The sequence below is a fragment of the Acidaminococcus sp. genome, assembly GCF_050873445.1.
In the GTDB taxonomy this organism is placed as follows: Bacteria; Bacillota; Negativicutes; order Acidaminococcales; family Acidaminococcaceae; genus Acidaminococcus.
In genome coordinates, this window is record NZ_JBNMIU010000001.1 from 1 (window position 1) to 57,671 (window position 57,671).

Consider the following 57,671-nt stretch of genomic DNA (forward strand, 5'->3'; position numbering starts at 1 on the left):
AAATAAAGCTGTTATCCAAAAGTATATTCAGCAGCAACTGCAGGAAGATATGATTGAAGACCAAATGACGCTTTTCGAACCTGTGGATCCCTTCACAGGTGAAAAGAATAAAAAATAAGCCCCTCGAGTGAGGGGCTGCCTGGAAATGTAGTGGGGTTGGTAGCCTGTAACTCTAGGGCCTTAAGGCCGAGGCAGGTAACGCGGCTTATAGCCGCAGAGCAAACTACCCGTTATACGGGTAGTTTTGATTATGCCTGCATACGCTTGCCTTTTATGATATTATAGATGGGCAATAGGATTACATGACAGCAATCGAAAGAAGGTCATTTTTGTGGAAAACCTGTTCCATCGCACCAGTGTGCGGAAATATCTTGCCAAACCTGTGGAAAAGGAGAAACTGCTGCAGATCCTGCGGGCGGCCATGGCAGCCCCATCGGCCTGCAACCAGCAGCCCTGGCGGTTCACCGTGGTGACGGATCAGGGACTCATCGCCAAACTGGCCGGCGTTAGCCGGTTTTCCACTTTTGCAGCGGAGGCGCCGGTGCTGCTGGTAATCAGCTGCTGGAAGGACTGCCAGCTGCCGGAATTCGCCCCGGTGGATACCAGCGCGGCCCTGGAGAACCTGTGGGTGGAAACAGATGCCCTGGGCCTGGGCGGCGTCTGGATGGGGGTCTATCCCCGGCCGGAGCGGATGGCCAAAGTGGCCGAAATCGCGGGTCTGCCGGAAGATGAGGAAGCTTTTGCCATGTTCGCCCTGGGCTACCCGGCTCAGGAAATCCGGCAGCACGACCGGTTCCATGAAGAGTGGATCCGGTGGAAATGATGGGAAAGGAGCAAGGAATATGGAATTACGTTATGCAAAACCCCAGGATGTGAAAGCCATTGCCGATCTGGAGACCGCCTGCTTTCCTCAGGCAGAAGCGGCTACGCCGGAATCCATCCGGGACCGGGTAGCGGCTTATCCCAACCATTTCCTCCTGCTGTGGGACGGAGACAAGCTGGCCTCCTTCGTGAATGGCCTTGTGACCGACACTTCGGACCTGACTGACGAGATGTATGAACGTGCGGATATGCACAACGAGAAAGGAAAATGGCAGATGATCTTCGGGGTGGACACGGATCCTGCCCGCCGGAAACAGGGTTTGGCTGGAACTGTACTGGAACATTTCATCGATGCGGCCCGGAAAGAAGGACGCAGGGGAGTGGTCCTGACCTGCAAGGACCATCTGGTCCATTATTATGCGAAATTCGGATTCGTGGATGAGGGCATCTCTGATTCCACTCACGGCGACGTGGTGTGGCATCAGATGCGGCTGACGTTTAACCGGAAATAAGGAAATGATCAAGGTCATGCTGGCACTGCAGCCGGAAGTGAAAGAATCATTTTCGATATTCCTGGCCGCTGGCCAAAGGAAAAGGACCGTCCTGGATTTCAGAACGGTCCTTCTTATATTGCAGTGGAATCATTCCACGATGATCTGACAGCTGCGCATGGTTTCCAGAGCAGCCCGGTGCTTTTCCGGGGTCACGCCGGCACAGCAGTGACTGTCCACTTTGATGGGTACTTCCGGCAGGGCGGCTTTCAGCAGCAGGGCGTTGCTCACTACGCAGATATCGGTACACAGGCCTATGAGTTCGATACTGGTAATGGCCTGTACCTTGTGGGCTGCAGCAAGCTCCCGGGCCAGTTTCATGGAGCCGAAGCTGGGTTTCTGGATCACCGGCCAGTGGTGTTCCTGCTGCAGTTTTTCCAGGCCGGGAATCAGACGCCAGCCCGGAGTTCCCTTGATGCAGTGCTTCACAGGCAGCAGTTTGCCTTCCTGGGTATCCAGGTAGTCGCTGCCGTGGGTATCCTGGGTGAAGATCACCTTGCCCGGGAAATGGGCGACTTTCTTCATCACGTCCAGGGTGATGGCCTGGGCCGCATCGGATCCCAGGCTGCCGCCTACAAAATCATTCTGCATATCTACGACGATTAAAAACTGGTTGCTCATGGGGAGCACCTTCCTTTCGTTTGTTTTTCTTCATCCAAAAATTTGCCGGACCAATTTTATCCATCAGTCTCTTTTTTATCCTGGGCTGATGGGCGTACTTCCACTATGATTTCCTGTACCCGGTGTTCATTGGCTTTTGTAACGGTCACGTGCAGGTTCTTGCAGTCGAAACTGTCGCCCTTTTGGGGGATGGTCTCCAGGGTATCTACCACCCAGCCGCTGATGGAGTTGTTTTCCAGGCCGTAGTCATCGATATCCAGATCCAGTACTTTGAACAGGTCGAACAGGTTGGCGTTCTGGGAGTTGGAGGAGCAGGACACCAGGTAGCGGTTTTTGCCCAAGCGGCGGAAGGAGGAGACAGCCTTGTCGTGCTCGTCCCAGATTTCGCCTACCAGTTCTTCCACAATATCCTCGGTGGTTACCAGGCCCCGTACGGTGCCGTAACTGTCCATGACCATGGCCATCTCTACCTTGGCTTCCTGCAGGGTCTTCAGTACCCGGGAAATCTTGGTGGACTGGTGGACAAAGGCAGCTTTTTTGATGACTTTCTTCAGGTCGAACCGGGAATCCTGCAGGTACGCCGTGAAGAAATCCTTGGCGTGGAGGATGCCGATGATTTCTCCGTAGTCATCCTTGAATACGGGAAGCCGGGAGAATCCATGGCTGTGGAACAGCTTCAGGGCTTCCTTCGCACCTTCGGAGATATCCATGGCCACCATATCCACCCGTGGGGTCATGATCTCCCGTACCCGGATGTCACTGAATTCGATGGCACTCTTGATCAGCAGGCTGTCCTGCTTGTTGATGCCGCCTCCGCTTTCCACTTCATCCACCATGAGCAGCAGCTCATCTTCTGTGGCGGGCTTGCGGCTGTTCTTTTTGCCCAGCAGGTGGGCGGCCAGCTGCTTCAGCTTCCGGAACAGGAAATTCAGGGGTGTGAACAGAAATACCAGGATCCGCAGCAGACTGGAGGTCTGCATGGAGTAGTATTCCGGAGCATCGCTGGCGGCGCTCTTGGGCAATACTTCACCGAAAATCAGGATGATGATGGTGGTAAATACTGTGGCCAGAGCCAGGCCGGAGGGACCGAAGGCGGCTGTAGAGACGGCGGCTGCCAGGGAGGCAGTGGCAATGTTCACCACGTTGTTCCCGATCAGGATGGTGGACAGGGCATCATCGAAATGGTTCAGCAGCTGCAGGGCTTTTCGGGCCCTGGGATTGCCGCTTTTGGCCAGGTTCTTCAGCCGCAGTTTGTTGGCTCCGGTGAGAGCCGTTTCCGCAGCGGAGAAGAAACCGGAAAAGAAGATGAAAACCACCAGGATCAGTGTCAGGACTGCCGTGGGGATTTCAAAAGTATCCATATTTTACACTTCCTTCATAGTCATGGCTTCATTATAAGAGAAAGTATGACAGTGGTCAATGTTCTATGTTCTATGCTATAATAGGAACGCTATGGGTATTGAAGAAATCATGGAAAACGCCCAGATTGTCCAGTCGGCCCGCCGGACCATCGGGTTTGAAGTCCGCGAAAGCGGGACTCTGCTCCTTCGGGTCCCTTATGGCTGTCCCAAAAGCCTTTGGGAGCAGGCAGTGTACAAAAAAGAACAATGGATCTGTCGGGCTGTGGAACGAGTCCGCACAGAGAATCGGGAGTATCATACCCTGGAGTTGCGGGAGGGAGAGACCTTCCTGCTTTTTGGTGTGCCCTGCATCCTGCACCGGGTCCCTGGGAAGGGATTCCGGCAGGAACCGGGGAATCTCTACATGGGAACGGAAGAGCAGCGAGCTACCCTGATACGGTATCTGTCCGCCCGGCTGGGAGAGGTGCTCTGGGATCTGGTGCGGGCCTATGCTCTGGTGCTGGGGCTCCCCATGCCCCGGGTGAAATGGAGCCGGGCCCATTCCCGCTGGGGTTACTGCAACTACAAGGGAGAGATCGGGTTTTCCTGGCCCCTGGTATTCTGCCCCCGGGAAGTCATTGCCTACGTGGTGGTCCACGAACTCTGCCACATCCGCAACATGTCCCACAACAAAGCGTTCTGGCAGGCAGTGGCCCAGGTACTGCCGGATTACAGGGAACAGGAAAACTGGCTGAAAGTCCATAGAAAGGTCATGTTTACATTATGAGTATCAATAAGAAAATCCTGCTTTGCTTCATCGCTCTGGTGGTGGTGAGCATCATTTCCATCACCCTGCTGCACCGCAGCCCCAAATACCTGGAGCAGCAGCAGACTGCCCAGAATGCCCAGCTGGTCCATTCTCAGGACACCAAGCTGCCCTATGCCTATCTGAACAATGTCATCGCCCAGAGCGGGGCCGCCTGTTCGGTGTACTATCATTCCCTGGATACAGGGGAAGTGTTCTACAACTATTCCGGCAAGATGCCTGCCGGGGATCTGATCCGTCCTTATGTGGCGGCTGCGGTGCTGCGGCAGGTGGAAGACAGGGAACTTTCTCTGGATGAGGTCTATACCCTGGAGGAGAAGGATATCCGGCCGGACAGCCCGGCACTGGGCAGCCTGCCCGCCGGCAGCAGGCTCACGGTGCAGAATCTGCTGGAAGCCATGCTGCTGCAGAATGATACCACTGCTCTGTACAAACTGATCTGGATTGCCGGCCGGGAGGACATGAACGAATGGCTGGCCAAACAGGGGTATGCGGATACGGTAATCGGCAGCCAGAACCTGCCCATCCAGGAAAATGCCCAGGATGCCCTGGATCCCAAAGAGAAACGGGAATTGAGCTATACTTCCGTGAACGACATGGTGAACCTGCTGACCAGTCTGTACCAGGGCAAATGCATCAACAGGGAAAAAGATGCCTATCTGTTGGAGCTCCTGCAGCAGCCAGGAAAAGACATGCTTGGGGCCCTGCTGCCTGAAAAAGTGAAGATTGCCGGGTATCAGGCAGATCATGGACAGGTGCTGGGCACCGCCGGCATCGTCTATGCCAGGGAAAAATATGTCCTGGTCATCATGATGGATAAGGCTGTGCGCCCGGCGGAGACCCGCAAGACCATCAACCAGATTTCTTCCATTATCTTCAATACAGTCAATGACAAAGAGGTGTTCAAAAAATGACGAAAAAAGTAGACGTAGCCATCATCGGCGGCGGTCCTGCTGCTATCTATGCGGCTTATGAATTTGTACTGAAATATCCCAAGGTAAGTGTCCTGATCATCGAGGAAGGGCATGCCATCGATTTCCGGAACTGCCCCATCATCGCGGGCAAGGTGGAAAGCTGCATCCGGTGCACACCCTGCAGCATCATGCGGGGCTTTGGCGGTGCCGGGGCTTTCTCCGACGGCAAGTATAACTTCACCACCGAGTTCGGCGGCTGGCTCAGCGATTACATCCCCAAGAAGACGGTCATGGACCTGATCGACTATGTGGATGAAATCAATCTGAAGCACGGCGCCCCGGGGGAAGTATATTCCACCAAGAACTGCGAAATCGGCCGGAAGGCTCTGGGATATGACCTGCATCTTTTGAATGCCAAAGTGCGGCACCTGGGCACGGACAACAACCGGAAACTCATGGCCAGCATCTACCGGTTCCTGCTCGAACACGGCATCCAGATCCAGTGCGATACCCAGGTGGAGACCTTCAAACCCTGCGACGGGGGATATGAAGTGTTCCTGAAGGACAGCGACGAAACCGTGAAATGTACCTACCTGATCGGGGCGCCGGGACGGGCCGGGGCCGAATGGTTCTCGGACCAGTGCGAGGCCTTGGGGCTGGAACTGACCAACAACCAGGTGGATGTGGGCGTACGGGTGGAAGTACCGGCGGCTGTGTTCCAGCACATCACCAACGAAGTATACGAAGCCAAGCTGGTATACCGGACCAAACAGTATGGTGACCGGGTGCGGACCTTCTGCATGAACCCCAACGGGTATGTGGTGGCGGAAAACACCGACGGCATCGTTACGGTAAACGGCCACAGTTTCAGTGATCCCCGGAAGAACAGCGGCAACACCAACTTTGCTCTGCTGGTAAGCAATCGGTTCACGGAACCCTTCAAGGAGCCTCATCGGTACGGCAAGCACATCGCCTCCCTGTCCAATATGCTGGGCGGCGGCGTACTGGTACAGCGGTTCGGCGACCTGATCAAAGGACGGCGGACCAACGCCCACCGGCTGAGCCAGAGCTTCCTGCGGCCCACTTTAAATGCGGTGCCCGGGGATCTGAGCCTGGTTCTGCCCAAACGGCATCTGGACAACATCATCGAAATGATTTACGCTTTGGATAAGGTGGCGCCGGGAACTGCCAATGATGACACCCTGCTGTACGGGGTGGAAGTGAAGTTCTACAGCTCCCGGCTGGAACTGGATGACCAGCTGGAGACCCAACTGCCCAACTTCTTTGCCATCGGCGACGGAGCCGGCATCACCCGGGGCCTGAGCCAGGCCAGTGCCAGCGGCGTGTACGTTGCACGGATCATCGGGGAGAGAATGAAAAAATAAAAAATACAGGAGTTGTGGAAGATGATTCCACAACTCCTGTATTTTTATTTGCTGTCAGTTATTCAAAAATACTGTTTTCAACGCATTGCACAGTTCCATGCCCAGGGTGTCGGGACTCAGGGGGTACCAGGAGGTGTCAGGGAATTTTTTACCTTCTGTCTGCTGGCCCAGACCGTTGTATTTGTACTGCACCAGGTCAGAAACCACTCGAAGCCGCACGTCATACCGGGATTGCAGGAACAGGGTCCTGGAGGCAGGTCCCACCGCCTTTTTGTTCACCCATTTGTTCCACACAGTGATGATCCCGCTTTTGGGGTCAGCCTTCAGGGTACGGGTGTCGTAATACACGTCATAGGTGCTGTTGCTGCCCACCAGGGTCCAGGCAGCTTCTTCCTCCGCTGGAGGCACCGGAAGCTTTTCCGGTACGGCTGTTTCTTTCGTCCCTGCAGCGGCAGTGTCTGGCCCTTGGGCAGCGGAAACCGCGGCTTTTGGACTGGCTGTCCTGACGGGAACATTGGGGACAGCTGCCGGTTCATCTAATGGGACGGAGATCACTTTTTGTGCGTCATTTGTTACAGAAATCGCTTCTTTTTTCGCCCCGGAAGCCATCCTGCCACCAAAAAGCAGGAATGGAACGGTGAAGAGCGAAACAAAGCATATAGGAAGGAAACAGTGTTTTTTCATCATAGACATCCTTTCATAAAGAAAACCATGGGACTATTGTACCACATCAGAGAAAGATATGGTGTACTGAACTGTGGAAAAGTCCGGAACAAAGGAGGCATGCTCCATGAAAATCCGTTTTTTGGGTGCTGATAAAATTGTTACCGGTTCCTGTCATCTGCTGGAAGTCAACGGCAAGAAAATCCTGCTGGACTGCGGCATGTTCCAGGGAGCAAAAGTCATCAGGGAACTGAATCACCGGCCTTTTGCTTTCAATCCCGGGGAAATCGACGCAGTGATCCTGAGCCATGCACACATCGACCACAGCGGACTGCTGCCCAAACTGGTAAAAGAAGGGTTCAAGGGGTTCATCCACTGCACCCACGTCACCGAGGAACTGTGCGAGATCCTTCTGCCCGACTGCGGGCACATCCAGGAATCCGATGCGGAGGTGGCCACCCGGAAGGGACTGCGGGCCGGCAAGAGCAGGGTAGAACCTTTGTATACGGCGGATGACGCCTATCTGTGCCTGAAGCATTTCGTGACCCATGATTATGATGAGAACATCGATCTGTATCCGGGCATTACTTTCCGGTTCCGGGTGGCCGGCCATATCCTGGGCAGCGCTCTGGTGACCCTGGAACTGGAGGAGAACGGCAAGAAGACGAAGCTGATCTTCACCGGGGATATCGGCCAGCCCAATGTACCCATCCTGGACGATCCCTACCAGATTTCCGGGGCGGATTTCATCATCACCGAGTCCACGTACGGAGATCGGGTCCACGAAAAAATCGACCGGCAGCAGGAACTGTGCGACATAATGAAGGATGCCCTGAGCCGGGGCGGCAACGTGATCATCCCGTCCTTTGCCGTAGGCCGTACCCAGGTGCTGCTGTACTATTTCCAGAAACTCATGGCAAGCGGGCAGCTGCCCCGCATCCCCATCTTTGTGGACAGTCCCATGGCCATCAAGGCCACCCAGGTGATGCAGTTCAATCCGGAAGAGTACGATGAGGAAGCGACTACCATTTTCCGTCAGCAAAGAGGCAAGCTCATCGATATGCCCAATGTGAAGTATACGGAAACTCCGGCGGAATCCAGGGCCATCAACGATATGCCCAGCCCTATGATCATCCTGTCGGCCAGCGGGATGGCAGATGCCGGACGGGTACTCCACCATCTGAAACACAACTTGTGGCGGAAGGACAGCTCAGTGATCTTTGCCGGGTACCAGGCAGAGAGCAGTCTGGGCCGACGCCTGCTGGACGGGGCCAAAAAGGTGAAAATCATGGGCGAAGACATCGTGGTGGGGGCCAGAATCTACAACATGAGCGGTTTCTCCGCCCATGCGGACAAGGAACAGATGCTGGCCTTGTACAAAGGAATGGAACACAAGCCCAAATGCTTCTTCGTGGTCCATGGGGAATACGATTCAGCCAGTCATTTTGCCCATCTGCTGAATACGGAACTGGGTACAGCCACCTATATCCCCAACTACGGGGATACGGCGGTGATCGATGGCACCGACTGGCACATCGAGGAAAGCCAGATTGTAGTAGCGGCACCGGCCATCCAGTCGCTGCGTGATTATCTGCGGAGCTTTGAAAAAGATTACCTGGCCTATAAGGGCCGTTTGGAACAGATTGTCACCCACGATCCCAAACGGATACCCGATGTACGGGGGAAACTGGATAAAATCCGCAAATACGTTGACAATGTGATGAAGACATTGTAAAAAGTTTGACATACGCAGACGAAAAATATATAATAGGAAAGTCGAAATCATGTAGTTTACTTTGAGGATGCTTCTTGACGAGCATCCTCTTGATTTATCTGGAAATAAGAGGGGATTGGGCTTTTATGATTAGAAATGATTTGCGTAACATTGCCATCATCGCTCACGTTGACCATGGTAAGACGACCCTGGTCGATGCCATGCTGAAACAGAGCGGTGTATTCCGGGCCAACCAGCAGGTACAGGAACGGGTCATGGACTCCAACGATCAGGAAAGAGAACGTGGCATCACCATCCTGGCTAAAAATACGTCCGTAATGCATGATGGCTGCAAGATCAACATCCTGGATACTCCGGGCCATGCCGACTTCGGCGGCGAAGTGGAACGGGTGCTGAACATGGTTGACGGCGTACTGCTGCTGGTAGACGCCTACGAAGGCCCCATGCCCCAGACCAAATATGTGCTGCGGAAAGCACTGGAACATCATCTGAAACCTGTTGTGGTCATCAACAAGATCGACCGTCCGGATCAGCGGGTGGAAGAAGTGGTGGACGAAGTCCTGGATCTGTTCATCGAACTGAACGCCAACGACGATCAGCTGGACTTCCCTGTGGTCTACTGCTCTGCCAAGAAGGGTATCGCCAAGCTGTCCATGGATGACGAAAGCGATAATCTGGAACCCCTGTTCCGTACCATCATCAAGAGCATCCCTGCTCCTGACGTGGATGTGGACGCTCCTCTGCAGATGCTGGTCAACACCCTGGATCACGACAACTTCGTGGGCCGGATCGTGGTGGGCCGTGTGGTCCGCGGGACCATCCATAACGGCCAGCCTGTCTGCCTGATGCACGATGACAAACGGACCAATGAAAAGATCGGCCGTCTGTACACCTATGAAGGCCTGAAACGAGTGGAAGTGCCCGAAGCCCAGGCTGGTGACATCATCGCTCTGATTGGTCTGTCCGATGCGGAAATCGGTGATACCATCGCTGACGTGGACAATCCGGAACAGCTGCAGGGAATCAAAGTGGACGAACCTACCCTGTCCATGACCTTCTCTGTCAATGACAGTCCGTTCGCCGGCCAGGAAGGTGACTTTATTACCAGCCGTCACCTGCGTGACCGCCTGTACAAAGAAGTGGAAACCAACGTTTCCATGAAAGTGGAAGATACCGACAGCGCCGATACCTTCAAGGTATCCGGCCGTGGTGAACTGCATCTGTCCGTACTGATCGAAGCCATGCGCCGTGAAGGCTTTGAACTGCAGGTTGGGAAACCGACCGTAATTATGCACCGGGATGAAAACGGCAAGCTGCTGGAACCCATGGAAGCACTGACCATCGAAGTCCCTCAGGACTTCATGGGTCCTGTGATGGAAGGCCTGGGCATCCGCAAGGCGGAACTGCAGAATATGACCGAAGTGGCCGGCTACCTGCGCATGGACTTCATCATCCCTGCCCGTGGCCTGATCGGTTTCCGGAACCAGTTCCTGACCGATACCAAAGGGAACGGCATCATGAACCACGTATTTGCCGGCTGGGGCGCTTACAAGGGTGATATCCCCGGCCGTACCCGCGGCAGTCTGGTGGCTTTCGAAGCCGGTACCACCACTGCCTATGGCATCGATAAATGCCAGGCCAGAGGTACCATGTACGTAAACCCGGGCGAAGAAGTCTACGAAGGTGAAATCGTGGGCGAAAACAGCCGGGAAGACGATATGGACGTGAACCCCTGCAAGAAGAAGCACGTATCCAACATGCGTGCTGCCGGGTCCGATGATGCGGTCCGTCTGGTACCGCCGCAGACCTTCTCCCTGGAAGGGGCCCTGGAACACATCAATGATGATGAAACCGTGGAAGTCACTCCCAAGAGCATCCGCATGAGAAAGAAAGTCCTGTCCCGTCTGGAACGGGCCCGCAACCGGGCTCGCAACGCACGGGCATAATGCAGAAGGCTGCCGTTTTTGCGGCGGCCTTTTTTGTCATATGTCACAGATCGTATATCATGGACCGAAGGAGAAATTTGCCAAGGAAAAATTTCTGATGTACAATAAGATGATATCAGGAAGGGAGGAGGTCACCTATGTTTGCCCGCTTTCAATCTCATAAGAACGTGCCGGAAAAGCCGGAGGAAACCCGGGATAACGGCCTGACCCTGCTCACCACGCCCAATCTGGATCTCTGTCTGCGGACGCCGGCCAGTCTGGAGGATATCGTTCCCTACGGCAGGCTGATTATGGAGGGAAAGGGCCTGCTGCTCTGTCTCAACGACCTGACGGAACCGGATAAGGTACGGGCTCAGGATTACCTGGCCGGGGTGGCCTACACCATGGGAGCCACCGAAACAGAAGTTTCCCCGGAAGTGACCATGTACCTGCCGGGAGAAGTAAATACGATCCACGAATGAGGCCATAAGGCCAATGGAACGGGGCTGCCCTGTACGGCAGCCCTTTTTTAACGAAGGAGTCATCATGCCGTCCCAATTTGTCCATTTACATACCCATACCCAATATTCCCTGCTGGATGGGGCCTGCCGGATCCCGGAGCTGGTGGCCTATGCCAAGGAACTGGGCATGCCGGCTCTGGCCATTACCGACCATGGGGTCATGTACGGGGTCATCGAATTCTATCAGGAATGCAGGAAAGCAGGCATCAAGCCCATCATCGGCTGCGAGGTGTACATCACCTCCGGATCCCGCCTGGACAAGAGCCTGGAGACACGGAACAAACTGTACCATCTGATCCTGCTGGTGGAGAACAAGACGGGCTACCAGAACTTGATGAAAATCGTGTCCATCGGCGAAGTGGAGGGCTTCTATTATAAGCCCCGGATCGACATGGACGTGCTGCGGCAGTATCATGAGGGACTGCTCTGCCTGTCTGCCTGTGTGGCCGGCGAAGTGCCCCGGCACATCATCCGGGGCGAGCTGGAGACGGCGGAAAAGGTCATGCTGGAATACCTGGATATCTTTGGCCGTGATCATTATTACCTGGAAATCCAGAACCATGGCCTGCCGGAAGAAGCTGTCGTACGCCGGGAACTCCATGCCCTGGCGAAGAAGTACCAGATCAAACTGGTAGCCACCAACGACCTGCATTACATCCACAAGGAGGATGCCGCCGGCCAGGACATCCTGCTGTGCATCCAGACCAACGCCAGGTACCTGGATCCCCAGCGCATGCGGTTCAACAACGATTCCTACTACCTGAAGAGCCGGGAAGAGATGGAAGAACTGTTCCCGGATGACCAGGAAGCCCTGGACAACACTCTGGAGATCGCTGACAAATGCAATCTGGAGCTGGAATTCGGACACCTGCTGCTGCCGGAATTCCCTTTGCCCGACGGGGAGACCATGGACGGCTTCCTGCGGAAACTGTGCGAAAAGGGTTTTTCCTCCCGGTACCCCGATGATGACGGTACTGCCCGGAAACGGATGGAATACGAGCTGGGCATTATCAGGCAGATGGGGTATTCGGGGTATTTCCTGATCGTGTGGGACTTCATCAACTATGCCCATACGCACGATATCCCCGTGGGCCCCGGCAGAGGCAGTGCCGCTGGCAGCATCGTGGCCTATCTGACGGGCATTACCAGTATCGATCCCCTGAAGTACAATCTGATCTTTGAACGTTTCCTGAACCCGGAACGGGTGAGCATGCCCGATATCGATACGGATATCTGTTACGTAAAGCGGCATCTGGTGGTGGATTACCTGGCACGGAAATATGGGGAGAGCCATGTGGCCCAGATCATCACCTTCGGGACCCTGGCGGCCAAGGCGGCCATCAAGGATGTGGGACGGGCCATGGATATCCCTCTGAACGTGGTGAACCAGGTGAACAAGCTGATTCCCAATACCCTGGGCACCACGCTGAAGGGGGCGCTGGAGAGCAGCCGGGAACTGCGGCAGCTGCGGGACCAGGATCCCAATATCGCCCAACTGCTGGAATTTGCACAGAAGGTGGAGGGCATGCCGCGGCATACGTCCACCCATGCGGCGGGCGTGGTTATCACCCCCGGCGAACTGACGGACTATGTGCCGCTGCAGATTACCAGCAGCAGTGATGACGAGCATGAATACATCTGTACCCAGTACGACAAGGACCGGTCGGAAAGCCTGGGGCTTCTGAAGATGGACCTTCTGGGCCTGCGGACCCTGACGGTCATCGACGATGCCCTGAAGATGATCAAAAAGAACAAGGGCGTGGATGTGGACATCAGCAAGATCGACCTTCATGATCCCAGGACCTGCAAAATGCTCTGCGACGGGGATACGGCAGCCGTGTTCCAGATGGAAAGCGATGGCATGACCCGGCTCATGAAGCAGCTGGCTCCCGAGGGATTCGAGGATCTGATTCCCCTGGTTGCCCTGTACCGGCCCGGCCCTCTGGGCAGCGGCATGGCCGAAGACTTCATTGCCGGCCGTCACGGCAAACGTACGGCCCAGGTGCTGCACCCTTTGATGGAACCCATCGTGGCTGATACCTACGGAGTGATCCTGTACCAGGAGCAGGTCATGCAGATCGTATCTGCGCTGGGGGGATTCACCCTGGGCGAAGCAGACATCCTGCGCCGGGCCATGGGTAAGAAGAAGGCCAAACTGCTGGATTCCATGAAGGAAAAATTCCTGGACGGGGCCCAGAAACTCCATGGTATCAGTCGGGAGCTGGGCGAGAAGATCTTTGCTCTGCTGCAGCATTTTGCCGGCTATGGGTTCAACAAATCCCATTCGGCAGCCTATGCCCTGGTGGCCTACGATACGGCCTGGCTGAAGGCCAATTATCCGGTGGAATATATGGCAGCTTTCCTGAACAGCATCATCACTGTAGCGGGCAAGGTCAGCTGGTACATCGGCATCTGCCGGGATATGGGCATCCAGGTATTGCCTCCGGATATCAACACCAGTGAAGCAGGCTTTTCCGTGGACGGGCACACCATCCGTTTCGGCCTGGGCGCCATCAAGAGCGTGGGGGATGCGGCGGTGTCCGTAATCCTGGAGGAAAGAAAGAAACACGGGCCTTTTCAGGATTTCTTCGATTTTACCCGCCGGGTGGACCTGAGCAAGGTGAACAAAAGGGTGGTGGAAGCCCTGATTAAGAGCGGCTCCCTGTATGGCTTCGGCCTGAAGCGCAGCCAGCTGCTGGCTATCATGGACCCGGCCCTGGAGGCGGCGGCCAGCGAGCAGCGGGACAGGATCACCGGGCAGCTGGGGCTGTTCGGTGACGAGGAAATCGCCAGTGCCAATACCATCCCCATACCGGATCTGCCGGAGATCCCCCAGGAGGAGATCCTGCGGCTGGAGCGGGAGCTGATCGGGTTCTATGTGACGGGGCATCCCCTGGACAAATACAAAAACGCCCTGAAGCGGCTGACACCTCTCATCAAATGCAATGAGGAGAACTTCAGAGATGGGGAACGACTGATAGTGGGCGGCATCATCTCCGACCTGAAGCTGCGGTCTACCAAGAACGGGGACAGGATGGCCACCTTCGTGCTGGAGGACCTGTCCGGCAGCCTGACGGTAATCACTTTTCCACGGGCTTATGGGGCTAGCCGGGACCAGATCGATAAGGACAGGATCGTCATGGTGTCCGGGGTACTGAAGCTGGATGAGGAACAGGCCCGGATCTTCGCCAACAAGGTGGAACCGCTGCAGGAGGCGGCGAAGGAAGTACACCTTACAATCGCCCGCGGGCGGAATACTCCGGCAGTGCAACGGCAGCTGGGCGGCATATTCGCGGCGTTCCACGGCCGAAACCCTGTATACCTCCATGTGGAGGATACCCAGCAGGTGATCCGTACCCTGCCAAAATTCTGGGTGGATCTGGAAGCACCGGGTTTCACCGAGGCCATCGAGAGAGTGCTGGGAGCCGGAAGCCTGAAGATGTAACAGAATGGACAAAGAAGGAAGGTTATGTGGTCTGCACATAACCTTCTTCTTATATTTTAAAGAAAAAGAAGTTTATTTGTCTTGCAATTCTGTAGAAATTTCTGTTACAGAAGGCAAATTGAATTATTCGAAAACTACGAATTAAGGAGAAACAAGAAGAAAACCACATAAAAACAATTGTATACATGATGTCTGGAATCGGCCCTGCCTGTCTGACAAATCTGTGCAATCCCTTGCATAGGTTGAAAACACGTGTTACAATTGGATTGTGTGGTTTTGAACTATATGATTTTTAGGAGGTCGCTTTGTAATGAACATCATTGTATGTGTAAAACAGGTACCGGATACCGCTGAAATGAAAATCGATCCGGTTACCAACAACCTCGTCAGAGATGGTGTAACCAATATCATGAACCCGTATGACCAGTATGCTCTGGAAACTGCTCTGGAACTGAAAGATCAGCTGGGTGCACATGTAACCGTTATCACCATGGGACCGCCCCATGCAGAATCTGTCCTGAGAGACTGCCTGGCCGTTGGCGCTGATGAAGCCAAACTGGTCAGCGACAGAGCTTTTGGTGGCGCCGATACTCTGGCAACCTCCGCTGCTCTGGCTAATACCATCAAACACTTCGGTATTCCTGATCTGATTCTGTGCGGCCGTCAGGCTATCGATGGTGATACTGCCCAAGTAGGGCCGGAAATCGCTGAACATCTGGATCTGCCCCAGGTGACCGCTGCTCTGAAAGTCAAAGTAGACGGTGACAAGGTAGTCGTTGACAGAGACAACGAAAAGATGTCCATGACCTTCACCATGAAGATGCCCTGCGTTGTGACCGTAATGCGCAGCACTGACCTGCGTTTCGCCAGCATCAGAGGCAAACTGAAAGCCAGAAAGGCTGAAATCCCTGTGTACTCTGCTGCTGATCTGGAAATCCCCCTGGATGTCATCGGGAAGAAAGGGTCTCCGACTCAGGTTATGAAGAGCTTCACTCCGAAAGTTACGCAAGTCCACGGCGAAATCTTCAATGATGAAGATCTGGAAGTTGCAGTGGATAAGTTAGTGAACAAACTGATCGAAGACAAGATTATTACGAAGTGAGGTAGGGTATAAATGGCTAACACGAAAGGTTTAAAGACCGGTAACGAAAAAGATTTATGGGTCTATGTTGAACATTACAAAGGCGAACCTGTCCATGTAGTATATGAACTGTTGGGCGAATGCCGGAACCTGGCTGACAAATGCAACCAGAAACTGGCTGCTGTGCTGATGACCGATGATGCCAAGGACGTTCCGCAAGATCTGATCGCTCATGGTGCTGATCTGGTTTATGTCTGCACTGATCCTTCTTTCAAATATTATTCCACGGATGGATACACCAATGCCTTCTGCGAAATGATCGATGAATATCATCCTTCCGCTGTGTTCATCGGCGCTACCAACGATGGCCGTGATCTGGGGCCCCGTATCGCTGCCCGGATGAACACCGGTCTGTGCGCAGACTGCACCATCCTGGACGCTGAAGAAGACGGCCTGATTGAATGGACCCGTCCTGCTGCCGGTGGTAACATCATGGCTACCATCCTGTGCAAAGAACATCGTCCTCAGATGGGTACCGTTCGTCCCAAGACCTTCAAGGCTATGGAACCCGATGCTTCCCGTACTGGTGAAGTTATCAACTACACGCTGAAGAACCATGTAGATGACCGTGTAACCTGCATCCGCAGAGAAGAAGTGGAAGCTGAAGGCGAAATGGCCATCGATGATGCTCCGTTCGTATGCTCCGGCGGTCGTGGCATGAAAGCCAAGGAAAACTTCGGCCTGCTGTATGACCTGGCCCACGTTCTGGGCGGTGCTGTAGGCGGCAGCCGTGCAGCCGTTGATGAAGGGTTCGTAGAACATCCTCGTCAGGTTGGCCAGTCCGGTAAGACTGTAACCCCGAAGATTTACTTCGCCTGCGGTATTTCCGGTTCCGTTCAGCACAAAGCTGGTATGAGCAAATCCGATACCATCGTTTGCATCAACAAGGATGCGGATGCTCCTATGTTCGAAATCTCCAAGTATGGTATCGTTGGCGATGCCCTGAAGATCCTGCCTCTGCTGACTGCAAAGATCAAGGCCTTCAAGGAATCCTAATTTCATAGACGAACTGAAAAGTCCGGGCTGTTAAAGTCCGGACTTTTTTTCAAGAGGGTAAATTACAAGGGTAAGAATATTTCAGAGGGGGATATTCTCATGAAAAAGACGAAAATCATCTGCACCCTGGGGCCTGCCACCGACAAAAAGGAACTGTTGGTCAATATGATCAATGCCGGCATGGACCTGGCACGGTTCAACTTTTCCCATGGTTCCCATGAGGAATGTGAAGCCCGCCTGAACCTGCTGAAAGAAGCTGTAAAGGAAACCGGCAAGGTGGTTGGCTATGTAGCTGATACCAAGGGACCGGAAATGCGTCTGGGCCTGTTCAAGGGGGACAAGACCACACTGGTACCCGGCCATGAATTCATCCTGACCACGGATGACGTGGAAGGGACGGCGGAAAAAGCTCATGTAAACTACAAGGGCCTGCCGGAAGAAGTGAAGAAGGGCGACACCATTCTGCTGAACGATGGGAAGCTGTCCCTGGAAGTGAAATCCACCACGGACAAGGAAATCCGTACGATAGTGGTAAACGGTGGGGAAATCTCCTCCCGGAAACGGGTGGCCGTGCCCGGTGCGTTCCTGAAGCTGCCGTTCCTGTCCGATGCAGACCGTTCGGACATTACCTTTGCGGCCCGGCATGGCATGGACTATGTGGCGGCCTCCTTTGTCCGCAATGCCCATGATGCTATGGAGATCCGCCGGCTGCTGGAGAGCCTGGGGTCCCATATGGGCATCATTGCCAAGATCGAAAACCAGGAAGGCGTGGACAACATCGATGAAATCCTGAAAGTGGTGGATGGCATCATGGTGGCCCGTGGAGACCTGGGCGTGGAAATCCCCATGGAAGATGTACCCGTCGTGCAGAAACAGATCATTGCCAAATGCAATGCCCTGGGCAAGCCGGTGGTCACAGCCACCCAGATGCTGGAAAGCATGATCACCAACTACCGGGCTACCCGGGCAGAAGCCAACGATATTGCCAACTCCATTTTCGATGGTACGGATGCCATCATGCTGAGCGGCGAAACGGCTTCCGGGGCCTACCCTCTGGAAGCCGTGCAGACCATGGCCCGGATTGCCAAGCGGACGGAACAGGCCATCGACTATGTGCATGTGTTCCAGCATAAGGGCATCGGGGCTCAGGTCCAGATGACGGATGCCATCAGCCATGCTACGGTGCAGATTGCCCAGGAACTGGAGGCCAATGCCATCATGTCCATTACGGAAAGCGGCTATACCGCCCGGATGGTGGCCAAGTACCGGCCCAAGGCTACGGTGATCGGGGTTTCCCCGGTGGATGAAAGCCTGCGGCGCATGACCCTGTACTGGGGCGTGGTGCCGCTGAAGGGTGAGAACAAGCCCAGCACTGATGCGCTGATCGATGCTTCCCTGAAGGACGCACTGGCAGCCGAGCTGATCAAGAAGGGTGATTCCCTGGTGGTCACTGCTGGTATGCACGTGGGCAAGGTGGGCAGTACCAACCTGATCCAGGTGGTCAATGTAGGCGAAAAAATCGTGGCCGGGCAGGGTATCGGAAAGAAAGCCGCCAGCGGCATCGTACTGCGGGTAGAAAAGAAGTCCGATTTGGATGGGTTCAAGCCGGGGATGATCCTGGCTGTGGCTTCCCTGGAAAATGAAATGGGTACGGAAGCTGCCCAGGCCGGCGGCATCATCGCTGAAGAAGGGGGCTTTACCTCTCCGGCGGCCATCATCGGCATCAATTACGGCATCCCCGTGATCATCGGCGCCAAAGGGGCTATGGATGCCCTGGAAACCGGCGATCTGGTAACCCTGGACGTGGCAACGGGATCGGTGTATGCCGGGAAGATCAATGTCAAATAAAGGGCTGTGAAACCATAGCCTCATCAAAACAGGAAAGAGCTGTGAAAATACCGGAAGGAAATACGGTATTTTTCACAGCTCTTTTTATCCATGCAACCAATTTATCCTATTGGTTCCAGGCTTTCTTCCGCTTGTTCCAGAGTTCCGCAACGCCCCAGGAGATACCCAGTACCAGCAAATAAAACAGTTCCAGCGGGAAATGGGAAAGTCCGCCGCACCATTTGGTTACAGCGTATTCCAACTGGTCGATGAAGACGGGATGAATCAGGTAAATGACAAAGGAACGGTCGCTCATCCGTCTCAGGGCACCTTTCAGGGGATGGCTGCCGCTTTGCAGGATCATGCTGAAGAACAGCACCGAGGCGATGGTGTATACCAGCCCTGGCAGGCTCAGCTGCTGCAGGGCGTTGATGGTGTCCTCATAGGGCATGCCGTACCGGAAGGTCCAGCGGCAGAACATCCAGGTATTGAAGCCGGCGCTCAGGGCGAAGAATGCGGTGAGCAGTGCCTTTTTCCCGGTGATCAGTGCCTTGAAGTCCTGGTAATGCCGGGCAATCACACCGCCCAGCATGAAGATGAACAGGTAGAAGAAGGGGAAGTAGTTCAGCCGGAAGTTCATCAGGTTGGTCAAAAGCCAGTTCTGGGCAATCCAGCCGGGGTAGGACCAGAAATGGAAGCTTCCCTCGTACAGCAACACCTGCAGTACGAACAGCACTGCCAGGGAAAGCTTCAGCCCTGCTTTTTCCATGGCCTGCATGAGCCTGCGCCACAGGGGGAACAGCAGGTAGAACCAGATCAGGATCACCAAAAAGTAGATGTGGTACTGGGAGGTTCCAAAAAACAGGGAAAACAGGATGTTGGAGGGGTCCAGTACGGAAAGCTCACGGTTCAGGATGGTATAATAGATGAGGTAGAGCAGAGAAGCAATCAGGTAGGGCTTCCCGATGCTGTGGAGCCGCTTCTTCAGGAACTGTCCATAGGAAAAATCCTCTTCCAGCGGTTTGCTGTAGAACAGGCCGTAGCCGGAGATGAAGAAGAATGCCGGCACGCTGTAGCGGCTCAGGATATTGGTGATGAGGGCCGCAAAAGGTGTAGCGGTCCCTGCACTGATGGCCATACTGCCCACATGGATGGCGATGACTCCCAGCATACAGATGCCTCGCAGATTATCAAAAACAAGATTCCGTTGTTTCACTGTTGTCTCCTTTCACAAGTAACTTTCATTATAAAATGAACAGGAGGCAATCACAAGTCTTTTCGCTTGCCTTTTTTCGATTCCTTCATTACAATGAAGAATAGCAATCCAAAAGGAGAATTCTGTCTTGAATCTGAAAACCTGTCAACTGGCCCGGGGTGCCCTGCTGCTGGCCCTGGGCGTTTTCATTCAGCAGCTGCGGCTTCTGCTTCCCCTGCCTACGCCGGTGATGACCCTCATCATCGGCAGTCTGGTCAATACCTGCCTGGCCCTGGCCAGCGTCTATACCTCCCGGCTCCTGGCCTGGATGGTGTGCGTGGCCCTGGCCTGTATTGCCTTTTTGCAGGGACATATCATGGGGGCCCTGATCCCTGTGATCGCCCTGGGCAACGGCATGTTCGTGGAGATGCTGCTGATCCCCGGCGAAAAGAAAGTTCGCTATGTGGGTGCACCCTGCGCCAAGACCCTGGTCATGCTCATCGGGCTGTGCGGCGTATTCTACATGCTCAAACTTCCCATGCATCTGGTGTGGAAGATGCTTTCCGTGTTCATTCCCACCCAGTTCTTTACCGGGCTCATGGGGGTACTGCTGGCGGACGTCATCCAGAATCGGCTGAAAAAATAAATCTGACAGCAGAATGTCGCTTTTGTAACAAAAATGTATGGCTTTTTCCTGCCGGGTAGTGTATAGTTATCTTATTGACTTTTTTGACCTTTGTGATACAGGAGTCTTGTAATGCAAATTATCGTTGTAGGATGCGGGAAGGTGGGACGCAGCATTGTGGCACAGCTTTCCAAGGAAGATAATAATGTGACGGTGATCGATACCAATGCCCGGATCATCCGCCATATTTCCACCAATTACGATGTGATGGGCATCGTAGGCAACGGTTCCAGCTTTACCATCCTGGACCAGGCTGATCTGGCCCATACGGACATGATCATCGCCGTGACGGAGCGGGATGAAGTGAATCTGCTTACCTGCGTCATCGCCAAACTGAACAACAGCAAAATCCATACAGTGGCCCGGGTGCGGAGCCCTCAGTATGCCAGCGAACTGAACAAGCTGCAGAAGGGGCTGGACCTTACCATGACCATCAATCCGGAAATGGAAGCGGCCAAGGAAATTTCCCGGCTGCTGAATTTTCCTTCCGCGATTGAGATCTTCAGTTTTGCCCGGAACCGGATTGATCTGCTGCGTTTCCGTGTGCCGCCGGTTTCCGTACTGGTGGGGCGCAGCCTGAAGGACATTGCTGATCTGACCACCAATCTGCTGGTGTGCATCATTGAACGGAACAGCAACATCATGGTCCCCAACGGGGATACGGTGATCCAGCAGGGGGATGTGCTCACTATTATCGCAATGCCCCGGGATGCCCAGATTTTCTTCAAGAAGATCGGTGTGCGCACCAACAAATGCAGGGACGTGATGATTGTGGGCGGCGGCCAGCTGAGTTTCTACCTGAGCAAGATCCTCTTGAACAACCACGTCAACGTGACCATTGTGGAACGGGATATGAAACGGTGCGAGGAACTGGTGGATGCTCTGCCCGGGGTCACCGTGGACTGTGGGGACGGCACGGAAAAGGAACTGCTGAAGGAAGAACACATGGAAAACATGGATGGCTTCGTGGCCTGTACCGGTCTGGACGAAGTGAACACCATCCTGTCCCTGTATGCCATGAAGCATGTGGGCCGGAAGGTGGTCACCAAGGTGAACCATGTGGATTTTGGTGACATAATCGAAGGGCTGCAGCTGGACAGCATTGTCAATCCCAAGGAGCTTACTGCCCAGAAAATCGTCCATTATGTGCGGGCTGCCGGCAACAGCCTGGAATCCAACGTGGAGACCCTGTACAAGCTCATGAACGGCCGGGTGGAAGCCCTGGAATTCCTGCTGGAGAAAAAATCCTCCATCATCGGTGTGAAACTGGCCGATATGAAAATGAAAACCAATGTGCTGATTGCTGGTATCGTCCGGGATGGCCGGCTGATCATTCCCGGCGGCCAGGATGCCTTCCAGGTGGGGGATACGGTCATTGTGGTGACCACCCATCTGGGCTTCCATGAAATCTTCAATATTCTGGCGTAGAAGGAGTCTTATCCATGAATTATCCTGTCATTGCACGGGTACTTTCCTGGCTCCTGTGTACAGAAGGCGTGCTGCTGCTCCTGCCCTGTATCATTTCCCTGATTTACGGGGAAGACCAGGGGATGGTGTACTTTGCCCTGGCCGTCCTGGCCATTGCGGGAGGGCTCCTGGCCTTTCGTCGGAAGCTGTCCAATGAGGCCATCTACCAGCGGGAAGGGTTCGTAGCTGTGGGGCTTTCCTGGGTGCTTCTCTCTCTGTACGGAGCTTTGCCTTTCGTACTTACCGGGGAAATCCCCAGTTATGTGGATGCCCTGTTTGAAATCGTGTCCGGATTCACGACGACCGGGTCTTCCATTCTGAACAATGTGGAGGCCATGTCCCATACCAGCCTGTTCTGGCGGAGTTTCTCCCACTGGATCGGGGGCATGGGGGTTTTGGTGTTCATCCTGATGCTGATCCCTGCCAACGGCGGTACCCAGATGAACCTGATGCGGGCCGAGAGCCCCGGACCGGATGTATCCAAATTCGTACCCCGGGTGCGGAATACGGCTATTGTGCTGTACAAAATTTACCTGGGCATGACCCTGGTGCAGATCGCCCTGCTGGCCTGCACCGGCATGAACTGGTTCCACAACCTGTGCATTACCTTCGGCACAGCAGGGACAGGGGGCTTTGGCGTCTTGAACGACAGCTGCGCCAGCTATACCCCGGTGCAGCAGTGGATTATCACCGTATTTATGATTGCCTTCGGGGTGAATTTCTCGTTCTATTACCTGTTCCTGCTGAAGAGGGTAAGAGATGCCTTCCATATGGAAGAGGTACGGGTATATATCGGCATCATCCTGACGGCCGGGACGGCTATCGCTCTCCAGATCCACGGCCAGTTCGCCACCTGGGAGCAGACCTTCCGGGCAGCGTTCTTCCAGGTGGGCAGCATCATCACCACCACCGGGTACGGTACCGTGGATTTTGACCAGTGGCCCAGCTTTTCCAAGGCCATCCTGATTATGCTCATGATCATCGGGGCCTGCGCCGGCAGTACCGGCGGCGGGGTCAAAGTCAGCCGGGTGATCCTGGTATGCAAATCTGTGAAGCTGGAACTGGAGCAGCTGCTCCATCCCCATGGGGTGCAGCGGGTACGGATGGACGGCAAACTGGTGGACCGGCAGATGCTGAATTCTGTTTTCATCTTTATGATTACTTATTTTCTGATCTTTGCTCTGTCGGTGCTGGCCATCAGCCTGGATGACTTCAGCTTCGAGACGAACTTTTCGGCCGTGGCGGCCACACTGAACAACATCGGGCCGGGAATGGCCGATGTAGGGCCTGCCCGGAACTTCAGTGCCTACAGCAGCCCGGCCAAGCTGATCCTGACTTTCGATATGCTGGCTGGCCGGCTGGAACTGCTGCCCATGCTGATCCTGTTCTATCCGAAGACGTGGAGAAAAAATTAGGCAGCAATGGAATAAAAAATGCAGGAACTGCGAAGGATCCTTTCGCAGTTCCTGCATTTTTTGCCAGCATCAGCGGGTGAACTTTTTTTATACATTCCTTTTCGCCAGCTGTTCCACTGGCTCTGGATTGGGGGTGAACTTCGGGTCGAAGTTCGTATTCAGGAAGGCCAGGGCATAGGCTGCACCCATGGCGGCTCCGTAGGTAAGTCCCCGTTCGTCCATATCGAATTCCGGAGTGTGGTGGTTGGCTCCGCTGCCCAGTTCCGGATTGGCGATTCCCGTAAAAGCCAGGACTCCCGGGTATTCCTGCAGGAACAGAGCGAAGGATTCCGAGGCCATCCAGGGCTGGGGATCCTGCAGGGCATCCGGTCCCAGGGCTTTCACAACGGCTCTCCGCCCCAGCTCGGCACAGGCAGTATTGTTCCGGGCCTCGAACAGGGCTTCGGGCATGTGTTCGATGGTGGCTTTGCAGTGGTACAGGGCCGCGGTGTGATCCAAGGCTTCCTTCAGGAACCGGACGAATGGCTCTCCGGCTTTTTCATAGCTGAAGAACCGGGCTGTACCTCCGAATTCCAGGCTGTCGGGAATCACGTTGTATTTTTCGCCGCTGTGCACGAAGCCCAGGGAAAAGGTCAGGCACTCGAAGGGATCCACTTTCCGCATGCGGAAAGCATTCAGCTGCTGGTACAGATCACAGAAGCAGTCCATGGGGTTGTTTGCCAGGTCGGGCCGGGCCCCGTGGCCGAAGGTGCCCTCCAGTTTCACTACGAACGAGCAGCCGCCGCCCATGACCGCTCCCGGAGTGATGGAAACGGTGCCGGCAGGCATATCCCACCGCACATGGGTGGCGTAGCAGCCATCGATCTGCAGGCCCGATTCCTTCACAATGTAGGGCAGAAGGTTCTGGATGTCTCCGCTTTCTTCTTCGCCCCGTTCAAAGCACAGCACCACTTTGCCTGTGAAGGCTTCTTTGTGAGCCGCCAGAATCCGGGCGGCAGTGAGCAGCATGGCCATGTGGCCGTCGTGACCGCAGGCGTGGGACACCCCGGGTACCTGCGACACGCACAGTTTGGCCTCTTTCAGGTTCCTCACATTTTCCTGGATGGGCAGAGCATCCACGTCCGCCCGCATGAGCAGGGTCTTGCCGGGTTTTCCGCTGTCGATGATCCCCAGCAGGCCTCCGTCGGGGACGGTAATGGTGGGGATCTCCAGGCCTTTCAGATAATCTTCCAGAAAGGCGATGGTCTTCACTTCTTTGCAGCTCAGTTCGGGCTGCTGGTGGAAATGGCGGCGCAGGTGCACGGTTTCCGGTGCTTCGGCGCGGGCCAGAGAGAGTATATCCATAGGGCAGGTTCCTTTCTTTTCACAGATTTGTCGGTTTTAAGTATACCACGGTTTTCCCCGGATGATTGCATCCCTCCGGGAAAATAGCATATAATGATAGGAGTCAAAAAACAGGAGGTACCTTATTCATATGGGAGGACATATCTTTGGCTTGATCCACACCATCACCTTCCTGGATGTGATCGACATCCTGGTGGTGGCGTTTTTCCTGAATAAAATTTATCAGATGCTGAAAAATACCCGGGCTGCATCCCTGGTAAAAGGGTTGCTGATGCTGCTGGTGGTCATGCTGGTCAGCAAATGGCTGAACTTGTACGTGATCAACTGGCTGCTGGAAAAATTCATGACCATCGTCATGTTCGCTCTGCCCGTAGTGTTCCAGCCCGAACTGCGCCGGGCCCTGGAACAGATCGGCCGGGGCAAACTGTTCCGCCGCAGCACCGTGCTCAACGAACTGCAGGTGGAAAACATGCTGGAAGCCGTGGCCACCACCGCCGACGACCTGAGCCGGAACAAGGTGGGAGCCCTGATGGTGTTCGAGCGGGAAACCGGCCTGGATGACTACATCGAAACCGGCATTCCCATTGACGGGCTGATCAGTACGGCCCTGTTCGAAAACATCTTCATTCCCAACACGCCCCTCCACGATGGGGCTGTGATCATCCGGGGTGACCGTGTCGCGGCAGCCAGCTGTCTGCTGCCGCTGACCGAAGCCCGGAACCTGAGCCAGGAACTGGGGACCCGGCACCGGGCGGCCATCGGCCTTTCGGAACAGACCGACGCACTGATCCTGGTGATCAGTGAAGAGACCGGTACCATTTCCCTGGCCAGGGGCGGTGCCCTGCAGCGCTATCTGACCCACCAGGACGTAAAGGATCTGCTGCGGCCGGTGATGAAGCAGCCTGCGCTGAACTGGAAAGATGCTTTCCTGGCCAGACTCAGAGGCCAGAAGCCTGCTGGCAGCAATACGAAAGGGGGCCAGGACCATGCTGAAAAATAACGGGGCTCCCAGCCGCAATTCCTGGTTCGTACGGATCATGTCCGTGGTCTGCGCCTGCATCCTGTGGGTGTATGTCATGAACGAACAGAACCCCATCACCACGAAGGTCTACCAGGTGCCTCTGGTGGCCCAGAACCTGGCCGATGATATGGTGGTGAAAGACCTGCCCGATACGGTAAGCGTGAGGGTCAGCGGTACCCGCTCCCAGATTGCCCAGCTGGGGGATGGGGACGTGAAGGCTTTCATCGACTTTACGGACGCTCCCAAGGGCCGGAATTCCTATAATGTGCAGGCTGTGGCACGCCTGGGTGAGGTGACGGAGATTGCACCCAGCCTGATCCAGCTGGAAACCGATACAGTGGCGGAAAAGACCATGGGTGTGGAACCCCGGATCGGATCGTAGGGGTCCCCAACAGCGGCGTTACCGTCAGCCAGATGGATCTGTCACCCACCCAGGTGACCATTCGGGGGGCCAGCGGCCGGATTTCCCAGGTGGACAAGGTGATGGTGATGGTGGATATCAGCCACCATGATCAGAACTTCACCGCCGATGCCACTGCCGTGGCTGTGGATAAAGCCGGACGGGAAATGTACGATGTGAAGGTGGTGCCTGCCAAGATCAAGGCCGTGGTGACCATCGTGCGTCAGCTGGGGACCAACGACTTCCCGGTGAAAGCCAACCTGAGCGGAAAACTGCCCGATGGAGTGAGCCTGAAGGGCGTGAAGATCACTCCCACCAGCGTGCGCCTTACCGCCGAGCCCAAGGTGCTGGGCGGTATCAAGGAAATCCTGACGGCGCCCATCGTATTGAACAACGTTACCAGTGATGTGGAACTGAAGATGCCGCTGCAGATCCCGGACCAGGTGCTGGCCGATCAGCACAGCGTCCTGGTGGAGATCACCCTGCAGAAGGGCAGCGGTTCCACCGACCAGCAGGAGAATCAAAATGACAATACAGCTCAGAATCAATAATATCCGGGTGGGGCTGGACAGCCATCACAGCCTGGAACAGATCGTGGCCAAAAAGTACCAGCTGCCCGCCCGTCTGCTAAAACGGGTGCAGGTGCTGCGCAAGGCCGTGGACGCCCGGCGGAAGCACAACATCTGTTTCGTGTACCATGTGAAGGTGTGGCTGGAGGGTCCGGCGGGCCTTGCCAGAAAACTGCTGCGGGATCCTCAGGTGAGCCTGTGGGAAGAAAAACCGGTACCGCCTGTGGTGACGGGCTCTGCACCTATCAGCGGGCGCCCCGTGGTCATCGGCCTGGGGCCGGCAGGCCTTGTGGCCGCCTTGGAACTGGCCCGCAGCGGGTATGCGCCTCTGGTGGTGGAAAGGGGCAGGGACCTGCAGCATCGGGTGAAGGATGTGGAGAATTTCTGGAAGACCGGCAGACTGGATCCGGTGAGCAATGTGCAGTTCGGGGCCGGGGGCGCCGGGACTTTCTCTGACGGAAAACTGACCACCCGGGTCAACGACCCCATCATGGGGCACATCCTCCGGGCATTCGTGGACGCCGGGGCGCCCAAAGAGATCCTGACGGAACAGAAACCCCATGTGGGCACGGACAAACTGCGGCTCATGGTCACCGGGCTCATCAGCCAGATCAAACAGGCTGGCGGCGAAATCCGGTACGAAACCCAGGTAACGGACTTCCGCGTCGATTCCCAGAAGGGGCTGACGGCGGTGCAGCTGAACGGTGATGGATGGCTGGATACCAATGCGGTGATCCTGGCCTGCGGACACAGCGCCCGGGATACGTACAAAACCCTGCTGCAGCGGGCCGTACACCTGGAAGCCAAGGCCTTTGCCGTCGGGGTGCGGATCGAACATCCCCAGGCTTTGATCAACAGAGCCCAGTATGGGCCCTTCGCCAATCATCCCAAACTGGGAGCGGCGGATTATGCCCTGATCTACCACGACAAGGAAACCGGCCGGGCCGTGTATTCCTTCTGTATGTGCCCCGGGGGCCAGGTAGTGGCCTCTGCCTCCGAACCCGAAGGCCTGGTGGTGAATGGCATGAGTCCTTTCAAGCGGGATACGGGCCTGGCCAACAGCGCTCTGGTAGTCAGTGTGGATCCGTCAGATTTCCCGGAAGGGCCGTTGGGAGGCATGGAGTTCCAGCGGAAGTATGAACACCTGGCCTGGAGCGTCAGCCGGGATTACCGGGCTCCGGCCCAGACCAGCCGCAGCTTCCTGGAACATACTGCACCGGACTTGCAGGTGGATTTCAGACCCAGCTACCGGCCGGGGCTGGTGGCAGCGGATCTGCGGAAGGTGCTGCCAGGGTTCGTGGCCGACAGCCTGGAGCATGGGCTGCGGGTGTTCGACCACCGGCTGCCCGGCTTCGGCCAGAAGGGGCTGATGATCGGGGTGGAGACCCGTACGTCGGCGCCGGTGCGCATCAACCGGGGAGAGGACGGACAGAGCGTGAATTGTCCGGGTCTGTACCCCACCGGCGAAGGGGCCGGGTACGCTGGCGGCATCATGAGTGCCGCCATGGACGGATACCACCAGAGCCATCGGCTGATGGCGCGGTTTGCGCAACCTGTGGTATAATAAATCAGTTCAAGTAAAATCGAAGGAGATGCCTTTCATGGAAAACATCATCATCACCGGGCACAAGAACCCGGATACTGACTCCATCTGTTCTGCACTGAGCTATGCCTATATCAAGACCCAGCTGGGCGCCAAAGTCACTGCCTGCCGGGCCGGCAAAGTAAATCCGGAAACCCAGTTCGTGCTGGATTACTGGAAAGTTTCCGCTCCGCAGCTGGTGGAAAAGGTGGACGAAGGCCAGGACATCATCCTGGTGGACCACAATGAAATGGCCCAGGCTGTGGACGGCCTGGACAAAGCCAACCTGCTGGAAATCGTCGACCACCATCGGCTGGGCGGCATCGTTACGGCCAACCCGCTGTTTGTATGCATGCAGCCGGTAGGGTGCACTGCCACCATCCTGTACAATATAGCTGTGGAAAACAAGGTGGACCTGCCCAAAGAAATCGCCGGTCTGCTGTTCTCCGCCATCAGCTCCGACACCCTGTACTTCAAATCTCCGACCACCACGGAAAAGGATAAGGAAGCCGCCGGTGCTCTGGCCAAAATCGCCGGCATCACTGATCCCCAGGGGTATGCCCTGGATATGCTCCAGGCCGGCAGCGCCATCAACTCCATGACCGCTGACGAAATCACCCACGGGGATATGAAGGAATTCGACTTCTCCCAGGGCAAAGTGACTGTGGCCCAGGTGAACGTCATGGACGGCGAAAAAGCCAAAGCCAAATGGCCGGAACTGCAGAAATCCCTGCAGGCCATGGTAGATAAGGGCGAAGCCGATACTACCCTGCTGATGGTCACCGACATCATGGACGAAGTGACCGAACTGCTGTGGGCAGGCAAGAACAAGGACATTCTGGACAAAGCCTTTGGCAAAGCCGAAGCCGATGGCCATTACCATCTGCCCAAAGTCCTGAGCCGGAAGAAACAGATCGTGCCGCCGCTGACGGATGCGTTCAAAGGATAATGAGCAGTGACTGGTAACTGGTAACCAGTGACGGGGGAGTGAAAAAATATTTTTTCACTCCCTCTTTTGATATAACAAAAATTGATTGCTGTCCTCGATTTTTTACGATTTTTCTTTCTGTTTTCTCTGTGCTATGATGGATTTATTGAAAAAGGGCTGCTTTGCTGGCGCTGGCCCTGTGGGAAAAGATCTGTTTGCGAGAGGAGACTGTACCATGGCTGATAAAATCCAGATGAAAACCCCGCTGGTAGAAATGGACGGGGATGAAATGACCCGTGTCCTGTGGAAGATGATCAAGGACATCCTGATCCTTCCCTATGTGGACCTGAAGACCGAATACTATGACCTGGGCATGAAACACCGGGATGACACGGATGACCAGGTGACCGTGGATTCCGCACTGGCTACCAAAAAATACGGTGTGGCCGTGAAATGCGCCACCATTACCGCCAATGCGGCCCGTGTGAAAGAATACAACCTGAAGAAGATGTGGCCCAGCCCCAATGGCACCATCCGTGCCATCCTGGACGGCACCGTGTTCCGGAAGCCCATTATGGTAAAGGGTATCCATCCTCTGATCCCCACCTGGGAGAAACCCATCACCATTGCCCGCCATGCCTATGGTGATATTTACAAGAACACCGAAATCCGGGTACCTGGCGCCGGCAAGGCCGAACTGCTCTTTACGGATGATCAGGGCAACGAAACCCGCAAGACTGTGATGGACTTTACGGGTGCCGGCATCCTGCAGGGGGTGTACAACACCGATGAGTCCATCAGGAACTTCGCCCATTCCTGCTTCAACTACGCCCTGGAACAAAAAGAAGACCTGTGGTTCGCCACCAAGGATACGGTTTCCAAGATTTATGACCACCGGTTCAAGGACATTTTCCAGGAAATCTATGACACCGAATACAAGGAAAAATTCGAAGCCGTCGGCATCGAATACTTCTACACCCTGATCGATGATGTGGTGGCCCGTGTGGTCCGCTCCAAAGGCGGTATGATCTGGGCCTGCAAGAACTATGACGGGGATGTGATGAGCGACATGATGGCCACCGCCTTCGGCAGCCTGGCCATGATGACCTCCGTACTGGTGAGCCCGGACGGCTGCTACGAATACGAAGCTGCGCACGGCACCGTACAGCGCCATTACTATCGGTATCTGAAGGGTGAAAAGACTTCCACCAACCCGGTGGCCACCATTTTCGCCTGGACCGGCGCCTTGTGCAAACGGGGCCAGCTGGATGATATCCCGGCCCTTATGGGATTTGCGGACCGGCTGGAAAAAGCCACCATCCAGACCATCGAAGACGGCGTCATGACCGGCGACCTGCTGGGCGTCAGCGACCTGCCTGACAAGAAGAAAGTGAACAGCGAAGAGTTCATGCAGGCGATTGCGAAGAGAATGTAAAAATACCATACGGGAAATACAGGGGATGTGAATAGATGCTTTTTCACACCTCCTGTATTTTTTCTTGTCCTCAACGGATTCCTGTCGTCCAGGAACAGTGTGTGAAAAAACATTTTTTACATTTTTCTTTGACAATTCATACAATAATTCATATAATTATCATATAAATATCGTTTCGGTCACAACAAATCCTGGCCTGGCTGCCCAGTCCGGCAGGAGTTCAATTGTATGGGAGGGATATGATGGAGCATACCAAGAAAGCTAGTAGAAGTAAGAAAATGCTGACCCGGGCGGTGCTGCTGGGGCTGGGATTGAGCACTGTGTTTACCGGGGGGGGGACTGGCGTTTGCAGATGACGCATCCTTGAGCGGGAACACGAAAACCATAGAGCAGGGCAAATTCGGCCCGGTTGTGGGCGTTCAGGTTCCTTATGGTTCACCTGTAACGGGCAGTGACATCCAGATGAATGGCAATACGTTGACGATTAAGAATGCCACCATAACGGAAACGGATGATATGATCAGTGTGAACGGGATTTATAAAGGGTGTGCTACTTCGTCTGTAAGAGCTGAGAAAAACAATCTGATTATCACTGACAGTATAGTGGGGAACGTCAGGGAGATGGACCTTTATTATGTCGATGATCAGATCTCTGACCAGAGCCAGAACACCATTGCCAACAACCGGGCCGCTATTACAGGTACCAAGGTGGATGGTGACTATTGTGGAAGCTATCAGGGGGGCAGTAATCACAAGGGGGATTTGACCCGCACTGGCAATCATATCCGCTTTCAGGATTCCCACGTCACAGGCTCAGTGAATGGGAGTTATATCGACAGTAGCTATAGCCCACTCTGCACTCTTACTTCTGCGAATAACGTACTCTCTCTGACTGGCAGCACGGTGGATGGCAGTCTGATGCAGGATAATATCTCCGGGCAGTTAAAACAGGGAAATTTTACCGGCAATCAGATTATCCTGGATGGTTCCACAGTAAAGGGAACTATCTGCGGTGAATTCTTTTTGGGTTTCAACAGCGATGAATCAGTTACACCAATTACGGCCACGGAGAATAACGTTACTCTCCACAAAAGCTACGCCCGGGAAGCTGAGACCGTGTATATTTACCAGAACCAAAGCCCTTCCAAAGTATCTGGTAATACCCTTAATGTTACAGGAGGCAGTGCCCTGCTGTTCGGGACCCCTGTTTATTGGAACTCTGTAAAAAATAGCACTGCAACCAGCGGCAATACCGTGACGCTGAAGGACAGCCAGGCCGGGATCCTGCTGGGGGCTCTTGTGGATGGAGAAGCCAATGGGAATACGGTGACGCTGAGCGGCAATGCTGTGGTAAATTATGGACAGACTCGGGAAACTCTGGAGAGACAGGGCTTCGAGGAAGGCAGATGGGATGATGATGACCTTTTTAATGACAGTATGGTCATCGGAGCCATGTCCATGAGCGGCAGGGGCAGCAACAATGTCATCAATGTGACCGGGAATGTGGATCTGCGCGATGCCAGACTCTATGGTGCCGTTGATAGAAATTTGCATAAGGTAGCAGAAGGCTCCGGCAACACCCTGCGCATCGGCTATGACGGTTCCAAAGCGGCGGCCTGGGATGGGGCTGGTGAGAATCAGGTGAAGTCCGTCGGGGCTTTCGATAAGATCGAACTGTGGCAGGGCAATTGGGGAAAGCCCATGCTGACTATTACCAATGCTTCGGATCTGACAGCCACCACCGTGGATGTAAGCCATCTGTCCTTTACGGATGAGCATCCGGCCAGACCCAACAGCGAGACCGTGCTGATACAGAAGAACGATGGTAACCGGGGCGAAGACGAGGGAACTGGGGAAAACGTGAAACTGGAAGACGGCAATAACGGCAGGGGCCTCACCTTCGGGTATACCCTGGGGAATTCTGCCAGTGCATCCCTGCAGGGGACCTTTGTGGGCCAAGCCGGGACGAAGGGCGGTAACATCGTCTTTTCCACCGGGAATGTGCAGGTGGGGAATGTGGATTTCGGCCAGGTGACCTGGGGCACCACACCGCTTTCCCTGGAGCAGGGTGTGACTTATGACTTTAAGGATTCCACCATCCATACGGGATCCATTTCCTTTACGGGACTGGATGGCCTCAGGGATGGGAAAAATTCCATGACCCTGCTGGATACCCGGGGACAGGCTATCAGCCTGACGGAAGGGAACCTGAGCGGGAAGAACATTCCCTACACGGTGGGCACCACCCTGGAAGGCCAGGGCCAGGCCTATCTGGAAGACGGCAATGTGCAGTGCGTCATCGATCTCCACGACAAGACCGTGCGTACCCAGCCCCAGACCCATATGACGGTCATCGGGCAGAACGCCGGGCTGGCGGCTGTCATGGGAGGCAGCGATCTGGTGATCGGGGATATGATGACCCTGAAAGACAGGGAAAACGGTCCCTTCACCTTTGCTTCTGTCCTGGCCGGGGAAAACCGGTACGAAACAGGCAGTTCCCTGCGCACCAACGGCTGGAACGGCCATGCCGGGTTCGGCTGGAAGAAGGATTTTGGCCGCAAAGGTGTAGGGGAAACGGGCCTGTTCTATGATTACGGGGACGGGAACTACCGGACCTACGACAATGGCCTGTACGGCCATGGGGATCTGCGGTACCGGGGTGCCGGGCTGTTCGGACGGTTCACCACGCCCAGCGATGTGTTCGTGGAAGGGTCGTTCCGTACCGGCCGGGTGGACAACAAGGCCCGCCACGTGCTGGTAGACGGGGCCGGCAACGGGTACGATTACGATACGGACAGCCGCTACACGGCCTTCCACGTGGGCGCCGGACGGACCGTATCGCTCAGCAGCCGGGACAGCCTGGAATGGTATGGCCGGTACTTCTACACCCATGTGAACGGGGATGATTTCGAGGCCGGCGGCCAGTACCATCTGGACAGCGTGAACAGCAGCCTGGTGCGGCTAGGTGCCCGTTGGCAGCGGAAGAGCGGACAGAACGCCTGGTACGCCGGGGCGGCCTACGAATATGAATTCGACGGAGAAGCCACCGGTACCGCCGATGGACGGTCCATCCGCAGTGCCAGCATCCAGGGCAGCAGTGCAAGACTGGAAACGGGCATGGTATGGAACAAGGATAACTGGACCATCCAGACCGGAGTGCACGGATACATGGGCAAGCACCGGGGTATCGGAGGAAGCGTGGATCTGCAGATCCATCTGTAAAAAATCAGGAAAAAGAAAATATCGGGCAGAAAAAAGGAGCTGTGAAAGAAATTTCGAAGCTCCTGTATTTTTGCCAGCGCAAGCTGGCTTCAGTATGCCCGTTTTCCGAATACCGGATGCACTGTGGGCTTCAGGGTCAGGCGCTTGGCCAGTTCCACAGCCTCCTTCAGATGCAGGTCCGTTTTGCTGCCGGCTTCTTCGAAAATGCACATGGGATCGTCGCTGCCGATTTCACTGCCCGGCATATACAGATACTGGTCGTTTTCCCGGTCGCCCAGGATCACTCCAGCTTTCAATTCTTCTGCCATGATGACTGACATGGTTTTCTCCTTTCTCTGCCCGCAGGACCGGTTTTGCCGTCGGTACTGTCAGATGGGCCATCTTCTGGTATAATGATACCATAGGTTCAGCAAAGTAGAAAGGATGGAAGGATATATGAACAAACCCATTGCCAGTATCGATGTAGGAAGGGCCGCCCTGCGCATGGCACTGACGGCTACCCGGGAAGAAGAGGACAGACTGAAGGAACACCTGAGACAGGAGGGCTTCAAGGCCGCTGCTGTGGATTTCGGAGGTGAATTCCTGCCCAGCATCAAGAAAATCGTGGAACGGGCCGTCGTGGCCTCGGAACGGCAGAATATCGTAACCGACACCCATGTAGGTGCCGGTACCGTCGCAGGGGCAGCCCATGAGGCCCTGGAACAGATGATGGCCAAGGCCATCGGGTTTAACGTGGGCGGTAAGATCGGCATCGCTCGTCACGGCGAGCACTTGTGTGTGGCCGTATACATGAGCGTGGGCGTATTGAATCTGAACGAACTGGGTGTGGGCATGGCCCACCGCAGCCTGGCCGGAATCGATTGAAAAATCGATACGCTGCCCTTACAGCGGATGGCTAAAAATTCCTGCACTGCACTGGGAATTCTTGCCCAAAAAGTGTATAATAAATCCCATACACTTTTCTGTAAAGGAGTCTGGAATTATTTATGCAAAGTCAATTTTTTACTTCGTTCCTGATGATCAGCGACTGGCGGACCGTACTGTTCCTGGCAGTGCTGGCCGTGATCTTCTACGGCATCCATGTGCTCTACCACAAGCAGCACAAGAGTTTCTCCCTGGTGGTGATCATCGGCATGGTGGCCGGTGCCCTGTTGGGCCTTGCCATGCAGGCTGTGGCCGGATTTCCCGCTGATCCCGCCAAGACGGTGTTTATCAAAGAGACAACCAACTGGCTGCAGATGTTCGGGGGCGGTTACATCGACCTGATCAAGATGATCGTCATCCCTCTGGTCATCGTGTCCATTGCCCATGTGGTAATCAATCTGGAAAAAGGGAAAGCCATGAGCCGGCTAGTCAAGCGGACCCTGGTGGTGACTCTGTTCATGACCGCCGTTTCCGCTGCCATTGGACTGGCCTTCGGCGCACTGTTCAACGTGGGCGGCATGGCAGCCAGCGGAACTGCTACCGCCAAAGCCAAGACCGTCATGAGCGTGGCTTCCACCCTGCGGGCTCTGATCCCCGGCAATCTGGTGCAATCCATGGTGAAGAACAACATCATCGGCATGGTGATCTTCGCTGCCTTCCTGGGGCGGGCCATCTGGTGGATGAAGGAAGATGCCAAAGAACAGGAAACCTTTCTCCATAATTTGATTGACGGGTCCCACAAGGCCATGATGAACATGACCGACCTGATCCTGGATTATATGCCCTGGGCTGTAGTGGCCCTTTTGGCCAATACCATCGCTCAGAAGGGCCTGGCCAGCATCCTGGATGTGGGAACCTTCATCGTGGCGCTGTATGTGGCTCTGGCCGTACAGTTCCTGATCCAGTTGGCTGCCCTGTCCTTCCATGGCCTGTCCCCGGTGCACTACCTGAAAAAAAGCGTGGCGCTGCTGATCCTGGCCTTTACCTCCCGGTCCAGTGCCGGATGCCTGCCCGTCACCGTGGAAACCCTGACCAAAAGACTGGGCGTGGATTCCGGGACCGCCAATTTTGTGGCCGGATTCGGTACGACTGCCGGTATGCAGGGCTGCGCCGGGGTGTTCCCGGCCATGCTGATCGTCTATGTGTGCCATCTGACCGGTACGCCCCTTGATGCGTCCATGATCATCATGAGCATCATCGTAGTGACCATCGGTTCCCTGGGCATCGCCGGCATTCCCGGCACCGCTACCATGAGTGCCTCCGTCAGCCTGTCCGGCGTGGGCATGGCTTCCGCCTTCAGCCTGATCGGGCCCATCCTGGCCATCGATCCGCTGATCGACATGATGCGGACCATGATCAATGTGGCCGGCAGCGTGACCAACGCCCTGATGGTGGACCGCCAGCTGGGGAATCTGGATATGGAGAAATATAAGGAAGAAATGTAAAGAAACCACGGGCCGAAGGAAAGGACCCGTCCCCTGCTGGGACGGGTCCTTTTGTCATAGGGGCGAGTCGCATTGAACACAGACAATCGATTTCCATCGAACAACGAACTCAGTATCCGTAGGGGCTCGCCGCAGGCAAGACCAGCCGTGGGCTGATGTTTATTGACACTACAAATAGGGGGACTGTCAACAGCCAGTCCCCGTTATTCTGTATTCCCTTATTCTGCGGTGTTTATCAATTTTAATGAAATGATTTTTCCTTTTTTAACTTTTATAATAAGACTGCTGGCGTGCCCACTATTATAAATAGCCCATTTATTACCTTTTCTCACTTCATTCAGATCCTGTTGCGTGACATGGTATCTATAGTCTTTCTTGCCACTCCATGTGGCGTTCGGCATCCCATATAAGGCAAGTGCCTTTTCAAAAGAATCACCCACCATCAAGCCAGCGGGAGTTCCAAGACCATTATTGGCCGTTGTTTCAATGGTGTACATAAAATAATCACCATTTCTATAGGGATCTGTCATCACCATTTTAAAGGAGTTGCCGTATATCATATACAGACCAGGTAAGGTATATTTATAAATAGTGATCTGTTGTTTCGTTTCCTGCGTTGGAGTTCCGTAAATGGCCTTGATTTGATCAGGCTTTGAATATAACGTGATACCCCCGATTGCAAACTCTTCCAGTGGTATATGGGCCAAACAAGTTCCCGCAGCAGCCAGCAGTCCCCCCAGCACCAGAGGGATGATTTTTTTCAGCTTCCTCATCATGGTTCGCTCCTTTCAATTTCACGTAACTCTACAATACACCTTTCCCCTCAGTATCACCATTATACCATGGGAGAGGGGGATACAGGGTAAATCCAGTGCCGTAGGGGTCAACCACCGTGATTGACCTGCCCAGGAAGCCAAATGCCAGTGATATTTGGCGGCGTTGCGTTCGCAGTGTTTTGGCACTAATATGCATAACAAAAAGGGGACTGTCCTCAGACAGTCCCTCATCCTTTTAAAGTTGGTCGGGGCGACAGGATTCGAACCTGCGGCCTCTTAGTCCCGAACCAAGCGCGCTACCAAACTGCGCTACGCCCCGACAACGTATGTAATTATAGCGGTTTATTGCCCTTTTGTCAAGCTTTCCCTTCCAAATTCCGGCAAAATCTTCAGCCGGATTTCGAAGGGCCGCTCCCAGGGCAGGTTCACCACGAACTGGGCATCCCGCAGATAGTAAGCGTCCTTGTCATCCTGGTAGTAGGGGAACTGCCGGCAATACCAGATGAACGCCTGCTGGTAGACTCCCAGTTCCCGGGACAGGTAACAGGTAGCCGCCACCGGGTAGGCACCGCCTTTTTCCGGATCCACCCCGTTGATTCCTTCCAGTTCTGCCATATGAGGACGCACCAGTTTCTGGTAGGCCCAGTCGTCCAGGAACCGGGCATAATTGAACTTGAAATTGGCACTGTACAGCGCCGGCAGCTGCTCTTTTGGCAGTCGGGCGGCCTGGCCGCTGACGATGGCCCCCTGGGCCACGGCTGTGCCGATGGCATTGCTGGCCGTGTTCCATCCTGAATAGCTGAGCAGCTGGGGAATGGGGGTACCGTTTGCCATCAGATGGGGCAGGATGCAGTCACCGGCGGCGAACCGTGAGGAAAGGTCCACCAGGGCTACCGGTTTCTTTTCCATCAGATCCTTGATGCGCCGGGCGATGCCTATGTAATCCTCCTGCTTTTCGCTGCCGCAGTGGATGAACAGGATGAAATCCGCTCCTTCCAGGGAATCCGTTTCCTCTCCGCCGGCCAGGCCGATCTTTTCTTTGGCAATCTGCTCCAGCGTGAGCGGCACGAAATGCAGGGTGTAGTCCTTCATTTCGTCGCTGCCGTACAATACCTTGATCTTCGGTTTATACCCGGTGCGCCGGCTGTAGATCCGGGCGGCGGCCAGGGCCCCCAGCTCATCGGCTCCCTGGGAGGTGTAGATGGGCGGGTGCAGGTCGTAAGCCTTGGGGTATGCGGCGGCGTTCAGCCTGTTGTAGTTGGGCAGGCCGTAGGGATGGGCATCGTCCTGACCGATCACCAGGTCTGTCAGGTTCTGCTCTGTGACGAACTGGATCAGCTCCTGGTTGAACCGGTCGTTGCTGCGGTACAGGGTGATGTACTTCCACTTCAGATCCATGGGGATGGTGGCCTTCATCTCTTCGTACAGGTCGTGGTCGTAGGGCAGCCCCCGGATTTTCTTGTCCATGTTGATGGTCCAGGTCATGAGCTGCCACTGGTACCACCGGTCAGGAAGCACATTGCTGCTGATCAGGAAACGGGGAATCACGGAATACAGGTAGTACTGCTTATCCGGATACAGCTCCTTCAGATTTTCCAGGTAGGTGAAGAAATCTCCGGCTTTCTGGTCCGTCACCGGTTCCATCCGGGAATGGAGCAGTCCGCCGAACAACAGCAGGTCCGTAGAAAGGAGCGCTCCGTTCTGGCGGGGCAGCTGCTGTTCCAGCCAGATTTTGACCTGGGGCACTTTGGCGGGCACGTCGTACCAGTCCATGATCTCGTCGGGGGGTGCGGTGAAATGGATGCCCCCCAGTTCGCCCAGTTCTGCAGTGAAATCCCGGCAGGGAGGACGGTTGTCCAGGGGCAGCAGGGCCCAGTTTTCGGCGGTGGGCACGGAGGCGGGTGAAAAAACAGCCCCTCTGGGGGCCAGAGTATGGTACAATACACCTGCAGCCATGCAGACCGCAGCAAGGGCGGCGAGAGGACTCTTTTTCACGGCGGGGGCTCCTTTCTTTTATGGTATAATATCTTATTATAAACTACGGAAGAGGTTTTGTGTATGCGAATCATCACGGGAAAAGCCAGAGGACTGAAACTGGTGACACCGAAAAATTATCTGGTGCGGCCCACGGCGGACCGGGTGAAGGAAGCCCTGTTCAATATCATCCAGAGACGCATTCCGGGCAGTATGGTACTGGACGCCTTTGCGGGCACGGGCAATCTGGGACTGGAGGCCTGGAGCCGGGGTGCAGAGAAGGTGTTTTATTTTGACAAGAGCCGGGAGAGCCTGAAGCTGGTAAAGGCCAATGTGGAAAAAGCACGGGCAGCAGAAGATGTGACCATGATCCACACGGACGCGGTGAACGGCCTTGCCATGATGGTCCAGCAGAAGCTCCGGTTTGACGTGATCTTTTCGGATCCGCCCTACGACAGGGGGCTGAACCGGAAGGTGGTGGAGGCCCTGGAAAAATGGCCGGTGCTGAAGCCGGGCGGCCTTCTGGTACTGGAACATTCCCTGCTGGAGGATCCCCGGGAATATGTGCCAAAAGAACTGGAAATCCGCTCTGAAAAGTACGGGGATACGAAAATCTCTCTAATAGTGTGGAAAAGCTGATTTGTTTTTGTTATAATGATACATAGTAAATCTGCTTCTCTTGGAGGTTCAACGTGCGCAAAGCTGTATGTCCGGGTAGCTTCGACCCGGTTACCATGGGACATCTGGATATTTTTGAACGGGCCAGCAAGATGTTCGATGAACTGATTGTGAGTGTGTTCGTCAATCCGGCCAAAGACAAGGCCATGTTCTCCATGGAGGAGAGGGTCGCCATGATCCGGAAAGCCACGGCCCATATCCCTAATGTGCGGGTAACCTCTTTTTCCGGGTTGCTCAATGAATTCTGCGAGCAGGAAGGGGCCAAGTTCATCGTGCGCGGGCTGCGTGCGTTTACGGATTTCGAATATGAATTCCAGCGGGCCCTGCTGATGAAGGAAATCGATGAACAGCTGGAAACGGTGTTCATCATGACCAACGCCAAATATTCTTACCTGAGCTCCTCCGGAGTGCGGGAAATGGTCTATTTTGGCGGCGATATTACCGGATTCGTGCCGGATTGTATCCGGGATGCGGTGATGGCAAAAGCGAAAGCTCGCAAGTAGTGACGGAATACAAAAAGGAAGGAACGATGGTCATGGAATTAGATAAGATCTTGGACGAAATGGAAAGCATCCTGTCAGATGGCTGGAGAGTGCCTTTTGTCAACAAAGTGATGATCGATGAAAACGAAATCACCATGGTGATGGACAAACTGAGAGCCGCCGTGCCCCTGGAAGTGAAACGGGCCCATGACCTCTTGGAAGAACAGAAGAACATCATCGATAAATCCCGGTCAGAAGCCGACCACATCGTGGAACAGGCCCATGCCGAGGGCGGCCGGATCGTGGATCTGGCCAAGGCTGAAGCCGATCGCCTGGTACGCCAGGAAGAAGTGGTGAAGGCTGCGGAAGAAAAGGCCAACGGCATCATTGCCACTACCCAGCAATACGACCGGGATATGCGGGCCGCTGCCGATGCCTATGCGGAAAAACTGCACAGTGAATCCATGCAGTATGCTATGGATGTATTCAACTACCTGGAAGAAAACCTGACCAAGACCCTGAGTGCCGTAAAGGACAACAGCAATGCGCTGAAATCCTCCTATGATGCGGATCATCAGCTGAACGCCGGGAGTAACGAGGAAGAGAAGAAATAAAACAAGCGGTCCTTGAGCAGTGGACAGCAGACAGTGATGAAAAAGGATGCGGTTTCCGCATCCTTTTTTCGTACGATAGAACCTTATTTGTTTTTCGGAAGGACTTCGATCCAGTAGCCGTCAGGATCGCTGATGAAGTAGATGCCCATATCGGGATTTTCGTAGCAGATGCAGCCCATTTCCTTGTGCTTGGCATGGGCGGCTTCGAAATCGTCTGCTCTGACAGCCAGATGGAATTCATTTTCCCCCAGATTGTAGGGCTCTTTCCGGTCGTGGAGCCAGGTCAGCTCCAGCAGATGAGGGGTGATGCCGCCGTCGGACAGGTAGGCCAGGGTGAAGCCGGGGCCTTCGAATTTCCTTACAGCCGTGAAGCCCAGGGCGTCCTTGTAGAACTGCAGGCTTTTTTGCAGGTCCAGCACGTTGAAATTGTTGTGGTCAAAATGGAATTTCATGGTGAAACCCTCCTTATGGGTAATTGGATAGTGTAATGATAACCTGTTTTTGAAAAAACATCCAGAAGGTACTTAGCCAGATACCCGGATTCTTGGCTTTTCCCTGTAATCCCTCCCTTCCATCCGCCCGGTTGTCAGCAGATCGTACAGATCCTGGGCTCTCAGGTCCAGGGTGAGCTGCTGACGGAAAGCCTCGTTGGGGGCCTTTTGCAGGGTGTCTTTCCGGATGCTGGTGAGCATTGGTAAGGCAGCACGCTGCTTCATGGTCCGAAGCAGCTTCCGGCCGGTTTCGCTGAACCCCAATACACGCAGATACTGGGGTTGTTCCCTGGCTGCCGTGCTGAAGGGTACTTTCTCCGAAGAAAGCAGCCACTGCCACAGCAGACGTCGGAGTCGGGAGACGGGGTACCGCTTTGTACTGCAGGCCTCCACGATGCCCTGGAAGCTGCCCGCCCGCCGGTTTTTCCAGATCCGGTCCTCCAGTCCTTCTGAAACCTGGATCCGGGCAGCAAGGGCTTCCGGAGAACTGGTTTCCAGAGTCCAGCTGAGAAGGGCATCCAGGCGGCCGGTATCGTAGCCGGGAGTTTTCTGCCGCAGGTACTGTCGGCACAGGGGAAGTTCTGCTTCTGGCAGCGCCCGGCAGGCGCTTTCTGTGAGCCCATGTTCCAGGATTTCCCGGCGCAGGGCCGTAGCGCTGGGCAGCCGACCCGGTTCCAGAGATGCATCTCCATAGGCGGTACCGGTCCGGTGAACAGGGAGGGGAAGGATGCCAGGGAAGCGTGCCAGCGCCTTTAGGTATTCCAGGGCCAGCAGGTTATTGGAACCGGAAAACAGCGCCCGGTAGGCCGGATTCCGTCCGGCAGCCAGCGCTTCGGCGGCTCTGGCGTAGGAAAAACCTTTTTTCAGGACCTGCTGCCAGGCTTCCGGGGTGAATCGCTCCCGGGCCAGCTGCAGCAGCAGGTCCGTGTCCTTTGTTTCACAGCCGAAGCTCACACGGGTGACTACTCCGGTGGCAGCGAGCAGCGCCACTCCGCCCCGGGCGAACCCCTGGGCGCTCTGCTGGCTGCAGATGACCGGCAGCTCCAGCACCAGGTCTACGCCGCCTGCAAGGGCAAGGGCGGCCCGCTGCCACTTGTCCCACAGGGGCAGCTCGCCCCGCTGGGTCAGGCTGCCGCTCATGACGGCTATCACCGGTACGGGACCCAGGGCCTGCCGCACCCGGTCCAGCTGATGACGATGTCCCTGGTGGAAGGGGTTATATTCGGCTACGATGCCCACAACAGAACTGAAATCCATGGAACGCTCCTTAAAATTTCTATTTTACAAATCCGGAAATCTTTGCTAACATATATTAGTATTATAGCATAAGCATAATACTGGTTTAAAATCAGTAGTTCATCAGGAGGCAATGTAATGAAGATTTTTGTTGTAAACTGCGGCAGCTCTTCCATTAAATATCAGCTGATCGATATGGCCGATGAATCCGTCATCGCCAAAGGTCTGGTTGAACGGATCGGCATCGAAGGCTCCGTGCTGACCCATACTCCGGCCGGCAAGGATAAGGTCCGTCTGGAAAGCGCCATCCCTGACCATGTGGACGGCATCAAAAAGGTACTGGCCGCTCTGGTAGACCCCAACTATGGCGTCATCAAATCCATGGATGAAATCGGTGCTGTTGGCCATCGTGTGGTACATGGCGGCGAAATCTTCAACCAGTCCGTAGTGATTACCGACGAAGTACTGAAACAGATCGAAGCCCTGAGCGATATGGCTCCTCTGCATCAGCCCGCCAACCTGGCCGGGATCCGCGCCTGCCAGGAAGTTATGCCCGGTACTCCGCAAGTTGCCGTATTTGATACCGCCTTCCATCAAACCATGCCTCCTGTGGCATATATGTTCGGCGTGAAATACGAAGAATACAAGAAATACGGCATCCGGAAATACGGTTTCCATGGTACTTCCCACAAATATGTTTCCGGCGTAGCTGCCGCTATGCTGGGCAAGGACATCAAAGATACCAAGATCATCACCTGCCATCTGGGCAACGGCTCCAGCATCACCGCTGTTGACGGCGGCAAATCCGTGGATACTTCCATGGGCTTCACTCCGCTGGACGGCGTACTGATGGGCACCCGTACCGGTTCCATCGATCCGGCTGTGGTCCCTGTGCTGATGCAGAAGAAGGGGCTGGATGCTGCCGGTGTTGACAAATACATGAACAAGGAATGCGGCGTCCTGGGTGTTTCCGGTGTTTCCAGCGACTTCCGTGATCTGGAAGATGCTGCTGCCAAGGGCAACGAAAGAGCCAAACTGGCCCTGGATATGTTCTGCTATCAGGTAAAACGCTACATCGGCGCTTATGCTGCTGCCATGGGCGGCGTTGATGCCATCGTCTTCACTGCCGGAGTTGGTGAAAACGACATCCATACCCGTCAGCAGGTCTGCGAAGGCCTGGAATTCCTGGGTGTGAAACTGGATGCTGAACGGAACAACGTTCGCGGCAAAGCCACCGAAATCAGCGCTGCTGATTCCAAGGTGAAGGTGTTCCTGATCCCCACCAACGAAGAACTGGCCATTGCCCAAGATACCCTGAGACTGTGCAGCAAATAAGATGATTTGGGCTTTTGCTTGACAAAGGCCGGTTTCGTCGATATAATGTAACGGTTGATAATATGATTAAAATCAATGTAGCAGAAATCAAAAAAAGACTGACAGGGTCGGAAGCATTCCAATACGATCTGACTCCCGCACAGTTGGACCTGAGACCGGACGATGCGCCCCTGGAGGGGAACATTGCGGTGAAGGGGACGATTTCCAACGGGGGCGATGTGATCCTGTTGCAGGCTGAGGAAAAATTCGTTTGCCACGGCACCTGTGCCCGCTGTCTGAAAGACGTGCGGATGGACCTTACGGCCCATGTGGAGGAACGGTATTATCCCGAAGGCACAGCAGGCCTGGAGGAAGACGCCTTTACCTATCAGTTTGATGTGGTGGATGTTACGGATGCTTTAAGAGAATCCCTTCTGCTGGCTATTCCGGCGAGAGTCCTGTGCAAACCGGACTGCAAGGGAATCTGCCCGGTCTGTGGGGCGGACCGCAATGTGACGGAATGTCACTGCGATACCCGGTCCATCGACCCAAGGTTGGAAGCTCTGAAAGCCTTGTTGAAGAAATAGCGTAGTGTAGGAGGTGTACGAATATGGCAGTACCGAAGAGAAAAATGTCCAAAGCCCGCCGGGATTCCCGTCGTGCCAACTGGAAACTGACTGCTCCTGGCCTGGTGGAATGCCCGCAGTGCCACGAGATGAAGCGCCCTCACCATGTATGCCCTGAATGTGGCTACTACGATGGTAAGGAAGTCGTAAAAGCTGAAGAAGAATAAGACTGACCGGCCAAACCGGGAAGCCTGCAGGAGGAGTTGCCGCAGCGATGCGGAAACTCCTCCTTTTCTATGCCTTTGCCAAGTTTCTCTTCACGAACAGATCCCAGCCCTCAGCCTCATTTCATCACTTACTCACTAATCACTTCCCCTTCCAACTCCCTGTTCCTAAATCCCCCAAATTAGCTTATAATAGGAGAATGGAATGACTATAACCCCTACAGTTAGGAGAGAGTACAAATGAAATTTTTCATTGATACAGCCAACCTGGATGAAATCCGGGAAGCAGCCGCCATGGGTATCATCAGCGGCGTTACCACCAACCCTTCTCTGATTGCCAAAGAGGGGAAGGACTACGAAGAAACCCTGCGGGAAATCGCCAAGATCGTGGACGGCCCCATTTCCGGCGAAGTGAAGGCCAGCACTACGCTGGCCCGGGACATGTGCATCGAGGGCCGCATCATTTCCCAGCTCCATCCCAACATGGTGGTGAAAATCCCCATGACGGTGGAGGGCCTGAAGGCCGTGAAGATCCTTTCTTCGGAAGGCATCAAGACCAACGTGACTCTGGTGTTCTCTGCTGCCCAGGCACTGCTGGCAGCCCGGGCCGGTGCCACCTATGTATCCCCGTTCCTGGGACGGCTGGACGACATCTCCACTGACGGTGCCCAGCTGATCAGGGAAATCGTCACCATCTTCAGGAATTATCCGGATATCACCACGAAAGTGATCTGCGCTTCCATCCGCCATCCCATGCATGTGCTGGAATGTGCCGAACTGGGGGCAGACATTGCTACGGTACCCTATAAAGTACTGATGCAGATGGTGCAGCATCCGCTTACCCGCACGGGCATCGAGAAATTCTGTCAGGACTTTGAAGCCGTGTTTGGCAAATAAACTATGAACAACCTGTAAACTCTGATACAAAAATACCCGCCTGCTCTTGTATTATGGCTGTTTTCTGGTATAATGAATGTTAGTATTATGACTAGGTGCTAAAAGTAGGTGGTAGAATGGGTTCTGCAGGACAGAAAAAAGCAAGACAGCAGCAGCTGCAGCAGCTGCTGGCCCGGAATCCCTTCCTGACCGATGAACACCTGGCGGAAACCTTCCAGGTGAGCATCCAGACCATCCGGCTGGACCGCCTGGCCCTGGGGATCCCGGAAGTGCGGGAACGGACCCGCCATATGGCGGAGGACGCCCAGGAAAAGCTGAAGGCCATTGCCAGCGAGGAAATCGTAGGGGAGCTGATTGACCTGGAAATCGGGGTCAGCGGCATCTCCATGATGACGGTGGACCAGGAAATGGTGCTGCAGCGGACCGGCGTCTGCCGGGGGCAGTATATGTTCGCCCAGGCCAACTCCCTGGCCCTGGCGGTAATCGATGCCCCGGCAGCCCTGACGGGCGTCGCCAATGTGAAATACAAGATCCCTGTTTCTGTGGGCGCCGTACTGGTGGCCCGGGCCGAAGTGGTGCGGAAGCAGGAGGACAAATATACGATCTGGGTGAAGATCAGGAACAACCACCGGGAAGTGTTCCGGGCGAAATTCCTGATTGTCGCAATCCCGGAACAAAGGAGCCGAGAAGATGAAAATCGCAGTTGATGTAATGGGAACTGACTATGGCCCGGCTGAAATCATCAAAGGCGTGCTGGAAGCAGTGAACGAATATGGCTGCGAAGTGGTCCTGGTAGGGGACCAGGATGTGATCCGAGGGGAACTGGCCAAGGAACATCAGGAGAACAATCCCAAGGTCACCATCCATCACGCCAGCCAGGTCATCGAGATGAAGGACCATCCGGGCATCAGCGTCATGAAGAAAAAAGATGCATCCATCGTGGTGGCTACCCATCTGCTCCGCGAAAAAGAATGTGATGCACTGGTCTCTTCGGGCAGTACAGGAGCTGCAGTGGCTTCCGCACTGTTCGGACTGGGACGGATCAAAGGTATCGAACGGCCGGCTATTGCTACCGTGATCCCCAGCATCACGGGGGCTACGGTATTGGTGGACTCCGGCGCCAAAGTGGACGCCAAGCCCGAACAGCTGGTACAGAATGCCATCATGGGTTCCGTCTATGCGGAACTCCAGCTGGGTATCCCCCAGCCCCGGGTGGGCCTGCTGAACATTGGCGAAGAGGAGACCAAGGGCAACGAACAGTGCCTGGCCACCTATCCTCTTTTGAAGAAAGATCCTCACATCCATTTTATTGGCAATGTGGAAGGACGGGACGTCAATGCGGGTACTGTGGACGTGGTGGTCTGCGACGGCTTTGTGGGCAATGTGGTCCTGAAGACCATGGAAGGCCTGGCAGCAGCTGTAATGCAGATCCTGAAGAAAACCATGCTGAACAGCGGCCTGCTGGCAAAAGTGGGAGCGCTGCTCCTGAAGCCGGCTCTGCTGAAGATGCAGAAGCAGATGGACGTTTCGGAATACGGCGGTGCGTTGCTTTTGGGCGTACGGGCTCCTTTCATCATCTGCCACGGCAACTCCAAGGCCAAGTCCATCAAGAGTGCTGTGCGGGTGGCCATTGAACTGACGGAAAAGGATGTTGTGGGCCGGATCCGTCAAGAAATCATGCACGATGAAGAAAGTGGTGAACTGTAAATGAATAAACCAGCGGTAGGTTTTCTGGGACTGGGTTACTACGTGCCGGAAAAAGTACTGACCAATTTCGATTTGGAAAAAATGGTGGATACCAGTGACGATTGGATTGTGGAACGGACCGGGATCCGGGAACGGCATATCGCCGCACCGGAACAGGCTACGTCCGATCTGGCTTTCATTGCCGCTCAGCGGGCCCTGGAAGATGCCGGACTCAAGGCGGAGGAACTGGATCTGATCGTGGTAGGCACTGAATCCCCGGATATGAAATTCCCTTCCGTGGCCTGCATGCTGCAGAACCGGCTGGGAGCCAGCCATGCGGCGGCTTTCGACCTGGCTGCCGGGTGCTCCGGCTTCGTATATGCCTGCGGCATCGCCAGCCAGACCATCGTCAGCGGGCTGTATAAGCATGTACTGGTAGTGGGGGCGGAAACGCTGTCCCGGATCCTGAACTGGAAGGACCGGAATACCTGCATCCTGTTCGGCGACGGCGCTGGTGCGGCGGTGCTGGGTCCTGTAGAAGAAGGGTACGGCATCCTGTCCGTGGACCTGGGAGCTGACGGCTCCGGCGGCAAGTTCCTGAACATGCCGGCGGGAGGTTCCCGCAGACCGGCCTCCGTCGAGACGGTGGAAGCCAAGGAACACTGCATCCATATGGTGGGCAAGGAAGTGTTCAAATTCGCCGTGAAGGTCATGGGCCGCAGTGTGCTCAGCGCTCTGGACAAAATCGGGATGGGCAAGGAAGATATCGACCTGCTGATTCCCCACCAGGCCAACCAGCGGATCATCGATTCCGCTGCCAAACGGCTGAAGCTTTCTATGGACAAGATTTTCGTGAACCTGGAGAAATACGCCAATACGTCGGCTGCTTCCATCCCCATCGCCCTGTGCCAGGCACGGGATGCGGGCCGGCTGCATAAAGGAGAGAACGTGGTGATGGTGGGCTTTGGTGCCGGCCTGACCTATGGTTCCCTGGTAGTGAAATGGCAAAAAGATGAGGAGGCCAGAGCATGAGCAAAATTGCTTTTGTGTTCCCGGGACAGGGGTCCCAAAAAGTGGGCATGATGAAGGAACTGTACGATAATTATGCCTGCGTCCGTGAAGTATTCAAAGAAGCTGACGAAGCACTGGGCTTTTCCATGACAGATCTGTGCTTCAAAGGGCCGGAAGATCAGCTGCGGCTGACCTACAACACCCAGCCCGCCATCCTGACCTGCAGCATTGCAGCCATGAAGGTACTGAACGAAAACGGGGTGTTTCCGGCAGTGACCGCCGGTCACAGCCTGGGTGAATATTCTGCACTGGTCTGTGCCGGCAGCCTGAAGTTTGCCGATGCGGTGCGCACTGTACGCAAGAGAGGCCAGTTCATGCAGGAAGCCGTACCGGTGGGGCAGGGGGCCATGGCCGCCATCATTGCCCTGGCTACGGACAAGATCAAGGAAATCTGTGCTGATGTGGAAGCAAAGACTGGCTCAGCCTGCCAGGCTGTGAACTTCAACTGCCCGGGCCAGGTGGTCATCGCCGGTGCCACGGAAGCGGTGCAGCAGGCCTGCGACGCCATGAAGGAAGCAGGGGCCAAACGGGCCATCATGCTGCCTGTGAGCGCACCCTTCCACAGCACCCTGATGCAGCCGGCTGCTGACCGTTTGAAGGAAGTGCTGGACGGGATCGAAGTGGCCGATGCCAAAATTCCGGTGTACGCCAACGTAACGGCCAAACCGGAAACCAAAGGCGGCGAAATCCGTGATGTGCTGGTGAAACAGGCTGCCAGCCCTGTACAATGGGAAACCGGCGTACGGAACATGATCGCTGACGGTGTGGATACCTTCATCGAAGTGGGTCCGGGCCGTGTGCTCACCGGTTTCGTGAAGAAGATTGACCGGGCCTTTGCCGGCCAGAATGTGGAAGACCTGGCCAGCCTGGAAAAAACCCTTGCGTATTTAAAGGAGGTCAGATAAAATGACTTTAGTCGGGAAAGTGGCGCTGGTTACTGGCGGCAGCCGGGGCATCGGCCGTGCCGTCGCTCTGAAACTGGCAGAAAACGGTGCAGATGTGGCCATCAACTATGCCGGCAATACGGCAGCTGCTGAAGAAGTGAAAGCTGCTGTCGAAAAGCTGGGCCGCAGAGCCATGCTGGTCCAGGGCAGTGTTGCTGACACCGACGGTGTCCAGGCCATTGTGAACCAGGTCGTCAAGGAACTGGGCCGTCTGGATATCCTGATCAATAACGCAGGGATCACCCGGGACGGCCTCCTGATGCGCATGAAAGAAGCGGATTGGGATGCCGTGCTGGAAACCAATTTGAAAGGCGTATTCAACTGTTCCAAAGCTGTCATGCGCACCATGATGAAGCAGAAGAGCGGTCGGATCGTGAATATGGCCTCCGTTGTAGGGGAAATGGGCAATGCCGGCCAGGCCAACTATGCAGCCGCCAAGGCGGGTGTCATTGGCTTTACCAAGAGCCTGGCCAAGGAAGTGGCTTCCCGCGGGATCACCGTCAATGCGGTGGCGCCCGGGTTCATCGCCACGGATATGACCAAAGTTCTGACGGACGACCAGAAGGCAGAAATGGCCAGGACCATTCCTCTGGGACGGGCCGGCCAGCCTGAAGATGTTGCCAATGCAGTTTTATTCCTTGTGTCCGATGAAGCTGCTTATATAACCGGCCAGGTTTTAAATGTGGACGGTGGCATGGTAATGTAGTATCATTATAGAGATGGAGAAGGAGGTGAATCAAATGAGCGAACAAAGCACTTTTGAAAAAGTAAAGGCTATTACCGTTGACCAGCTGAGCGTTGCTCCGGAAGACGTAAAGATGGACTCTACGTTTATCGATGACTTGGGAGCTGACTCTCTGGACATTGTGGAACTGATCATGGCTTTCGAAGAGGAATTCAACACTGAAATCCCCGACGATGTGGCTGAAAAGATCCGCACTGTAAGAGACGCAGTTGAACTGTTGGATAAAGAAGGTAAATAATCCCATTATTTTCGGAAGGTCCCTGCCAGCAGGGGCTTTCCGAACTTTATCCTTGATCTTATGATCTGAAATGGGGGATTTTTGTTGAAAGTGCCAGTGCTGAAGATTGGTGAAAAAGTAGCAACAATGCCTATCGTCCAGGGCGGTATGGCTATACGCTTGTCCACGGCGCGTTTGGCAGCTTCGGTGGCCAATGAAGGCGGTGTGGGTCTGATCGCTGCTTCTGGTCTGCCCTTTGATCAGCTGCGGAAAGAAATCCGTCTTGCCCGGAAATTATCCAACGGCAAGGGAATGATCGGCATCAATGCCATGGTGGCCGCCCGGGAATTTAAAGGGCTGATTACGACTGCAGCCCAGGAGAAAGTCGATTTGATCGTGGCCGGGGCTGGCTTTTCCAGAGATATGTTTGCGGTGGGCAAGGAATATGGTGTACCCATTGTGCCCATTGTATCTTATGCCAAATTGGCAAAAATCGCGGAACGGCTCGGCGCTTCTGCCGTTGTGGTGGAAGGGACTGAAGCAGGGGGCCATTTGGGGACTCAGCGTTCCATTAAAGATATCCTGCCGGAAATCCTTTCGGTGGTCAAAATCCCTGTGATTGCAGCAGGGGGCGCTGTCGACGGCAATGACGTGGCAGAGCTGCTGAAAATGGGGGCCAGTGGGGTCCAGATGGGCAGCCGGTTCGCTGCCAGTGAGGAATCCAACGGTGCTCCGATGTTAAAACAATTCTATCTGAAAATGACCGCAGACGATGTGGTGCAAATAGATAGCCCGGTAGGGTTCAAGGGCCGTGCCGTCCTGACGCCGTTCTCCAAAGCGGTGCTGGAAGGCCATCCGCTGAAACCCACCACCTGTGACAGCTGCCTGAAGCACTGCTCCCGCAGCTTCTGTATCATCCGGGCGTTGACCCGGGCCCAGCAGGGCGATCTGGAGACAGGTCTGGTGTTTACCGGCGCCAATATGTGGAAAATCAAAGAAATCCTTCCGGTTCATGAAATCTTCAGACGAATCAGGGAAGATCTGGATAAAAATTAAGACGAGGTGATCCTGTTGAAACGTAGAGTGGTTGTGACCGGCCTCAGTGCGATTACGCCCATTGGTATCGGCAAAGATGAATTTTGGAAAAGCCTGATGGCAGGGAAATCCGGCGTTGGCCTGATTACCCAATTTGATACGACGGATTTTAACTGCAAGATTGCCGGCGAAGTGAAAGGCTTCGATTTCGCCAACTACGGCGACCGGAAAGAAGGCAAGCGGATGGACCGGGTGACCCAGTTCGCTGTGGCCTGCGGCAAGATGGCTGTGGCCGATGCTGAACTGGATCTGGCCAGGGAAGATGTGGATCGGATCGGTGTGTGTGTAGGCACCGGGATCGGCGGTATCCATACGTTCCTGGATGCAGCCACGAAACTGAACGCAAAGGGACCCGGCCGGATCAGTCCGTTCTTCATCCCCATGGAAATCCCCAACATGCCCGCTGCCCAGATCGCCATCGACCTGGGAGTGAAAGGACCCAATACGGCCATTGTCACTGCCTGCTCCACAGGTTCTGACTGCATCGGGGAAGCCCTGCGGACCATCCAGTACGGGGATGCCGATGTGATGATCGCCGGCGGTACGGAAGCAGCCATTTCTCCCATTGCTGTAGCAGGATTCGACAACATGAAAGCCCTGAGCCGGAACAACGAAGCTCCGGAGAAGGCTTCCTGCCCCTTTGACAAGAAGCGCAGCGGTTTCGTCATGGGTGAAGGCTGCGGCCTGATCGTCGTGGAAGAACTGGAACATGCCAAAAAGCGCGGGGCCCATATCTATGCAGAACTGGTGGGCTACGGCCACAACAGTGATGCCTACCATATCACCGCTCCGGATCCGGAAGGAGATATGCAGGTGAAATGCATGCAGATGGCCATCAAGGATGCCGGTCTGACCCCCGATGACGTGGATTATGTGAATGCCCACGGCACCAGCACCCACCGCAACGACCTGAACGAAACCAACTGCTGCAAGCGGGTATTCGGCGACCGGGCCAAACAGGTACCCATCAGCTCCATCAAATCCATGACGGGGCATCTGCTGGGCGGTGCCGGCGGCGTGGAAGCTGTTGCCACCATCCTGACCATTAAGAACGGTATGATCCCTCCCACCATCAACTATGAAGACGTGGATGTGGAAGAGGGCATGAATCTGGACTATGTGCCCAATGTAGCCCGGAAAGCCGACGTGAAGGTGGCTCTGTCCAACAACTTCGGTTTCGGCGGCCACAACGCCATCCTGTGCTTCAAGAAGTACGAAGACTAAGGGAACTGTGATGGAGAAACAACGGCAAAAGGAGCTGGAAGAGCTCTGTCACAGCCTGGATATGACCATGCAGGACCTGCACCTGCTGGATATGGCACTGACCCATACGTCCTATGCCTATGAATCCAAACGGAATCCCAAGCCCCAGCACAATCAGCGGCTGGAGTTCCTGGGGGATTCGGTGCTCAGTCTGGTGGTCAGCACCTATATCTACAAGCACTATCCCAGGATGGATGAAGGCGAGCTTTCCAAGCTGCGGGCCTTCCTGGTCTGCGAAGAGACCCTGGCCCAGCTGGCTACGGAATACCATCTGGGAGAACATCTGCTGCTGGGAAAGGGTGAGATCAACCTGGACGGGGAGGAGAACCCTTCCATCCTGGCTGACGCTTTTGAGAGCGTCCTGGGAGCCTACTACCTGGACCAGGGTTTTGCCAATGCCACCCGGCTGCTGGACCGGCTGCTGATCCGGCGGATCCCGGAACTGACGGCCGACGGCGTGGACCGGGATTATAAGACCCGGCTGCAGGAAATGGCCCAGAAAGACGGACCGGCAGATATCCAGTACGAACTGGTCTCTGCGGAAGGCCCCAGCCATAACCGGACCTTTGTGATGCGTGTGCTGCTGAATCAGCAGGAGCAGGGCAGAGGCCGGGGAAAGACAAAAAAAGAAGCGGAACAGCGTGCTGCCAGAGAGGCGCTGAAAAAGCAATAAAAAGAAAGGGCTGTGAAATCATCTTCACAGCTCCTTTATTTTGCCAGCATCAGCTGTTTTCCATCGGCTAGTGACTGGTGACTAGTGACGGGAGTGTGAAAAGCATTTTTTCACACTCCCGTCTTTCTTATATGCGTGCGGGCAGGATTTACTGATCCTTATCCTGCTCAAGCGCTCTTTTTACTTCGTACATGGCTGCATCAGCCCGGCGGAAAACGTCTTTCCAGGTTTTATCCTCTCCTGGGCGATACTGGCTCCGGCCGGCAGAAAAGGACCGTTCCAGCCAGGGCTCTTTGAAATTCCGGGTCCGGTGACAAAGGTAGGGAGTCAATTGCCGCCAGATGGTATCCTGGTTGTCGAAATCATCATTCTGGATTACTACCAGGAACTCGTCGCCCCCAATCCGGTACACAGGGCTGTGCTTATAAAGGTCGCAGATGGTCTTGACCATGGCCTGGATGGCCAGATTGCCCTTTTCGTGTCCATAGGTGTCGTTGATCGTTTTCAGTTCGTTCATGTCCACCAGCACCAGGGAGAAGGGCGGGCAGCTGCCCAACTGGATCTGCTGGTCCAGCTGCAGCATCTTTTCTTCGAAAGCCGAGGTGTTCTTTACACCGGTAAGTTTGTCATAGTGGGCCTGCCTGCGCAATTCGTGGACCATGTCTTTCATCTGTCCCATGGTGGCGTTCATATTGTCCGCCAGCTGGCCGATTTCGTCATCATACTGTTTGATCACCAGTGTATCGTAATTCCCCCGGCCCATGCGCCGGGCGGCCTGATTGATGTCTTTCAGAGGTGCCAGCACCCGCCGGGTCAGGTGGATGGCCAGGGCTGAGGTTCCCATCCCGAACAGCACGATCAAAAAGAGGGTACGGAAAACGGCCTGGCGCTGTGCCGCGTAGATTTCTTCATCAGGGGCGCTGACTCCCAGCTTCATGCCGTTTTCCAATGTGGTGAAGGCAATCTTCTTTTTCTGCCCCTTGTAGATGACCGGAATGGTCCTGTCGCCGCTGTCGTAGTGATGCAGCTGGATCATATTGACCTGCAGGCCCAGGTCCTGGATGGTAGCATCGTCGTCCGTGAGGATGTTGACGTCGGGATGGGCATAGACCCGCCCTGTCGGCGACAACAGGGCACCGTAGCCGGAATCATAGACGGAAACCTTCTGGACCATGGAAATCAGGGTGGACATGCTGATATTGATGCCTACTACCCCGATGAACTGGTGACGGAGGTATACCGGTTTGACGTAGGAAACCATCCAGATGCCTGTACGGTTGGGCTTGTAGGGTGGAATCCACATGGCCTGCTGCTGTTCTTTGGGAGCAGTGTACCACTGGATGGGGATCGTCTGCCCTTTCTCGGCCTGTTCAACATTGGTGATGGTTTCCGGATGGAAATCTCCGGAGCTTTTTGATTTCAGATACCAGAAGCCCCTGGGTCCTCCCGTAAGGTTTTCATTATAATGAATGTAGAAGCCGTTGACTTCAGGAATGGTACTCACGGCAGTCACAAACCGCTTGTACAGACGCTGGTCTATGACCTGGCGCACCTGGGGATCCTGGATCTGGTCTGGACGGTCGTAGTGCTGGCGCATGATGCTGGCCATGAAATTGACCGCATCGGAGGCCTGGAGCAGAGGTTTGTTCAGACTGGCAGCGGTCTTCTGGGTTTCCAGGTTCAGCCCCATATTGGCCAATCGTGTGGAATAGACATTGATGAAACGCAGGTTCAGGAGTCCCATGATCCCGGTAAGCAAAATGGTGGTTCCCAGGATCATGCCGATGAAATAGTTTTGCAGACTACTTCGAGGTCGAGGAAACAAGGTACATTCTCCCTTCTTGAACAATAAAAAAGACTGCCTGACGGCAGTCTCTACAAGATCTTTCAAAGGAGCTGGCACACTGGCCTGGACAATTGTCCTACCTGTTCAAATCCATAAAAAATGACTCCTTGCCTTGCAGCTGGCTGCCATTTTACAGGCCCTCTTAGCTTTGCGTCACTGGATTTCTCCAGCTTTGCTCTTTGGTCTTTCTTATTATATAGATTCATACAACTTAATTATAAACTGTAGGTCCGGATTTGTCCAGTATTGTCAAGTACAATAAGAAGAATATATTATACTCTTTTGTCATGACACATAGAATACTGTAAAAAGCGTTGTCCAGACAAGGCCTTTTGTAGTATCATTAAACTATAAGTATAGCAATAATACAATTATGCCATAAAATAAAACAATTTGATTGAAGCGGATTTTGGGTCAATGAAATTTGGGAGTGAAGTCGATGAAAAAGGGGAGTAGAAGCGGGAGCCTCCTGGCACTGCTGCTGATGGCTCTTCCGGGGATGGCTTTTGCCGCCGATGTTCCCGCACGGGTGGAGAATCAGCCGGTCCCTCCCGGCGTGGAAGAGAACCTGCAGAAACTGGTGGATCTCCATCTGGTGCAGCTGCCGGCCGGGTGTCCGTCGGTAACAGAAGGCCATTTTACCCGGGATGAACTGACGGATCTGACCCTGCAGGCCATGAGCCGGCTGGGGATGGATGATCACGGGGATGTGGACGGAATCAGGAATACCCGGATCCCGGGAGCCCAGGAGACACTGGCTTTACGAAAGGCGCTGTACAGGGACCTGCAGAACCGGGGGATGCTGGAAGACAAAACTGTGCTGACGGACCTGTCTCCTTCGCCCTATGCCCCGGATGGGAAGATCAATGAAGACCGGAAATATAAGCTTTCAGCGGAACTGCGCTATAATTATGTGAAGCATAGCGGAGATCCCCACTGGGACTGGCGGGATAGCCGGCTGCGGGCACGGCTCTATCTGGAAGCCAGGATCAATGACGACTGGCATGCTTTCGGCATGGCGGAATTCAACCACCATTTCTTGGGCAGTCATAACAATGACAGCTGGATGGAAGACAAGCGGATCTACGTACGGGGCATGGTGAAGGGTGCTGCAGTCACTGCCGGTATGTATGGCCTGGAACTGGGCGAAGGGAATATCTTTGATTCCACAGTGAAGGGCGCCACGGTGGACTGGGGCGATAAAGTTCGGTATGAAGCCACTGCCGGTCAGACCAAGGCCGGTGGTGACCTGGCCAGCGTGGGGGCCGTCAGGGAAACGGATACGGCCACTATGGGGGCCGCCATCCATTCCTTTGGCAGTGACGACTGGGGGCACGAAAAGAATACCATCTGGGATGCTTTCTACAACCGGAAGCTCAGTCCCCAGGTGGGAACCGGCCTGATGTTCCTGGGGTCTGACAAGGCCCAGGGGGACGGCAAACGGAGCGGATTTGTGGCCCGGGCCCAGCTGGGGAACCTGGAGAGCTGGAAGCCCGGCAGCCAGGCCTTTGCTCTGCGGTATTACTACCAGCCGGCTTCTACCTATGTGGCGCATACCATGTCCGGAGTGGCTGATTATATGACCGGATTCAGGGGATGGGGAACCCAGTATCAGTATACCCTCATGCCCAATGTGGTCATGAACCTGGAATACTACAACCTGCGGGAACTGTCTTCCGGCAAACCGGGACGGACCCTGTGGGGCGATGTAACCTATTATTTTGGCTAAAAAAGCGGTGATGTTCATGGAAAGGAACAGCGAGAGAATCGGAGAAACAACCATTGCTGTGGTAGGCCTGGGGTATGTGGGCCTGCCTCTGGCTCTGGCTTTTGCAAAAAAGTACCCCACCCTGGGGTATGATGTGAACGAGGCGAAACTGGCTTTGTACCGGCAGGGGGTGGATCCCACCCAGGAAGCCGGGGATGACGCAGTGGCCCATACCACCCTGGAATTTACCGGGGATCCGGTCCGGCTGGAAGAGGCGTCTTTCATCATCGTGGCAGTGCCCACTCCGGTGAGTGACGACCGTCTGCCGGACCTGACGCCGGTACGGTCAGCCAGCCGGACTGTGGGGCAGCACCTGCGGCCGGGGACCATTGTGTGTTACGAAAGCACTGTGTACCCGGGGGCGACGGAGGAAGTCTGCGGCTCCATCCTGGAACAGGAAAGCGGGCTGAAAGCGGGAAGGGATTTCCATCTGGCCTATTCGCCGGAGCGGATCAATCCGGGAGACAAGGAACACCGGCTGCAGAATATCCGGAAGATCGTTTCCGGGGATACTCCGGAAGTCCGGGATCAGGCAGCGGCTCTGTACGGTTCCATCCTGGAGGCACCGGTGTACCCGGCTTCCTGCATTAAGGTGGCCGAAGCAGCCAAGCTCATCGAGAATACACAGCGGGATGTGAATATCGCCTTCATGAATGATGTATCCATGGCCTGTCACGCCATGGGCATCGATACCCAGGAAGTAATCGACGCCATGGATACCAAGTGGAACGCCCTCCATTTCCGGCCGGGACTGGTGGGTGGCCACT

The 57,671-nt window shown here is 55.0% G+C and carries 53 protein-coding genes, 1 tRNA gene, 1 pseudogene and 1 riboswitch (1 of these 56 running past the window's edge); of the genes and pseudogenes, 43 read left to right on the forward strand and 12 right to left on the reverse strand.

What is annotated here, in order from left to right; genetic code table 11:
• From ACR0QW_RS00005 to ACR0QW_RS00015, 3 genes and pseudogenes are all read left to right on the forward strand, one after another.
• A pseudogene (locus ACR0QW_RS00005) lies at positions 1–118 on the forward strand (IS200/IS605 family transposase); the annotation flags it as partial.
• A gap of 213 nt (positions 119–331) precedes the next feature.
• Positions 332–823: a nitroreductase family protein gene (locus ACR0QW_RS00010; RefSeq protein ID WP_432641672.1), complete on the forward strand. Its 492-nt coding sequence runs from the start codon at positions 332–334 to the stop codon at positions 821–823.
• Between the two features lie 19 nt (positions 824–842).
• Positions 843–1,334: a GNAT family N-acetyltransferase gene (locus ACR0QW_RS00015; RefSeq protein WP_432641673.1), complete on the forward strand. Its 492-nt coding sequence runs from the start codon at positions 843–845 to the stop codon at positions 1,332–1,334.
• 129 nt (positions 1,335–1,463) lie between these two features.
• On the opposite strand, the gene ACR0QW_RS00020 is transcribed toward ACR0QW_RS00015, so the two are convergent.
• Together ACR0QW_RS00020 and ACR0QW_RS00025 are read right to left on the reverse strand one after the other, a co-directional pair.
• Positions 1,464–1,994: a cysteine hydrolase family protein gene (locus ACR0QW_RS00020; RefSeq protein ID WP_432641674.1), complete on the reverse strand. Its 531-nt coding sequence runs from the start codon at positions 1,992–1,994 to the stop codon at positions 1,464–1,466.
• Positions 1,995–2,050: 56 nt separating this feature from the next.
• Complete coding sequence (locus tag ACR0QW_RS00025) at positions 2,051–3,355, reverse strand: HlyC/CorC family transporter (RefSeq protein ID WP_432641675.1); 1,305 nt, start codon at positions 3,353–3,355, stop codon at positions 2,051–2,053.
• Between the two features lie 91 nt (positions 3,356–3,446).
• On the opposite strand from ACR0QW_RS00025, the gene ACR0QW_RS00030 reads away from it, so the two are divergent.
• The 3 genes from ACR0QW_RS00030 to ACR0QW_RS00040 are packed head-to-tail and all read left to right on the forward strand — an operon-like array spanning position 3,447 to position 6,459.
• A complete protein-coding gene (locus ACR0QW_RS00030) occupies positions 3,447–4,121 on the forward strand; it encodes a M48 family metallopeptidase (protein WP_432641676.1) in 675 nt (224 codons plus the stop codon).
• Positions 4,118–5,074, forward strand: a complete 957-nt coding sequence (locus ACR0QW_RS00035; protein WP_432641677.1) for a serine hydrolase — start codon at positions 4,118–4,120, stop codon at positions 5,072–5,074. The genes ACR0QW_RS00030 and ACR0QW_RS00035 overlap by 4 nt, the downstream gene beginning before the upstream one ends.
• Positions 5,071–6,459 carry an NAD(P)/FAD-dependent oxidoreductase gene (locus ACR0QW_RS00040; protein WP_432641678.1) on the forward strand — a complete coding sequence of 463 codons (1,389 nt, stop codon included), beginning with the start codon at positions 5,071–5,073 and terminating at the stop codon, positions 6,457–6,459. The genes ACR0QW_RS00035 and ACR0QW_RS00040 overlap by 4 nt, the downstream gene beginning before the upstream one ends.
• A 54-nt stretch (positions 6,460–6,513) precedes the next feature.
• Here the strand turns inward: ACR0QW_RS00040 and ACR0QW_RS00045 are convergent, their stop codons facing one another.
• Positions 6,514–7,068 (reverse strand): hypothetical protein, encoded by a 555-nt coding sequence (locus ACR0QW_RS00045; RefSeq protein WP_432641679.1) that lies wholly within the window; start codon positions 7,066–7,068, stop codon positions 6,514–6,516.
• Positions 7,069–7,249: 181 nt separating this feature from the next.
• Between ACR0QW_RS00045 and ACR0QW_RS00050 the strand changes: the two genes are divergently transcribed.
• From ACR0QW_RS00050 to pyk, 7 genes are all read left to right on the forward strand, one after another.
• On the forward strand, positions 7,250–8,857 hold the full coding sequence (locus ACR0QW_RS00050) for an MBL fold metallo-hydrolase RNA specificity domain-containing protein (RefSeq protein WP_432641680.1): 1,608 nt from the start codon (positions 7,250–7,252) through the stop codon (positions 8,855–8,857).
• Between the two features lie 125 nt (positions 8,858–8,982).
• Positions 8,983–10,803, forward strand: coding sequence for a translational GTPase TypA (typA, locus tag ACR0QW_RS00055; RefSeq protein WP_432641681.1), 1,821 nt, complete (start codon positions 8,983–8,985; stop codon positions 10,801–10,803).
• Positions 10,804–10,940: 137 nt separating this feature from the next.
• Positions 10,941–11,264 carry a cell division protein SepF gene (locus ACR0QW_RS00060; RefSeq protein ID WP_432641682.1) on the forward strand — a complete coding sequence of 108 codons (324 nt, stop codon included), beginning with the start codon at positions 10,941–10,943 and terminating at the stop codon, positions 11,262–11,264.
• Positions 11,265–11,277: 13 nt separating this feature from the next.
• On the forward strand, positions 11,278–14,748 hold the full coding sequence (locus ACR0QW_RS00065) for a DNA polymerase III subunit alpha (RefSeq protein WP_432641683.1): 3,471 nt from the start codon (positions 11,278–11,280) through the stop codon (positions 14,746–14,748).
• Between the two features lie 310 nt (positions 14,749–15,058).
• The gene (locus ACR0QW_RS00070; protein ID WP_432641684.1) at positions 15,059–15,850 is read left to right on the forward strand and encodes an electron transfer flavoprotein subunit beta/FixA family protein; all 792 of its coding nucleotides are present in this window, start codon (positions 15,059–15,061) and stop codon (positions 15,848–15,850) included.
• A gap of 12 nt (positions 15,851–15,862) precedes the next feature.
• Positions 15,863–16,885 (forward strand): electron transfer flavoprotein subunit alpha/FixB family protein, encoded by a 1,023-nt coding sequence (locus ACR0QW_RS00075; RefSeq protein WP_432641685.1) that lies wholly within the window; start codon positions 15,863–15,865, stop codon positions 16,883–16,885.
• A gap of 99 nt (positions 16,886–16,984) precedes the next feature.
• Complete coding sequence (gene pyk, locus ACR0QW_RS00080) at positions 16,985–18,733, forward strand: pyruvate kinase (protein WP_432641686.1); 1,749 nt, start codon at positions 16,985–16,987, stop codon at positions 18,731–18,733.
• Positions 18,734–18,839: 106 nt separating this feature from the next.
• On the opposite strand, the gene ACR0QW_RS00085 is transcribed toward pyk, so the two are convergent.
• Positions 18,840–19,928, reverse strand: coding sequence for an acyltransferase (locus ACR0QW_RS00085; protein ID WP_432641687.1), 1,089 nt, complete (start codon positions 19,926–19,928; stop codon positions 18,840–18,842).
• A gap of 127 nt (positions 19,929–20,055) precedes the next feature.
• Here ACR0QW_RS00085 and ACR0QW_RS00090 point away from each other — a divergent pair, with 127 nt between their 5' ends.
• The 3 genes from ACR0QW_RS00090 (at position 20,056) to ACR0QW_RS00100 (ending at position 23,474) form a co-directional block, all read left to right on the forward strand.
• Positions 20,056–20,553: a hypothetical protein gene (locus ACR0QW_RS00090; RefSeq protein ID WP_432641688.1), complete on the forward strand. Its 498-nt coding sequence runs from the start codon at positions 20,056–20,058 to the stop codon at positions 20,551–20,553.
• 111 nt (positions 20,554–20,664) lie between these two features.
• Positions 20,665–22,020: a Trk system potassium transporter TrkA gene (trkA, locus tag ACR0QW_RS00095; protein ID WP_432641689.1), complete on the forward strand. Its 1,356-nt coding sequence runs from the start codon at positions 20,665–20,667 to the stop codon at positions 22,018–22,020.
• 14 nt (positions 22,021–22,034) lie between these two features.
• On the forward strand, positions 22,035–23,474 hold the full coding sequence (locus ACR0QW_RS00100; protein WP_432641690.1) for a TrkH family potassium uptake protein: 1,440 nt from the start codon (positions 22,035–22,037) through the stop codon (positions 23,472–23,474).
• Positions 23,475–23,561: 87 nt separating this feature from the next.
• On the opposite strand, the gene ACR0QW_RS00105 is transcribed toward ACR0QW_RS00100, so the two are convergent.
• Positions 23,562–24,818 carry a M20 metallopeptidase family protein gene (locus ACR0QW_RS00105; protein WP_432641691.1) on the reverse strand — a complete coding sequence of 419 codons (1,257 nt, stop codon included), beginning with the start codon at positions 24,816–24,818 and terminating at the stop codon, positions 23,562–23,564.
• A gap of 130 nt (positions 24,819–24,948) precedes the next feature.
• Here ACR0QW_RS00105 and cdaA point away from each other — a divergent pair, with 130 nt between their 5' ends.
• The 7 genes from cdaA (at position 24,949) to ACR0QW_RS00140 (ending at position 33,975) form a co-directional block, all read left to right on the forward strand.
• Entirely contained in the window at positions 24,949–25,818 is an 870-nt protein-coding gene (gene cdaA / locus ACR0QW_RS00110) for a diadenylate cyclase CdaA (RefSeq protein ID WP_432641692.1), read from the forward strand.
• Positions 25,805–26,221: a CdaR family protein gene (locus tag ACR0QW_RS00115; RefSeq protein WP_432641693.1), complete on the forward strand. Its 417-nt coding sequence runs from the start codon at positions 25,805–25,807 to the stop codon at positions 26,219–26,221. Before cdaA ends, ACR0QW_RS00115 begins: the two co-directional genes overlap by 14 nt.
• A gap of 32 nt (positions 26,222–26,253) precedes the next feature.
• Positions 26,254–26,790, forward strand: a complete 537-nt coding sequence (locus ACR0QW_RS00120; protein ID WP_432641694.1) for a CdaR family protein — start codon at positions 26,254–26,256, stop codon at positions 26,788–26,790.
• The gene (locus ACR0QW_RS00125; protein ID WP_432641695.1) at positions 26,765–28,372 is read left to right on the forward strand and encodes an NAD(P)/FAD-dependent oxidoreductase; all 1,608 of its coding nucleotides are present in this window, start codon (positions 26,765–26,767) and stop codon (positions 28,370–28,372) included. The genes ACR0QW_RS00120 and ACR0QW_RS00125 overlap by 26 nt, the downstream gene beginning before the upstream one ends.
• A 37-nt stretch (positions 28,373–28,409) precedes the next feature.
• On the forward strand, positions 28,410–29,339 hold the full coding sequence (locus ACR0QW_RS00130; RefSeq protein ID WP_432641696.1) for a manganese-dependent inorganic pyrophosphatase: 930 nt from the start codon (positions 28,410–28,412) through the stop codon (positions 29,337–29,339).
• A gap of 214 nt (positions 29,340–29,553) precedes the next feature.
• Positions 29,554–30,753: an NADP-dependent isocitrate dehydrogenase gene (locus ACR0QW_RS00135; protein ID WP_432641697.1), complete on the forward strand. Its 1,200-nt coding sequence runs from the start codon at positions 29,554–29,556 to the stop codon at positions 30,751–30,753.
• 363 nt (positions 30,754–31,116) lie between these two features.
• On the forward strand, positions 31,117–33,975 hold the full coding sequence (locus ACR0QW_RS00140; protein ID WP_432641698.1) for an autotransporter outer membrane beta-barrel domain-containing protein: 2,859 nt from the start codon (positions 31,117–31,119) through the stop codon (positions 33,973–33,975).
• A gap of 89 nt (positions 33,976–34,064) precedes the next feature.
• Here the strand turns inward: ACR0QW_RS00140 and ACR0QW_RS00145 are convergent, their stop codons facing one another.
• Positions 34,065–34,295, reverse strand: coding sequence for a hypothetical protein (locus ACR0QW_RS00145; protein WP_432641699.1), 231 nt, complete (start codon positions 34,293–34,295; stop codon positions 34,065–34,067).
• Between the two features lie 115 nt (positions 34,296–34,410).
• On the opposite strand from ACR0QW_RS00145, the gene ACR0QW_RS00150 reads away from it, so the two are divergent.
• Together ACR0QW_RS00150 and ACR0QW_RS00155 are read left to right on the forward strand one after the other, a co-directional pair.
• Positions 34,411–34,839, forward strand: coding sequence for a HutP family protein (locus ACR0QW_RS00150; RefSeq protein ID WP_432641700.1), 429 nt, complete (start codon positions 34,411–34,413; stop codon positions 34,837–34,839).
• Between the two features lie 122 nt (positions 34,840–34,961).
• Complete coding sequence (locus ACR0QW_RS00155; protein WP_432641701.1) at positions 34,962–36,344, forward strand: cation:dicarboxylate symporter family transporter; 1,383 nt, start codon at positions 34,962–34,964, stop codon at positions 36,342–36,344.
• A 218-nt stretch (positions 36,345–36,562) separates the two neighbouring features.
• On the opposite strand, the gene ACR0QW_RS00160 is transcribed toward ACR0QW_RS00155, so the two are convergent.
• From ACR0QW_RS00160 to ACR0QW_RS00170, 3 genes are all read right to left on the reverse strand, one after another.
• Positions 36,563–37,120: a hypothetical protein gene (locus tag ACR0QW_RS00160; RefSeq protein WP_432641702.1), complete on the reverse strand. Its 558-nt coding sequence runs from the start codon at positions 37,118–37,120 to the stop codon at positions 36,563–36,565.
• Positions 37,121–37,362: 242 nt separating this feature from the next.
• Positions 37,363–37,439: transfer RNA gene (locus ACR0QW_RS00165), tRNA-Pro, on the reverse strand.
• Positions 37,440–37,462: 23 nt separating this feature from the next.
• Entirely contained in the window at positions 37,463–39,115 is a 1,653-nt protein-coding gene (locus ACR0QW_RS00170) for a DUF4127 family protein (RefSeq protein ID WP_432641703.1), read from the reverse strand.
• 63 nt (positions 39,116–39,178) lie between these two features.
• On the opposite strand from ACR0QW_RS00170, the gene rsmD reads away from it, so the two are divergent.
• From rsmD to ACR0QW_RS00185, 3 genes are read left to right on the forward strand one after another with little or no spacing between them, the layout of a single operon-like run.
• Positions 39,179–39,733, forward strand: coding sequence for a 16S rRNA (guanine(966)-N(2))-methyltransferase RsmD (rsmD, locus tag ACR0QW_RS00175; RefSeq protein WP_432641704.1), 555 nt, complete (start codon positions 39,179–39,181; stop codon positions 39,731–39,733).
• Between the two features lie 53 nt (positions 39,734–39,786).
• On the forward strand, positions 39,787–40,275 hold the full coding sequence (gene coaD / locus ACR0QW_RS00180) for a pantetheine-phosphate adenylyltransferase (RefSeq protein WP_432641705.1): 489 nt from the start codon (positions 39,787–39,789) through the stop codon (positions 40,273–40,275).
• Positions 40,276–40,307: 32 nt separating this feature from the next.
• A complete protein-coding gene (locus ACR0QW_RS00185) occupies positions 40,308–40,868 on the forward strand; it encodes a hypothetical protein (protein WP_432641706.1) in 561 nt (186 codons plus the stop codon).
• 83 nt (positions 40,869–40,951) lie between these two features.
• Here the strand turns inward: ACR0QW_RS00185 and ACR0QW_RS00190 are convergent, their stop codons facing one another.
• Complete coding sequence (locus tag ACR0QW_RS00190; RefSeq protein ID WP_432641707.1) at positions 40,952–41,320, reverse strand: VOC family protein; 369 nt, start codon at positions 41,318–41,320, stop codon at positions 40,952–40,954.
• Positions 41,321–41,392: 72 nt separating this feature from the next.
• Complete coding sequence (locus ACR0QW_RS00195; protein WP_432641708.1) at positions 41,393–42,616, reverse strand: tRNA(Met) cytidine acetate ligase; 1,224 nt, start codon at positions 42,614–42,616, stop codon at positions 41,393–41,395.
• A gap of 117 nt (positions 42,617–42,733) precedes the next feature.
• Here ACR0QW_RS00195 and ACR0QW_RS00200 point away from each other — a divergent pair, with 117 nt between their 5' ends.
• The 13 genes from ACR0QW_RS00200 (at position 42,734) to rnc (ending at position 53,290) form a co-directional block, all read left to right on the forward strand.
• A complete protein-coding gene (locus ACR0QW_RS00200) occupies positions 42,734–43,930 on the forward strand; it encodes an acetate/propionate family kinase (protein ID WP_432641709.1) in 1,197 nt (398 codons plus the stop codon).
• Between the two features lie 62 nt (positions 43,931–43,992).
• Positions 43,993–44,496 (forward strand): YceD family protein, encoded by a 504-nt coding sequence (locus ACR0QW_RS00205; RefSeq protein WP_432641710.1) that lies wholly within the window; start codon positions 43,993–43,995, stop codon positions 44,494–44,496.
• A 23-nt stretch (positions 44,497–44,519) separates the two neighbouring features.
• Positions 44,520–44,702 (forward strand): 50S ribosomal protein L32, encoded by a 183-nt coding sequence (gene rpmF / locus ACR0QW_RS00210; protein WP_432641711.1) that lies wholly within the window; start codon positions 44,520–44,522, stop codon positions 44,700–44,702.
• 237 nt (positions 44,703–44,939) lie between these two features.
• Positions 44,940–45,596 (forward strand): fructose-6-phosphate aldolase, encoded by a 657-nt coding sequence (gene fsa, locus ACR0QW_RS00215; protein WP_432641712.1) that lies wholly within the window; start codon positions 44,940–44,942, stop codon positions 45,594–45,596.
• A 116-nt stretch (positions 45,597–45,712) separates the two neighbouring features.
• A complete protein-coding gene (gene fapR, locus ACR0QW_RS00220) occupies positions 45,713–46,303 on the forward strand; it encodes a transcription factor FapR (protein WP_432641713.1) in 591 nt (196 codons plus the stop codon).
• Positions 46,287–47,303: a phosphate acyltransferase PlsX gene (gene plsX / locus ACR0QW_RS00225; protein WP_432641715.1), complete on the forward strand. Its 1,017-nt coding sequence runs from the start codon at positions 46,287–46,289 to the stop codon at positions 47,301–47,303. Before fapR ends, plsX begins: the two co-directional genes overlap by 17 nt.
• Positions 47,304–48,314 (forward strand): beta-ketoacyl-ACP synthase III, encoded by a 1,011-nt coding sequence (locus tag ACR0QW_RS00230; RefSeq protein ID WP_432641716.1) that lies wholly within the window; start codon positions 47,304–47,306, stop codon positions 48,312–48,314.
• A complete protein-coding gene (fabD, locus tag ACR0QW_RS00235; RefSeq protein WP_432641717.1) occupies positions 48,311–49,258 on the forward strand; it encodes an ACP S-malonyltransferase in 948 nt (315 codons plus the stop codon). The genes ACR0QW_RS00230 and fabD overlap by 4 nt, the downstream gene beginning before the upstream one ends.
• 1 nt (position 49,259) lies before the next feature.
• Positions 49,260–50,003 (forward strand): 3-oxoacyl-[acyl-carrier-protein] reductase, encoded by a 744-nt coding sequence (gene fabG, locus ACR0QW_RS00240; protein WP_432641719.1) that lies wholly within the window; start codon positions 49,260–49,262, stop codon positions 50,001–50,003.
• 34 nt (positions 50,004–50,037) lie between these two features.
• Positions 50,038–50,280: an acyl carrier protein gene (locus ACR0QW_RS00245; protein ID WP_012938736.1), complete on the forward strand. Its 243-nt coding sequence runs from the start codon at positions 50,038–50,040 to the stop codon at positions 50,278–50,280.
• An 84-nt stretch (positions 50,281–50,364) separates the two neighbouring features.
• On the forward strand, positions 50,365–51,315 hold the full coding sequence (locus tag ACR0QW_RS00250; protein WP_432641720.1) for an NAD(P)H-dependent flavin oxidoreductase: 951 nt from the start codon (positions 50,365–50,367) through the stop codon (positions 51,313–51,315).
• A 15-nt stretch (positions 51,316–51,330) separates the two neighbouring features.
• Complete coding sequence (gene fabF / locus ACR0QW_RS00255; protein ID WP_432641721.1) at positions 51,331–52,578, forward strand: beta-ketoacyl-ACP synthase II; 1,248 nt, start codon at positions 51,331–51,333, stop codon at positions 52,576–52,578.
• 10 nt (positions 52,579–52,588) lie between these two features.
• Entirely contained in the window at positions 52,589–53,290 is a 702-nt protein-coding gene (gene rnc, locus ACR0QW_RS00260; RefSeq protein WP_432641722.1) for a ribonuclease III, read from the forward strand.
• 148 nt (positions 53,291–53,438) lie between these two features.
• On the opposite strand, the gene ACR0QW_RS00265 is transcribed toward rnc, so the two are convergent.
• The gene (locus ACR0QW_RS00265) at positions 53,439–55,115 is read right to left on the reverse strand and encodes a sensor domain-containing diguanylate cyclase (protein ID WP_432641723.1); all 1,677 of its coding nucleotides are present in this window, start codon (positions 55,113–55,115) and stop codon (positions 53,439–53,441) included.
• A gap of 131 nt (positions 55,116–55,246) precedes the next feature.
• Positions 55,247–55,323, reverse strand: a riboswitch (cyclic di-GMP riboswitch).
• A gap of 252 nt (positions 55,324–55,575) precedes the next feature.
• Here ACR0QW_RS00265 and ACR0QW_RS00270 point away from each other — a divergent pair.
• Together ACR0QW_RS00270 and ACR0QW_RS00275 are read left to right on the forward strand one after the other, a co-directional pair.
• A complete protein-coding gene (locus tag ACR0QW_RS00270; protein WP_432641724.1) occupies positions 55,576–56,865 on the forward strand; it encodes a hypothetical protein in 1,290 nt (429 codons plus the stop codon).
• A 16-nt stretch (positions 56,866–56,881) separates the two neighbouring features.
• Positions 56,882–57,671: the 5' portion of a nucleotide sugar dehydrogenase gene (locus tag ACR0QW_RS00275; protein WP_432641725.1), read on the forward strand. Its footprint extends 524 nt past the window's final position; 790 of the gene's 1,314 nt are visible here — the first part of the coding sequence; it begins with the start codon at positions 56,882–56,884; its stop codon lies off the right edge, out of view.

Excerpts from the sequence above, each read along its gene's own strand:
- ACR0QW_RS00015 (WP_432641673.1), top strand. The coding sequence starts at position 843 with ATGGAATTACGTTATGCAAAACCCCAGGATGTGAAAGCCATTGCCGAT.
- ACR0QW_RS00020 (WP_432641674.1), bottom strand. The coding sequence starts at position 1,994 with ATGAGCAACCAGTTTTTAATCGTCGTAGATATGCAGAATGATTTTGTA.
- ACR0QW_RS00025 (WP_432641675.1), bottom strand. The coding sequence starts at position 3,355 with ATGGATACTTTTGAAATCCCCACGGCAGTCCTGACACTGATCCTGGTG.
- ACR0QW_RS00030 (WP_432641676.1), top strand. The coding sequence starts at position 3,447 with ATGGGTATTGAAGAAATCATGGAAAACGCCCAGATTGTCCAGTCGGCC.
- ACR0QW_RS00035 (WP_432641677.1), top strand. The coding sequence starts at position 4,118 with ATGAGTATCAATAAGAAAATCCTGCTTTGCTTCATCGCTCTGGTGGTG.
- ACR0QW_RS00040 (WP_432641678.1), top strand. The coding sequence starts at position 5,071 with ATGACGAAAAAAGTAGACGTAGCCATCATCGGCGGCGGTCCTGCTGCT.
- ACR0QW_RS00045 (WP_432641679.1), bottom strand. The coding sequence starts at position 7,068 with ATGGCTTCCGGGGCGAAAAAAGAAGCGATTTCTGTAACAAATGACGCA.
- ACR0QW_RS00050 (WP_432641680.1), top strand. The coding sequence starts at position 7,250 with ATGAAAATCCGTTTTTTGGGTGCTGATAAAATTGTTACCGGTTCCTGT.
- typA (WP_432641681.1), top strand. The coding sequence starts at position 8,983 with ATGATTAGAAATGATTTGCGTAACATTGCCATCATCGCTCACGTTGAC.
- ACR0QW_RS00060 (WP_432641682.1), top strand. The coding sequence starts at position 10,941 with ATGTTTGCCCGCTTTCAATCTCATAAGAACGTGCCGGAAAAGCCGGAG.
- ACR0QW_RS00065 (WP_432641683.1), top strand. The coding sequence starts at position 11,278 with ATGGAACGGGGCTGCCCTGTACGGCAGCCCTTTTTTAACGAAGGAGTC.
- ACR0QW_RS00070 (WP_432641684.1), top strand. The coding sequence starts at position 15,059 with ATGAACATCATTGTATGTGTAAAACAGGTACCGGATACCGCTGAAATG.
- ACR0QW_RS00075 (WP_432641685.1), top strand. The coding sequence starts at position 15,863 with ATGGCTAACACGAAAGGTTTAAAGACCGGTAACGAAAAAGATTTATGG.
- pyk (WP_432641686.1), top strand. The coding sequence starts at position 16,985 with ATGAAAAAGACGAAAATCATCTGCACCCTGGGGCCTGCCACCGACAAA.
- trkA (WP_432641689.1), top strand. The coding sequence starts at position 20,665 with ATGCAAATTATCGTTGTAGGATGCGGGAAGGTGGGACGCAGCATTGTG.
- ACR0QW_RS00100 (WP_432641690.1), top strand. The coding sequence starts at position 22,035 with ATGAATTATCCTGTCATTGCACGGGTACTTTCCTGGCTCCTGTGTACA.
- ACR0QW_RS00105 (WP_432641691.1), bottom strand. The coding sequence starts at position 24,818 with ATGGATATACTCTCTCTGGCCCGCGCCGAAGCACCGGAAACCGTGCAC.
- cdaA (WP_432641692.1), top strand. The coding sequence starts at position 24,949 with ATGGGAGGACATATCTTTGGCTTGATCCACACCATCACCTTCCTGGAT.
- ACR0QW_RS00115 (WP_432641693.1), top strand. The coding sequence starts at position 25,805 with ATGCTGAAAAATAACGGGGCTCCCAGCCGCAATTCCTGGTTCGTACGG.
- ACR0QW_RS00120 (WP_432641694.1), top strand. The coding sequence starts at position 26,254 with ATGGATCTGTCACCCACCCAGGTGACCATTCGGGGGGCCAGCGGCCGG.
- ACR0QW_RS00125 (WP_432641695.1), top strand. The coding sequence starts at position 26,765 with ATGACAATACAGCTCAGAATCAATAATATCCGGGTGGGGCTGGACAGC.
- ACR0QW_RS00130 (WP_432641696.1), top strand. The coding sequence starts at position 28,410 with ATGGAAAACATCATCATCACCGGGCACAAGAACCCGGATACTGACTCC.
- ACR0QW_RS00135 (WP_432641697.1), top strand. The coding sequence starts at position 29,554 with ATGGCTGATAAAATCCAGATGAAAACCCCGCTGGTAGAAATGGACGGG.
- ACR0QW_RS00145 (WP_432641699.1), bottom strand. The coding sequence starts at position 34,295 with ATGTCAGTCATCATGGCAGAAGAATTGAAAGCTGGAGTGATCCTGGGC.
- ACR0QW_RS00150 (WP_432641700.1), top strand. The coding sequence starts at position 34,411 with ATGAACAAACCCATTGCCAGTATCGATGTAGGAAGGGCCGCCCTGCGC.
- ACR0QW_RS00155 (WP_432641701.1), top strand. The coding sequence starts at position 34,962 with ATGCAAAGTCAATTTTTTACTTCGTTCCTGATGATCAGCGACTGGCGG.
- ACR0QW_RS00160 (WP_432641702.1), bottom strand. The coding sequence starts at position 37,120 with ATGATGAGGAAGCTGAAAAAAATCATCCCTCTGGTGCTGGGGGGACTG.
- rsmD (WP_432641704.1), top strand. The coding sequence starts at position 39,179 with ATGCGAATCATCACGGGAAAAGCCAGAGGACTGAAACTGGTGACACCG.
- ACR0QW_RS00185 (WP_432641706.1), top strand. The coding sequence starts at position 40,308 with ATGGAATTAGATAAGATCTTGGACGAAATGGAAAGCATCCTGTCAGAT.
- ACR0QW_RS00190 (WP_432641707.1), bottom strand. The coding sequence starts at position 41,320 with ATGAAATTCCATTTTGACCACAACAATTTCAACGTGCTGGACCTGCAA.
- ACR0QW_RS00195 (WP_432641708.1), bottom strand. The coding sequence starts at position 42,616 with ATGGATTTCAGTTCTGTTGTGGGCATCGTAGCCGAATATAACCCCTTC.
- ACR0QW_RS00200 (WP_432641709.1), top strand. The coding sequence starts at position 42,734 with ATGAAGATTTTTGTTGTAAACTGCGGCAGCTCTTCCATTAAATATCAG.
- ACR0QW_RS00205 (WP_432641710.1), top strand. The coding sequence starts at position 43,993 with ATGATTAAAATCAATGTAGCAGAAATCAAAAAAAGACTGACAGGGTCG.
- rpmF (WP_432641711.1), top strand. The coding sequence starts at position 44,520 with ATGGCAGTACCGAAGAGAAAAATGTCCAAAGCCCGCCGGGATTCCCGT.
- fsa (WP_432641712.1), top strand. The coding sequence starts at position 44,940 with ATGAAATTTTTCATTGATACAGCCAACCTGGATGAAATCCGGGAAGCA.
- fapR (WP_432641713.1), top strand. The coding sequence starts at position 45,713 with ATGGGTTCTGCAGGACAGAAAAAAGCAAGACAGCAGCAGCTGCAGCAG.
- plsX (WP_432641715.1), top strand. The coding sequence starts at position 46,287 with ATGAAAATCGCAGTTGATGTAATGGGAACTGACTATGGCCCGGCTGAA.
- ACR0QW_RS00230 (WP_432641716.1), top strand. The coding sequence starts at position 47,304 with ATGAATAAACCAGCGGTAGGTTTTCTGGGACTGGGTTACTACGTGCCG.
- fabD (WP_432641717.1), top strand. The coding sequence starts at position 48,311 with ATGAGCAAAATTGCTTTTGTGTTCCCGGGACAGGGGTCCCAAAAAGTG.
- fabG (WP_432641719.1), top strand. The coding sequence starts at position 49,260 with ATGACTTTAGTCGGGAAAGTGGCGCTGGTTACTGGCGGCAGCCGGGGC.
- ACR0QW_RS00245 (WP_012938736.1), top strand. The coding sequence starts at position 50,038 with ATGAGCGAACAAAGCACTTTTGAAAAAGTAAAGGCTATTACCGTTGAC.
- rnc (WP_432641722.1), top strand. The coding sequence starts at position 52,589 with ATGGAGAAACAACGGCAAAAGGAGCTGGAAGAGCTCTGTCACAGCCTG.
- ACR0QW_RS00270 (WP_432641724.1), top strand. The coding sequence starts at position 55,576 with ATGAAAAAGGGGAGTAGAAGCGGGAGCCTCCTGGCACTGCTGCTGATG.